The organism is Paenibacillus sp. FSL R7-277 (genome assembly GCF_000517965.1).
Classification (GTDB): domain Bacteria; phylum Bacillota; class Bacilli; order Paenibacillales; family Paenibacillaceae; genus Paenibacillus_AQ; species Paenibacillus_AQ silagei.
In genome coordinates this window covers 634,238-691,908 of the sequence record NZ_ASPX01000080.1, presented here as the reverse complement: position 1 = coordinate 691,908, position 57,671 = coordinate 634,238, and the positions used below count along the sequence as shown (strand labels likewise).

At 52.1% G+C, this 57,671-nt stretch carries 55 protein-coding genes (2 of these 55 running past the window's edge); 38 read left to right on the top strand and 17 right to left on the bottom strand.

All coding sequences use genetic code 11. From position 1 onward, the window contains the following. Both C173_RS25215 and C173_RS25210 read left to right on the top strand, forming a co-directional pair. Positions 1–721, top strand: the 3' portion of a protein-coding gene (locus tag C173_RS25215; protein WP_036729923.1) for a glycoside hydrolase family 43 protein. The gene continues 842 nt to the left of window position 1, outside the view; the window shows 721 of its 1,563 coding nt (coding positions 843–1,563); the start codon falls outside the window, past its left edge; the stop codon is at positions 719–721. A gap of 43 nt (positions 722–764) precedes the next feature. Then, positions 765–1,853: an endo-1,4-beta-xylanase gene (locus C173_RS25210; RefSeq protein WP_235192011.1), complete on the top strand. Its 1,089-nt coding sequence runs from the start codon at positions 765–767 to the stop codon at positions 1,851–1,853. A gap of 279 nt (positions 1,854–2,132) precedes the next feature. Here the strand turns inward: C173_RS25210 and C173_RS25205 are convergent, their stop codons facing one another. Continuing rightward, on the bottom strand, positions 2,133–2,969 hold the full coding sequence (locus C173_RS25205) for a helix-turn-helix domain-containing protein (protein ID WP_036729921.1): 837 nt from the start codon (positions 2,967–2,969) through the stop codon (positions 2,133–2,135). Positions 2,970–3,277: 308 nt separating this feature from the next. Here C173_RS25205 and C173_RS25200 point away from each other — a divergent pair, with 308 nt between their 5' ends. The 5 genes from C173_RS25200 to C173_RS25180 all read left to right on the top strand — a co-directional run bounded on the left by C173_RS25200 (position 3,278) and on the right by C173_RS25180 (position 9,353). Next, positions 3,278–4,261: an ABC transporter permease gene (locus C173_RS25200; RefSeq protein ID WP_036729919.1), complete on the top strand. Its 984-nt coding sequence runs from the start codon at positions 3,278–3,280 to the stop codon at positions 4,259–4,261. A gap of 17 nt (positions 4,262–4,278) precedes the next feature. Then, positions 4,279–5,160, top strand: a complete 882-nt coding sequence (locus C173_RS25195) for a carbohydrate ABC transporter permease (RefSeq protein ID WP_036729917.1) — start codon at positions 4,279–4,281, stop codon at positions 5,158–5,160. A 69-nt stretch (positions 5,161–5,229) separates the two neighbouring features. Beyond that, positions 5,230–6,807 (top strand): extracellular solute-binding protein, encoded by a 1,578-nt coding sequence (locus tag C173_RS25190; RefSeq protein ID WP_235192010.1) that lies wholly within the window; start codon positions 5,230–5,232, stop codon positions 6,805–6,807. A gap of 48 nt (positions 6,808–6,855) precedes the next feature. Continuing rightward, complete coding sequence (locus C173_RS25185) at positions 6,856–8,649, top strand: sensor histidine kinase (RefSeq protein ID WP_063830953.1); 1,794 nt, start codon at positions 6,856–6,858, stop codon at positions 8,647–8,649. Next, positions 8,646–9,353: a response regulator transcription factor gene (locus tag C173_RS25180; protein WP_036729911.1), complete on the top strand. Its 708-nt coding sequence runs from the start codon at positions 8,646–8,648 to the stop codon at positions 9,351–9,353. The genes C173_RS25185 and C173_RS25180 overlap by 4 nt, the downstream gene beginning before the upstream one ends. Before the next feature lie 49 nt (positions 9,354–9,402). On the opposite strand, the gene C173_RS25175 is transcribed toward C173_RS25180, so the two are convergent. Next, positions 9,403–10,239 carry a YheC/YheD family protein gene (locus C173_RS25175; RefSeq protein WP_036729909.1) on the bottom strand — a complete coding sequence of 279 codons (837 nt, stop codon included), beginning with the start codon at positions 10,237–10,239 and terminating at the stop codon, positions 9,403–9,405. Between the two features lie 111 nt (positions 10,240–10,350). On the opposite strand from C173_RS25175, the gene sbnA reads away from it, so the two are divergent. The 6 genes from sbnA (at position 10,351) to C173_RS25140 (ending at position 18,679) form a co-directional block, all read left to right on the top strand. Next, positions 10,351–12,633 (top strand): 2,3-diaminopropionate biosynthesis protein SbnA, encoded by a 2,283-nt coding sequence (sbnA, locus tag C173_RS35525; RefSeq protein WP_327196490.1) that lies wholly within the window; start codon positions 10,351–10,353, stop codon positions 12,631–12,633. Positions 12,634–12,882: 249 nt separating this feature from the next. Beyond that, positions 12,883–14,109, top strand: a complete 1,227-nt coding sequence (locus tag C173_RS25160) for an MFS transporter (protein WP_036729907.1) — start codon at positions 12,883–12,885, stop codon at positions 14,107–14,109. Position 14,110: 1 nt separating this feature from the next. After that, on the top strand, positions 14,111–15,424 hold the full coding sequence (locus C173_RS25155; RefSeq protein ID WP_051478365.1) for an alkaline phosphatase family protein: 1,314 nt from the start codon (positions 14,111–14,113) through the stop codon (positions 15,422–15,424). 759 nt (positions 15,425–16,183) lie between these two features. Further along, the gene (locus tag C173_RS25150; protein WP_200869588.1) at positions 16,184–16,927 is read left to right on the top strand and encodes a metal ABC transporter ATP-binding protein; all 744 of its coding nucleotides are present in this window, start codon (positions 16,184–16,186) and stop codon (positions 16,925–16,927) included. Then, on the top strand, positions 16,920–17,762 hold the full coding sequence (locus tag C173_RS25145) for a metal ABC transporter permease (protein ID WP_036729903.1): 843 nt from the start codon (positions 16,920–16,922) through the stop codon (positions 17,760–17,762). Before C173_RS25150 ends, C173_RS25145 begins: the two co-directional genes overlap by 8 nt. Next, a complete protein-coding gene (locus C173_RS25140) occupies positions 17,759–18,679 on the top strand; it encodes a metal ABC transporter substrate-binding protein (protein WP_036729901.1) in 921 nt (306 codons plus the stop codon). Before C173_RS25145 ends, C173_RS25140 begins: the two co-directional genes overlap by 4 nt. Positions 18,680–18,774: 95 nt before the next feature. Here C173_RS25140 and C173_RS25135 read toward each other — a convergent pair whose 3' ends face one another. Next, positions 18,775–19,458, bottom strand: coding sequence for an O-methyltransferase (locus tag C173_RS25135; RefSeq protein ID WP_036729898.1), 684 nt, complete (start codon positions 19,456–19,458; stop codon positions 18,775–18,777). 146 nt (positions 19,459–19,604) lie between these two features. On the opposite strand from C173_RS25135, the gene C173_RS25130 reads away from it, so the two are divergent. The 4 genes from C173_RS25130 to C173_RS25115 all read left to right on the top strand — a co-directional run bounded on the left by C173_RS25130 (position 19,605) and on the right by C173_RS25115 (position 22,106). Beyond that, positions 19,605–20,486: a LysR family transcriptional regulator gene (locus tag C173_RS25130; RefSeq protein ID WP_036729896.1), complete on the top strand. Its 882-nt coding sequence runs from the start codon at positions 19,605–19,607 to the stop codon at positions 20,484–20,486. Between the two features lie 102 nt (positions 20,487–20,588). Then, the gene (locus tag C173_RS25125; protein WP_036729895.1) at positions 20,589–21,077 is read left to right on the top strand and encodes a DUF2975 domain-containing protein; all 489 of its coding nucleotides are present in this window, start codon (positions 20,589–20,591) and stop codon (positions 21,075–21,077) included. Positions 21,078–21,087: 10 nt separating this feature from the next. Beyond that, complete coding sequence (locus C173_RS25120; RefSeq protein WP_036729893.1) at positions 21,088–21,303, top strand: helix-turn-helix domain-containing protein; 216 nt, start codon at positions 21,088–21,090, stop codon at positions 21,301–21,303. Between the two features lie 29 nt (positions 21,304–21,332). Continuing rightward, positions 21,333–22,106 carry a DUF817 domain-containing protein gene (locus C173_RS25115; RefSeq protein ID WP_155991632.1) on the top strand — a complete coding sequence of 258 codons (774 nt, stop codon included), beginning with the start codon at positions 21,333–21,335 and terminating at the stop codon, positions 22,104–22,106. Here C173_RS25115 and C173_RS25110 read toward each other — a convergent pair. After that, positions 22,069–23,205, bottom strand: coding sequence for a saccharopine dehydrogenase family protein (locus C173_RS25110; protein ID WP_063830945.1), 1,137 nt, complete (start codon positions 23,203–23,205; stop codon positions 22,069–22,071). The genes C173_RS25115 and C173_RS25110 overlap by 38 nt on opposite strands. A gap of 123 nt (positions 23,206–23,328) precedes the next feature. Between C173_RS25110 and C173_RS25105 the strand changes: the two genes are divergently transcribed. Continuing rightward, a complete protein-coding gene (locus C173_RS25105) occupies positions 23,329–24,390 on the top strand; it encodes a LuxR C-terminal-related transcriptional regulator (protein ID WP_051478362.1) in 1,062 nt (353 codons plus the stop codon). A 129-nt stretch (positions 24,391–24,519) separates the two neighbouring features. On the opposite strand, the gene C173_RS25100 is transcribed toward C173_RS25105, so the two are convergent. The 5 genes from C173_RS25100 to C173_RS25080 all read right to left on the bottom strand — a co-directional run bounded on the left by C173_RS25100 (position 24,520) and on the right by C173_RS25080 (position 30,577). After that, positions 24,520–25,062 (bottom strand): NADPH-dependent FMN reductase, encoded by a 543-nt coding sequence (locus C173_RS25100; protein WP_036729889.1) that lies wholly within the window; start codon positions 25,060–25,062, stop codon positions 24,520–24,522. A gap of 196 nt (positions 25,063–25,258) precedes the next feature. Continuing rightward, the gene (locus C173_RS25095; RefSeq protein ID WP_036729887.1) at positions 25,259–26,209 is read right to left on the bottom strand and encodes a 2-keto-3-deoxygluconate permease; all 951 of its coding nucleotides are present in this window, start codon (positions 26,207–26,209) and stop codon (positions 25,259–25,261) included. A gap of 5 nt (positions 26,210–26,214) precedes the next feature. Then, positions 26,215–27,672 carry a glycoside hydrolase family 1 protein gene (locus C173_RS25090; protein ID WP_036729885.1) on the bottom strand — a complete coding sequence of 486 codons (1,458 nt, stop codon included), beginning with the start codon at positions 27,670–27,672 and terminating at the stop codon, positions 26,215–26,217. A gap of 28 nt (positions 27,673–27,700) precedes the next feature. Further along, positions 27,701–29,608: a beta-glucoside-specific PTS transporter subunit IIABC gene (locus C173_RS25085; RefSeq protein WP_036729883.1), complete on the bottom strand. Its 1,908-nt coding sequence runs from the start codon at positions 29,606–29,608 to the stop codon at positions 27,701–27,703. A gap of 138 nt (positions 29,609–29,746) precedes the next feature. Next, positions 29,747–30,577 (bottom strand): PRD domain-containing protein, encoded by an 831-nt coding sequence (locus C173_RS25080; protein WP_036729881.1) that lies wholly within the window; start codon positions 30,575–30,577, stop codon positions 29,747–29,749. A 348-nt stretch (positions 30,578–30,925) separates the two neighbouring features. Here C173_RS25080 and C173_RS25075 point away from each other — a divergent pair, with 348 nt between their 5' ends. Continuing rightward, the gene (locus C173_RS25075; RefSeq protein ID WP_036729879.1) at positions 30,926–31,972 is read left to right on the top strand and encodes an aromatic ring-hydroxylating oxygenase subunit alpha; all 1,047 of its coding nucleotides are present in this window, start codon (positions 30,926–30,928) and stop codon (positions 31,970–31,972) included. Between the two features lie 114 nt (positions 31,973–32,086). On the opposite strand, the gene C173_RS25070 is transcribed toward C173_RS25075, so the two are convergent. Next, positions 32,087–32,692, bottom strand: coding sequence for a histidine phosphatase family protein (locus C173_RS25070; RefSeq protein ID WP_036730225.1), 606 nt, complete (start codon positions 32,690–32,692; stop codon positions 32,087–32,089). Between the two features lie 284 nt (positions 32,693–32,976). Beyond that, positions 32,977–33,936, bottom strand: a complete 960-nt coding sequence (locus C173_RS25065; RefSeq protein ID WP_036729877.1) for a quinone oxidoreductase family protein — start codon at positions 33,934–33,936, stop codon at positions 32,977–32,979. A gap of 175 nt (positions 33,937–34,111) precedes the next feature. Between C173_RS25065 and C173_RS25060 the strand changes: the two genes are divergently transcribed. The 8 genes from C173_RS25060 (at position 34,112) to C173_RS25025 (ending at position 42,721) form a co-directional block, all read left to right on the top strand. Beyond that, positions 34,112–34,567: a MarR family winged helix-turn-helix transcriptional regulator gene (locus C173_RS25060; protein WP_036729874.1), complete on the top strand. Its 456-nt coding sequence runs from the start codon at positions 34,112–34,114 to the stop codon at positions 34,565–34,567. Between the two features lie 47 nt (positions 34,568–34,614). Next, entirely contained in the window at positions 34,615–34,965 is a 351-nt protein-coding gene (locus C173_RS25055) for an ArsR/SmtB family transcription factor (protein ID WP_235192009.1), read from the top strand. A 348-nt stretch (positions 34,966–35,313) separates the two neighbouring features. Continuing rightward, positions 35,314–35,979, top strand: coding sequence for a TetR/AcrR family transcriptional regulator (locus C173_RS25050; protein ID WP_036729866.1), 666 nt, complete (start codon positions 35,314–35,316; stop codon positions 35,977–35,979). Beyond that, a complete protein-coding gene (locus tag C173_RS25045) occupies positions 35,972–37,252 on the top strand; it encodes an MFS transporter (RefSeq protein ID WP_036730223.1) in 1,281 nt (426 codons plus the stop codon). The genes C173_RS25050 and C173_RS25045 overlap by 8 nt, the downstream gene beginning before the upstream one ends. 3 nt (positions 37,253–37,255) lie before the next feature. Further along, complete coding sequence (locus tag C173_RS25040; RefSeq protein WP_036729863.1) at positions 37,256–39,574, top strand: ABC transporter permease; 2,319 nt, start codon at positions 37,256–37,258, stop codon at positions 39,572–39,574. A 9-nt stretch (positions 39,575–39,583) separates the two neighbouring features. Next, entirely contained in the window at positions 39,584–40,342 is a 759-nt protein-coding gene (locus C173_RS25035; RefSeq protein ID WP_036729860.1) for an ABC transporter ATP-binding protein, read from the top strand. A 74-nt stretch (positions 40,343–40,416) separates the two neighbouring features. After that, complete coding sequence (locus C173_RS25030) at positions 40,417–41,130, top strand: ABC transporter ATP-binding protein (protein WP_036729857.1); 714 nt, start codon at positions 40,417–40,419, stop codon at positions 41,128–41,130. Then, positions 41,123–42,721 (top strand): hypothetical protein, encoded by a 1,599-nt coding sequence (locus tag C173_RS25025; protein ID WP_036729854.1) that lies wholly within the window; start codon positions 41,123–41,125, stop codon positions 42,719–42,721. The genes C173_RS25030 and C173_RS25025 overlap by 8 nt, the downstream gene beginning before the upstream one ends. Here the strand turns inward: C173_RS25025 and C173_RS25020 are convergent. Further along, positions 42,690–44,027, bottom strand: a complete 1,338-nt coding sequence (locus C173_RS25020) for an MFS transporter (RefSeq protein WP_036729851.1) — start codon at positions 44,025–44,027, stop codon at positions 42,690–42,692. The genes C173_RS25025 and C173_RS25020 overlap by 32 nt on opposite strands. Before the next feature lie 79 nt (positions 44,028–44,106). Continuing rightward, positions 44,107–44,394: an ArsR/SmtB family transcription factor gene (locus C173_RS25015; RefSeq protein WP_036729848.1), complete on the bottom strand. Its 288-nt coding sequence runs from the start codon at positions 44,392–44,394 to the stop codon at positions 44,107–44,109. A 131-nt stretch (positions 44,395–44,525) separates the two neighbouring features. On the opposite strand from C173_RS25015, the gene C173_RS25010 reads away from it, so the two are divergent. From C173_RS25010 to C173_RS24975, 8 genes are all read left to right on the top strand, one after another. Next, positions 44,526–45,797 carry a serine hydrolase domain-containing protein gene (locus C173_RS25010; protein WP_036729846.1) on the top strand — a complete coding sequence of 424 codons (1,272 nt, stop codon included), beginning with the start codon at positions 44,526–44,528 and terminating at the stop codon, positions 45,795–45,797. Between the two features lie 68 nt (positions 45,798–45,865). Next, entirely contained in the window at positions 45,866–46,351 is a 486-nt protein-coding gene (locus C173_RS25005) for a GNAT family N-acetyltransferase (protein WP_036729843.1), read from the top strand. A 14-nt stretch (positions 46,352–46,365) separates the two neighbouring features. Further along, the gene (locus C173_RS25000) at positions 46,366–46,851 is read left to right on the top strand and encodes a GNAT family N-acetyltransferase (RefSeq protein ID WP_036729839.1); all 486 of its coding nucleotides are present in this window, start codon (positions 46,366–46,368) and stop codon (positions 46,849–46,851) included. A 410-nt stretch (positions 46,852–47,261) separates the two neighbouring features. Next, entirely contained in the window at positions 47,262–48,200 is a 939-nt protein-coding gene (locus tag C173_RS24995) for a ring-cleaving dioxygenase (protein WP_036729836.1), read from the top strand. A 31-nt stretch (positions 48,201–48,231) separates the two neighbouring features. Further along, positions 48,232–48,825 (top strand): flavin reductase family protein, encoded by a 594-nt coding sequence (locus tag C173_RS24990; RefSeq protein ID WP_036729833.1) that lies wholly within the window; start codon positions 48,232–48,234, stop codon positions 48,823–48,825. Between the two features lie 281 nt (positions 48,826–49,106). Next, complete coding sequence (gene helD / locus C173_RS24985; protein WP_036729830.1) at positions 49,107–51,536, top strand: RNA polymerase recycling motor HelD; 2,430 nt, start codon at positions 49,107–49,109, stop codon at positions 51,534–51,536. A 146-nt stretch (positions 51,537–51,682) separates the two neighbouring features. After that, complete coding sequence (locus C173_RS24980) at positions 51,683–52,219, top strand: hypothetical protein (protein WP_036729828.1); 537 nt, start codon at positions 51,683–51,685, stop codon at positions 52,217–52,219. 177 nt (positions 52,220–52,396) lie between these two features. After that, positions 52,397–53,386, top strand: coding sequence for an aldo/keto reductase family protein (locus C173_RS24975; protein ID WP_036729825.1), 990 nt, complete (start codon positions 52,397–52,399; stop codon positions 53,384–53,386). 21 nt (positions 53,387–53,407) lie between these two features. Here C173_RS24975 and C173_RS24970 read toward each other — a convergent pair whose 3' ends face one another. Both C173_RS24970 and C173_RS34325 read right to left on the bottom strand, forming a co-directional pair. Continuing rightward, positions 53,408–54,292, bottom strand: coding sequence for a LysR substrate-binding domain-containing protein (locus C173_RS24970; protein ID WP_036729822.1), 885 nt, complete (start codon positions 54,290–54,292; stop codon positions 53,408–53,410). A 214-nt stretch (positions 54,293–54,506) separates the two neighbouring features. Then, positions 54,507–54,848 (bottom strand): hypothetical protein, encoded by a 342-nt coding sequence (locus C173_RS34325; protein WP_155991631.1) that lies wholly within the window; start codon positions 54,846–54,848, stop codon positions 54,507–54,509. Positions 54,849–55,119: 271 nt separating this feature from the next. Between C173_RS34325 and C173_RS24965 the strand changes: the two genes are divergently transcribed. The 3 genes from C173_RS24965 to C173_RS24955 are packed head-to-tail and all read left to right on the top strand — an operon-like array spanning position 55,120 to position 56,581. Continuing rightward, on the top strand, positions 55,120–55,506 hold the full coding sequence (locus C173_RS24965; RefSeq protein ID WP_235192019.1) for a MerR family transcriptional regulator: 387 nt from the start codon (positions 55,120–55,122) through the stop codon (positions 55,504–55,506). Next, positions 55,503–56,042 (top strand): hypothetical protein, encoded by a 540-nt coding sequence (locus tag C173_RS24960; RefSeq protein WP_036729815.1) that lies wholly within the window; start codon positions 55,503–55,505, stop codon positions 56,040–56,042. The genes C173_RS24965 and C173_RS24960 overlap by 4 nt, the downstream gene beginning before the upstream one ends. After that, a complete protein-coding gene (locus tag C173_RS24955) occupies positions 56,039–56,581 on the top strand; it encodes an AAA family ATPase (protein ID WP_036729812.1) in 543 nt (180 codons plus the stop codon). Before C173_RS24960 ends, C173_RS24955 begins: the two co-directional genes overlap by 4 nt. A gap of 86 nt (positions 56,582–56,667) precedes the next feature. Here C173_RS24955 and C173_RS24950 read toward each other — a convergent pair whose 3' ends face one another. Beyond that, positions 56,668–57,630: a hypothetical protein gene (locus C173_RS24950; protein ID WP_036729809.1), complete on the bottom strand. Its 963-nt coding sequence runs from the start codon at positions 57,628–57,630 to the stop codon at positions 56,668–56,670. After that, on the bottom strand, positions 57,627–57,671 hold the end of the coding sequence (locus C173_RS24945; RefSeq protein ID WP_036729806.1) for an RNA polymerase sigma factor. It continues 450 nt past the right edge of the window; 45 of the gene's 495 nt are visible here — the last part of the coding sequence; its start codon lies beyond the right edge, outside the window; its stop codon occupies positions 57,627–57,629. Before C173_RS24945 ends, C173_RS24950 begins: the two co-directional genes overlap by 4 nt.

Here is a 57,671-nt window from a genome sequence, read left to right as displayed (position 1 = left end):
GGTCGGGCGGATGCCGTATCTGGTGCCGGTAACCTGGTCAGGGAACTGGCCGGTCTTCGGAAGCGGGGGCAAGGCGCCGCGGACCCTGAACCTGCCTGCCGAAGGGTATCCGGTGAAGAAGGTGTACGCGTCAGACGAGTTCACAGCCCCATCTTCAGGCTCAGGGCTGGCTAAGGTCTGGCAGTGGAACCACAATCCTGATAACTCGAAGTGGTCGCTGACTCAGCGCCAAGGCTTCATGCGGCTGACGACCGGCAAGGTAAGCACAAGTCTGCTGGATGCCCGGAACACGCTGACCCAGCGGACGTTCGGACCGAAGAGCACAGGCGTCACGGCTCTGGAGACGGGCGGAATGAAGGACGGGGACGTTGCCGGACTGGCAGCTTTTCAGGCGAAATACGGGTTCGTCGGTGTGAAAATGTCCGGCAATTCCAAATCCATTGTGATGGTCAATGCCAGCTCCGGGTCTATGACTCAAGTGGCGGGTGTGCCGCTCAGCCAGAACAGAGTCTATCTGAAGGTGCTCTGCGATTTCACTAATCAGACGGATAAGGCGTACTTCTCCTATAGTCTGGACGGCAACAACTGGACATCCATAGGGAATACGCTGCAGATGTCTTATACGCTGCCTCACTTTATGGGCTACCGGTTTGCGTTGTTCAATTATGCGACGAAGTCAGCGGGCGGCTATGCGGATTTTGATTATCTGCGTCTGGAATAGTTGTCTGAATTTCAACCCAATTAGAAGAAGGAGATGTATTCACTTGAAAAACAGAATTAAGAAGGTCGTGGGCGGGCTCGCCTTAGCGAGTGTCCTGCTCACCTCTGTGATGGCAGGCAATGCCAGTGCAGCAATTACCAACGGATCGAAGTTCCTGGGGAATATCATTGCAGGCAGTGCTCCGGGCAACTTCACTACCTATTGGAATCAGGTCACCCCTGAGAACGGCACCAAATGGGGAGCGATTGAAGGCAACCGCAACCAGATGAACTGGGGCAATGCGGACATGATCTATAACTATGCGATTAGCAAAAATATCCCGTTCAAGTTCCATACCCTGGTCTGGGGAAGCCAGGAGCCTAACTGGGTTGCCGGCTTACCGGCAGCGGAGCAGAAGGCGGAGATCAGCTCGTTTATTACTCAGGCAGGCCAGCGTTATTCGGCCAAGTCAGCTTTCGTGGATGTTGTCAATGAACCACTGCATGCCAAGCCTTCATACCGCAATGCCATCGGCGGTGATGGAAGCACCGGCTGGGATTGGGTCATCTGGTCCTTCCAGCAAGCCCGGGCGGCGTTCCCGAATTCCAAGCTGCTCATCAATGAATATGGCATTATCGGTGACCCCAGTGCGGCCGACAAGTACGTGAACATTATCAATATCCTGAAATCCAGAGGACTGATCGATGGTATTGGTATTCAGTGCCACTACTTCAATATGGATAACGTAAGTGTGAGCACCATGAATACTGTACTGGGTAAGCTTGCTGCAACAGGCCTGCCAATCTATGTCTCCGAGCTGGATATTACCGGTGATGACAACACCCAGCTTGCCAGATACCAACAGAAATTCCCTGTGCTCTGGAACCATCCTTCCGTTAAGGGCGTAACCCTGTGGGGCTACATCCAGAATCAGACCTGGGCAGCCAATACCCATCTGGTGAATTCCAACGGTACAGAGCGCCCTGCCCTGAAATGGCTGAAGCAATACCTGGGCGGATCGTCGGCCCTGATGGAAACCACCGACGCCCAGGACCTCACTATCACTGACAGTCTGATCCAGCCGGACAGTGTGGTTGAGCCAGACCTGCAACTGGATCTCCAGCCCGTGCTGGAACCCGTTCCGGCCGAGTAAGTTGAGGCAGGCACGAAGTATGTACTAAAAGCATTACTTAAGGGCTGCTCCCGTGGCGCATTACACGCCGGGAGCAGCCCTTTTTTGCTGAGATGGGCAGTGTAGAGGCGCGTGGACCAAATGTAGTCGAAAAACCGAACACATTGGGCAGACGCGAGTTGTGCAATTGGCCGATTGTATACGAAATAACGAACGCCAGCATCAGGACCAGCATGGCTCACCCGCCCAGGCAAATTATCCGCGCGCCGCCCAGGCGTCCTCATGTGACCCACCTCATCCTCACCCCCTACCCCCATCCGCCGGAGGAAGAATGAGTGTCCCCTCCCTATACACCTTCCTGTACTGTGACGGCGTGTACGAAGTAACCTTCTTAAATATCTTCGAGAAGTACAGCGGGTCGTGGTAGCCGACTGAGTAAGACAACGACTTCACCGACAACCGCGACTCCGCCAGCAGCTCGGAGGCCCGCCGGATGCGCACGGTGGTCAGGTAGCCGGAGATAGAGGTGCCCGTCTCTTTTTTGAACAGCCGGAACAGGTAACTGCGCTCAATCGACACATATTCCACCACATCCAGCACCGATAAGGAAGACTTCCAATAGTTACTCTCAATATAGGCCTTCGCTGACCCTACATAGTCCTTCTTGAGACTGGCCTGCTCACTCGGATAATATTCCATGTAATACGACAGCAGCAGATGAAGCGCCGCATCCGAGCGCTCCCGTGCATACGGCTCCTGTTGATACCCCTTGACCTGATCGAACATAGCCCTGAAATCCTGCGGGGCAGCCGTTACAACGGGCTGGTCCGGTGAGATATGAATCATGGCAAGTAAGCGCAGAGTCTCCGCCCCGCTGAACTCAATCCAGCAATACGCCCACGGGTCCTGCGGATCAGGATAATAATACACCTCCGTCTGCGGAAAAATCATAAAGCTCTCACCCGTCTCCACAGGGTGTACCGCCTGGCCGGTCTTCAAGTAACCTCTGCCGCTCACGATATAATGCAACGCATATACATCACGGACGCCGGGTCCCCATCTGTGCAGATTGGGGGGCTTGTACCCGTTCCCTTTTACCATTGGACCCTCATTGAGTCCATATTTCATAGAGTTCATAGTCGGCACCTATATCCTTCATCTTAGAACTTCTGTTATAAGAAGCACTAATGAAATTAACGAAAAGCAAAAAGAAGCGTAGGGGAAATTTGGAACTGGAGTAGCGGTAGCGGCCGGAAGTCCAAATGTTCACCGCAGTGACGACCAAGCTTCAAGTTCAAATCTTAAGTCTGTCTTCTATACTATAAGACGAATACAACAAATAAACAAAGGAAGCGTATTCAAAAATGACAACGCTTTCTTAAGAATGTTGGCTTACGCCGTCCCCGGGCTTGCAGGTAAACTAAAGGTACGAGGGAGGAGCGCATATGGAATTGGAAACACAGCCAAGAAGTCTCGGAACCGGCGGCGGCCGGCGGTCGATATTATGGAAGCGGTTTAAAAAACAGAAAGTACTGCATTTGTTCGTCGGGCTAGGCATGATCTATCTGCTGATCTTCGCGTATACTCCGATGTTCGGCATACTGATGGCGTTCAAGGATTACAGCATCTCCAGCGGCATCAAAGGAATCTTCACCAGCGACTGGGTCGGGCTGAGGTATTTCGATGAATTCGTCCATGACTATCAATTCGGCAAGCTGGTCCGCAACACGCTGGTCCTTAGTCTGCTGAAGGTCATCTTCGCCTTCCCGGCGCCGATCCTGCTGGCGATCATGCTGAACGAAGTGAAGCACATGGCCTTCAAGCGGTTTGTGCAGACAATCAGCTATCTGCCGCATTTTATCTCCTGGGTGGTCGTGGTTGGCGTATCCTATGCCTTTCTGTCCGCCGATGTCGGTGTGGTCAATAAGGCGCTGATGGCCATGGGCTTCACGGATGAGCCGCTGGCCTTCCTGACCAGTCCGAATTACTTTTGGGGGCTGGCGGTAGGGAGTGCGGTGTGGAAGGAGATGGGCTGGTGGACGATTATTTTTCTGGCGGCAATATCGGGGATCAGTCCTTCCCAGTATGAGGCTGCTGAGATTGACGGTGCCGGAAGGCTGGCGCGAATCCGTTATATCACCCTGCCGGGGATGAAGGGAACTATCGTTGTTGTGCTGGTGCTGACCATCGGGAGTATTCTCGGCGGCGGACTGGTCGGCTCCAACTTTGAGCAGGCCTACCTGTTAGGCAACAGTATCAATAATCCAACCTCTGAGATTGTCCAGACCTACGCATTTAGGGTGGGGTTAAGCGACGGGAGGTTCTCCTATGCAGCGGCGATAGATTTAATTCAATCGGTGATTTCGGTAGCGCTGATATTCTCCAGTAACTATATTGCCAAGCGGGTATCAGGATCCAGTCTGTTTTAGAGAGAGGAGGGAAGGCTATGCTGAAGAGTCAGCGGCAGAAGGATTTGGTTTTTGACAGCGTGATCTATGTGGTATTGTTCATTATTATGCTCACGATGCTGTATCCGTTCTATTATGTGTTAATTGCTTCCTTCAATAAAGGCTCGGACTCGCTGCTGGGCGGTGTGTATCTGTGGCCCCGGAACTTTACCCTGGAGAATTACCGGGTGTTCATGGATGATCCCAAGTGGGTGAAGGCGTTCCTGATCTCCGTACTGCGGACGGTGTCCGGCACCTTGCTCGGACTGCTGCTCACCAGCATCGTCGCTTACGGTCTATCCCATAGAGATCTGTTATTCAGCAAGGTCTATTTCACAGTGATCGTATTCGCCATGTACTTCTCCGGCGGACTGATCCCTTATTATGTAGTCCTGCGTTCACTAGGCTTGTTAAATTCCTTTGCAGTGTACATTATCCCGTCCATGCTCAGCACGTTCTTCCTGCTCATTGCGATCTCGTTCTTCCGTGAAATTCCCGCTGAGCTAAAAGAATCTGCGCACATAGACGGGGCCGGTGAGCTTACGATATTCTTCCGCATCATCCTGCCGGTCTCAACGCCGGTGCTGGCAACTATGGCCTTGTTCATGGGGGTCGGGCAATGGAATTCCTGGCTGGATTCGGCTTATTTCGTCCAGTCCGAGGAGCTGCGTACGCTGGCCTTCCGCATGATGGAGGTCATTAACAAGAGCAACTCTCCGATGGATTCGCTGGCGGTAGCCAACAGTGCCTCGGCGGGTGTGACCAGCTTCTCCTTACAGGTCACTTCAATGGTGGTGTCGATTGTTCCCATAATCTGTGTGTACCCGTTCCTGCAGAAGTATTTCGTACATGGCATCATGCTGGGTTCGGTAAAAGGCTAGGCCAGTGCTTCAGTGTTCAAATGTTCCATTGCACATACAGCTCATTAATTCAATCATGGAGGGATTAGCTTGAACAAAAGCAGAAGCTTCAAGATCGTTGCAGCCGCACTCTCAATGGCCGTCGTGTTATCCGCCTGCGGCGGTAACGGGGGAAATACCGGCCAGCCCGCCCCGTCCGGCAGCCCGGACGCCGCAGCAGGCGGGAATGCGCCGGCCAAGCCCGGACAGGTGAAGGAGTTAAGCCTCTTCATCGATGCGTCGTGGTACCCGGTTACGGAATGGAAGGGCCCGGTCGCCGACATGATTACCGAGAAGACAGGAGTCAAGCTGAAGGTTACGGTCGCTACCGATGATAAGCAGCTTCCGCTGATGATTGCCTCCGGTGACCTGCCGGACCTGGTGTTCACCTCTTCCAACATAGACCGGTTATCCGACTCGAAGCTGTCATATTCCTGGAATGAGCTGATTGAGAAATATGCGCCAGATTTCAAGATTGACAAGACCCGGATTGCCATTCATACCATGGATGACGGCAAGTTCTATACCGTGCGGAACTCTTTTGCGACCCAGGAGGAGATGAAGAATAGTAAATATTCGTTAGGCAGCGACGGCAACCCGGGCATCGCGGTCCGGGAGGATATTCTGAAGGAGCTGGGGAATCCGCCGATCAAGACCCTGGATGATTTCGTCAAGGTGCTGGGCATGGTCAAGGAGAAATATCCCGAGATGGTCCCGCTGATCATGGACAAGGACTGGATCGAACAGTATTTCCTGGCCCAGTTCGGTACGGAGACCCTGCTCGACGGCTGGTATGAACAGGACGGCAAGGTGGAATATGCGATCAGACAGCCCAAAATGCTGGACTTCTTCAAGTTCATGAATAGCCTGTACCGCAATGGCTATATCCTGGCTGAGAATTTCGCACTGGCCAATGACCAGATTGATGATCAATATGCTACGGGCGGCAAAGCTTTCGCCCATAGCCATACGGTATCCACGGCAGATACCGATAACATCAAGATCAAGAGCAATCAGGGGAACTTCTCCTTCAAGATGCTGCCAAGCGTATTGTCGAAGGATGCCAAGGTAGTCAGCTCAGGACTCGGCTTCTCCGGAACCTTCATCACCAAGAAGAATAAGGACCCGGAGGCCTCCATCAAATTCCTTCAGTATCTGGCGAGCGATGAAGGCAAGAAGCTGACGATGTTCGGGGTAGAGGGCGTGCACTGGACCTGGAATGAAGAAGGCCACCCCGATTTCAAATACAATCCGTCCGATGCCGATTTCGTGAACAGCAACGGGATTAAATGGTGGTATCTCTATAACGATGGGGTTACCGAAGGTATGCTATCCTATGTTCCTGAGCTGCAGAAGACCCAGGCGCTGATGGAACTGAAGGCGGTCCGTATCTACAAGCCGGAGCTCGGCTTGATCCAGACTCAGCCGGATTCACAGGAGAAGACCATTAAGACCAAGATCGATGAGATGGTCAAGAATGAGAAGGTCAAAATCTATCTGGCTGAATCGGAGGAAGCCGCAGTAGCAGCCTATGAGAATATGCTGAAGAACGCAGAGAACATTGGCCTGCAGAAGCTGACCGACTGGGCGAATGCGACCTATCAGAAGAAGAAAGAACTGTTCAAGTAAGCGAATTCCTGCCGGTAGAGACCTGTCTCTACCGGGTTTTACATGTTCATGGTAGGATTAGAGAACACAAGTCGGGCACCGGAGGGACAGACTGCCGTGAGCATCGTACGCAAGATGATAGTAGGATATATCTTTCTGATTTTTATTCCTGTAGTTACGTTTGGCTACTATTATTATAGTAAGATCTATGACAGTGTAAGCAGCCAGTTTGTGGAGAGCCGTCAAAAGATACTGGAGCAGGCCTATGCCAATATGAAGGCGGACCTGGCCCGGATTGATTCCACCCAGCGTATGCTGCAGTACAACCCGTATGTCACCGACTATCTGGACGGCAGCTATGAGACGGACTCAGAGAGCATATATGCCTATAACCGTTATATCAATCCGGTGATTCTGCAATCGCTTAATATCAGTCCTGAGATCGACACGTTCAGAATCTATATAACCAAGCAGGGCGTGCTGCCCATTACTGACCGGCTGCTCGAACTATCGGCGCTGGATGAACAGGGTGCCGAGGCTACCCGTATACTCCGGCCGGGCCAGGGCAAGTGGATCATTCCCGATCCTGAGGTGGAAGCGCCCCCGCTGGTATTCTACCAGAAAATATACAATAATGACTTTACCGAGATTGTGGGATTGCTGGAGCTGCGGGTCGGCAGTGAGCTGATCCGCAAGTTCTACCGGGCAACAGGCGGAGGGGATTGGACTGCGCTGCTTCTGCCGGCAGAGGGTGAGCCGCTGGAGCGGGAAGGCATTCCCGCAGCGGTGGACGATGCCACCTGGAGCAGACTGGCTTCGGGAGAAGCGCAGACCTATTTCATTAACCGGGAGGTCATTGTTAATCAGCTATATATGAAGGAACTGGGTGTACGTGTCGCGGTCATCGGCAAGGTATCCGAGGTGTTCCGCTCGATCCGGAGCCAGGAGCTGGTGATGATTACGACATTCGCGGTGCTGCTTGCGTTATTGTCATTCGCCTATTACACACTCGCATCAACGATTACGAAGCGCGTACTCCGGCTCGCCAGACATATGCGCAACCTGAATGATGATAATCTGAAGCAGTCCATCAGCAAGGAAGATAAGCCGGGCCGCAGAGATGAGATCAGCTTCCTGACTGAGACCTATAATTCGATGCTCCTGCGCATGGATGAGCTGATCAACAATGTTCACCGGGCCGAGCTGCGCAATAAGGAAGCCGCTTACAAGGTGCTCCAGGCCCAGATCAAGCCGCATTTTCTCTATAATACGCTGGAGACCATCCGCATGCTGGCTGAATCGAACAACGACAAGGAAGTGGCGGAGATCTCTTACTGGTTCGGTAAGCTGATGCGCTACAGCCTGTCCGCCCAGGACGATCATACCGTTCTCTCCCAAGAGCTTGAGACCGTGGTCTTCTACCTCAATATTCACAAAATGCGGCTGCAAAAAAGACTTACCTATGAGGTCGATATCGCTGTGGCTGCGAAGACCCTGATCTGTCCAAGATTCATCCTCCAGCCGCTGGTTGAGAATAGTATTATTCACGGAGCTGCTGTGACGCTGCGGCCGGTCCATATCCTGATTCAAGCGCAGGAGACGGCAGAGGAGATCCGAATCAGCGTATCCGACAGCGGCATTGGCATTCCTGAAAACCAGGTGCGGCTTATTCAAGCTCGGTTATCCCGCGGGGAAGAGGTGAAGACTCAGGAAGAGGCGGAGGGAGGCGTGGGCCTGTATAATGTCAGCGAGCGAATTAAATCATTTTATGGCGGGACCTCACGGCTGGTTCTTGAGAGTGAGGAGGGCAAGGGGACCTGCCTGACCATCATCCTATCGAAAGGGGCGGCAGAGCAAGCATGAGAATTCTGATCGTAGACGATGAGCCGATTATCCTTGGAGGGCTGGTGAAGGTGATTGGCGGAGCCGCGCCGGTCGGGGCTGAGATCCGCGAGGCCGGTGACGCCTTCGAGGCGCTTCAGATTATGAAGGAATACATGCCGGATGTGACGGTAACCGATCTGCATATGCCGGAGAAAAACGGGTTCGAGATGATGGAGGAGGCGAAGGAGAACGGTTTATGTGAGCGCTTCATTATTCTTACCGGACATGATGACTTCGAATATGCCCGCCGGGCGCTCCGCTACGGGGTAGTGGACTACCTGCTGAAGCCGGTGGATAAGGAGGAGGTAGCCCGGCTGCTGAGTCAGGTGAACCGGAATCTTCCCTCCCTGGACAGTACGGACTGTCCGCCTCATGCCAAGCGGATTCTTGCCTATACCCGGCTGAATTATATGAATGACCTGTCCCTGGATCATCTGGCCGAGCTGATGAACCTTCATCCGAATTACATCAGCAGCCTGTTCAAGAAGGTCACGGGTGATACCTTTGTCAATTACCTGAATACCACCCGGATCAAGGAAGCGCAGAAGCTGCTGAGCCTCCACCGGGATCTGCCGATAGTCGAGATCGGACGCCGGGTCGGCTATGAGAACAAGCATTACTTCAACAAGGTGTTCAAAAAATATACCGGCAGCACCCCGGGCGCTTACCGGGAAGACCACTGAAGCTTGCGCTCGGCCGGGAGGCCGGGCGCAAGGATGGGGCATGCTGTACCTACACGCCTCTCTTGGCCTTCCGGCACTTCAGATTGTACGTACGCCCGTAGGCTGTGCCGTATCTTACGATCCGGTTCAGCATCCGGGGATCCTTCAGCTTGGTGAACGGGCAGGGATCAGGGGCGGTGTTCACTTCCAGAATCCAGGGAGTCAGCCGCCGGTCCAAGGCCACATCCACGCCGATTTCCTTAAGTCCGGGATAGGCAGAGCTTAACTGGATGGCGCACTTCACGCCAAGTCCGTTCATTTGGGCAAGCAGAGTCTTGCGCTTCTCGGAACGGGTGTAGGCCTTCAGCAGCGTCTCCACCGGATAGATGGTTCCGCCCTGGCTGCCATTCGTAACCACCTTCTGCGGATGCGCCACGCGTCCCGCCGCTCCTGTAGCCTCCCACTTCCCCTGAAGATTACGCTGCACCATCACACGGATATCAAAAGGCCGTCCGCCGTAAGTCAGCAGCCGGATGCCCTTTTGTACCAGATAGGACCGGCCCCGGGTCTCCGCCAGGAGGGACTGATAGGCCTCGTTATAATTACCGAATGTGCTTATCCTTGTCCCTGCCTGATAGCGGTAGGACCGCGCGTTCCCCGAATCAGCCCCGCTTCCGCCAGCGCCGCTATTGCTCCGCAGTATCCGCTGTTCAACCCTTATGACCCCTTCGCCTAACGAACCGCAGCAGGGCTTAATATAGACCATCTGATGATTTTGCAGCATGGCCTGGAGTACTCTCCGGCTTAGTTTTCGGGTCTCCGGGATATGCCGCTTTAATTCAGACTTCTTCGCCAGTATCGTTGTCTTCGTTAATTTATTGGATATTCGGCTGATTTGCTCCTTCATGCTAATCCCCCGTTCTATGGACTCTAATAGGCTATAGTACGGTACAGAGCCGGATTTGGCTTGGGCGGATGCCCCGGGGCTGAACACACAGGCAGATGATTACATAGATTATTGAAGGTATTCATCCGGGAGGCTGCGTTCAGGCAACCGGTGCGGGAGGCGTCGAAAGGAATGGCGGAGCAGTGGCGGGATAAAGTAAACGAAGTAATCAGGTACTTCCCCTGGTACAAGGATCTTATCGGCAATGAGCACGTGAATTACAGTCTGGAGCATCTTCCCCTTATGACTTCGGATTTGCTGGATACTCATTATTATAATAACGAACCCGATGCTTCTCTTGCAGTCTACCGGACCTCGGGCACCAGTACAGGACGGCGCAAATCAATCGTCTATTCGGAAGAGGATGAACAGCATTATATCGATATCAAAACCAGGCTGTTCGAAAAATTGCTTCAGGGAAGCGGATGTGCAAGGGCGCTGGCGGATATGGGGACCGGACATGCTGCGAATACGGCGCTGGCTATTTTTGCACGGCTGGGACTGGTTAACAGCTCCATTCCCTTCGAGTTGCCGGTAGAACAGCATATTGAGCGTATTCAGGCTTTCCAGCCCGACCTGCTGTACACCATGCCCTCTATCCTGGATCATATCGTATATGCTGCGGAGGACCCCCGGGCGTTCGGAATCCGCAAAATCATTCTGGTCGGCGAGATCGCTACCCGGGAGTGGCAGCAGAACATGGCCCGCCTGTTCGGCCTGAGGCCGCAGGATATTACCGATACGTACGGTTCGATTGAAATCGGCACGATTGCTTATTATTCGTATGAGCTGGGCCGGTATCTGCTGGCTGAAGGCATTGTTGCCGAAGCTGTGGGAATGGAGATCGTAGGGGAAGGGCTCGACCCGCTGAGTAACGGCGAAGGCATTCTGGTGTTAACTTCAACCGTGCGTAAGCTGCTGCCAGCCCTCCGGTTTGTCACCTATGATGTGGTGAGGGATTTCAGGACCGTGCAGGTAGACGGGGTGGAACGGCAGAGCTTCCAGTCCATCGTCAAACGGGTGGGCCGTGAGCTGAAGCATGGGGAGAAAATCAGCATCTACGATATTGAACAGGTGGTCTACCGTCATCTTCAGCAGGCCAGGGTCCGGGTTCATGTCAGCCATAATGCATTATCCGTGTATATCCAGAGCAGGTCAGCAGCTCTATCCTGCGTTCCGGTCATCAGGGAAGAGATCAGGGCATGCATCCCGGAGATTGGTCTGATGATCGCAAATCACCTGCTTGACGATATTGAGGTCATTCTGACGGCAGAGGACGGGGAGCTTATCGGCGGGCAGGTGAAGAACAAGAAGCTGTATTACCGGAAAGATCAAACGGAGCAGCAGACAGTGGAGCAGCGGGCAGAGCCTCAGCTTACCAGCGGGATTTTATCGGCTATCGGACATACACCGCTCCTCAAGCTGGAGCATCTGTTTGCTGCCAGCGGGTTCAGCGTATACGCCAAGCTGGAGCTGATGAACCCGGGAGGAAGCGCAAAGGACCGCCCAGCCTTGCGGATGATCCGGGAAGCGTGGAAGGAAGGTCTTATCGGGCCGGGGACCGTTATTATTGAATCCAGTTCCGGGAATATGGCCATCAGCCTGGCCATGATATGCAAGCAGCTCGGGATGAGCTTCATCAGTGTGGTGGATGCCAGAACCACCGGGATGAATCTTCAGATGCTGAAGGCCCTGGGTGCGGACATTGATTTCATTGACCGCCCTGATCCTGAAACCGGGGAATTCCTGCCGGCCCGCCTGAAGCGTGTGCAGCAGCTGCTCGCGGAGAACCCGGGCAGCTATTGGCCGAATCAGTATGCCAATCCCAATAACTATCTGTCCCATTATGATACGACTATGCCTGAGATCGTGAACGAGCTGGGGCAGGTCGATTACCTATTCTGTAGTGTCAGTACCTGCGGAACGATAAACGGGCTGGCAGAATACGTGAAGGACAAGGGATTGCGGACCCGGATTGTGGCGGTGGATGCAGAGGGTAGCGTTATTTTTGGCGGTTATCCGAAGAAGCGGCACTTCCCTGGACTGGGTGCCGGTATTGTGCCCCCGTTATGCAGACTGGACCTGATCGACCGGATTGTGCATGTGACCGACGCCGATATGGTGAAGGGCTGCCGGGCGCTGGCCCGCAGGGAATCCATTCTGGCCGGAGCCTCCTCCGGGGCAGTGCTTGCCGCTATTCGGCAACTTAAGGAGGAGATCCCTCCCGGCGCGGTCTGCACCGCCATCCTGCATGATAAGGGAGAACGGTATCTCGATACGGTATACTCGGACACCTGGGTTCAGAACCAATTCGGAGCGGAGCTGCTGTCAGCCATGGATGAATATCTGGTGTGACCACCTTACCTGAGCTTGGCCTTATCGGCTGTGGACCGATAAGGCCAAGCTTATTGTCAGATGACTATTAACGTTCCTTGGCGACCCGATCGAACGGATTCAGATATAGTCATCACCTGGGAAGAAGGCCTATGGTATGATGGACGTAATCGTAATAGCAGATCCGCCCGTGATTTTACACCCCATTAACATCCTTAATATGTTGGCGTGATATAACTGAAACAATCGGTTATAAGAGGAGAAGATGAGATGAAGCTAAGCAAAGAGGAGAGATCGTGGATTCTGTACGACTGCGGGAATTCCGCTTATTCGATGGCCGTGACTACGGCGCTGCTGCCGATTATCTTCGGGATGTTTGATAATGTGGGCAGCAGCATGGACCTGGGGTACTTCAACTCCATCGCCAGTATTCTGGTCGCGGTCCTCAGCCCGATTCTCGGTACGATTGCCGATTATAAGGACCGGAAGAAGCGGTTTTTTATTTTTTTCGCTGCGCTCGGTATCCTTGCCACCGCCTCCCTGGCCTTCGTGTCCCCGGACAGCGGTCAATGGCAGCTGCTCATCGCCTTTTACATTCTGTCAGCGGTCGGCTTCGCCGGGTCCAATATCTTCTATGATTCCTTCCTGGTGGATGTTACGGAGGATGAACGGATGGACAAGGTGTCTACCCGAGGGTTCGCCTACGGCTACATCTTCAGTTGTATTCCGTTCGGTATCAGCCTGCTGCTGATCTTCCTGCTGGGGATGGACAAGGCCATCGGCTACCAGATCGGGTTCATCATTACGGCGCTCTGGTGGGGGCTGCTTACGGTGCCAATGATCCGCGATGTGAAGCAGAGATATTATATCGAGCCTGAGCCGAAGCCTGTTGCCCGGAGCTTCCAGCGTATCGCTGCCACCTTCAGGAATATCCGCCAGCACCGAATCGTCTTTGTGTTCCTGCTCGCCTACTTCTTCTACATTGACGGAGTGGATACGATTATCAAAATGGTTGTGCCCTACGCCACCTCCGTTCTCGGCACAGATGCCCTGGATACCTTCACGCTGCTGGGAATTCTGCTCATCATCCAGATTATTGCCTTTCCCTGCGCGATTCTCTATGGCAATCTGGCCAAAACCTACTCCGCCCGGAATCTGATTATTGCCGGGATCTTCACCTACGTTATTTCTTGTATCGCAGCGTTCTTCATTAGCTCGGTATGGCATATTTTCCTGCTGGGTGCGCTGATCGGCTCGGCACAGGGCGGTATTCAGGCGCTTAGCCGGTCCTATTTCGCCAAAATCATCCCGAAGGAGAATTCCAACGAATTCTTCGGGTTCTATAATATCTTCGGCAAGTTCGCGGCGATTCTCGGCCCTGCCTTAATGTCTCTGACCACTACCTTGACCGGGGATGCCCGCTACAGTATTTTGTCGATTATTCCGCTCTTTCTGATCGGCTTCTTCATCTTCATCACATTGCCAAAGGGGACATAGTATGGAATCTACTGGACTGCAACCGCCACCACCCTCAGCAGCCAAGCATCTGATCGTCATTTCCTATGATGCCTTCTCTGAAGATCACTGGGAGATAGCCAGCCGCCTGCCCAATCTGTCCAAGCTGATCACCAGCGGTGCCTACAGCAACCGTCTCAGAAGTGTCTATCCTACGCTCACTTACGTGGTACATACGACCATCGCTACCGGCGTCTACCCGGATAAACACGGCATCTATCACAACAATCCGCTGCAGCCGTTCGTGCCGGAGGAGGAGCAGCGCTGGTTCTGGTTCCGGGAGGCGGTCCAGGTGCTAACGATCTATGATGCCGCGCGTAAGGCGGGGCTGAGTACGGCGGGACTGCTCTGGCCGGTAAGCGGCAAGTCCTCGATTCAGTATAATATTCCAGAGATCCGTGCGCTAAAAGGAGAGAATCAGGCGCTCAAGATACTGCGAAGCGGCAGTCCCCTGTACTGCGCCCGGCTGGAGCTGAAATACGGACGGATCAGGCAGGGCATCGCCCAGCCGCAGCTCGATAACTTCACCACGAAATGCGCCGCCGATACGATTAAGCGGCATAAGCCGAACCTGCTCATGATGCATCTAATCGACCTGGATGACACCAAGCATATGTACGGCACGGATAGCGGGGAAGTAGACGATGTCATCCTGCGGATGGACAACCGGCTGGGGGAGATTATGCAGGCGGTTGATGATACCGGAATCCGGGAGGAGACGGTAATTATGGTACTGGGTGATCATGGTCAGTTCAACGTGCGCTACAAGGTGCATTTGAACAATCTTTTGCAGGCTAAGGGGCTGATCTATGAGAAGGATGGCGTGATGCAGTGGCGGGCCTACTTCCAGAGCGGCGGCGGTTCAGCTTATCTGCATGTGCAGCCCGGAGATGAGGAAGCGCAGCGGCTGGCCTTGGCGGCGGTGAATGAATATAGGCGTGACGGAGCACCCGGCATTGAGAGTGTATATACGGAAGAGACGCTGAAGCAGCTTCATGCCAGTCCGGTGGCAAAAGTCATGCTTGAAGCACAACGGGGCTACAGCTTCGATGAGGCGCTCGCGGACACGCTGATCACCGATCTGCAGGCGGAGGGTATACGCTATGCTACGCATGGCTACTCGCCAGATGCAAGCGGGTACCGCTGCAATCTCGTCATCGCAGGGGCTGGGATCAAGCAGGGCTATCCCATCGGCGATCTGGAGATGGTCGACATCGCCCCGACGATGGGACGAATTCTGGGGATGGAGTTCGGGCCGGGGGACGGGCGGGTGCTGGAGGAGATTTTTGAGGCATAGCTAGGGGAATAGTAATGGTAGTATGAATGATGAATAGAGCAACTTCCATCGGTCTGATCAGGATGTCCGCGCACGCGGCCGCCGGGTTGGGCTTTTTTTGTTGTTGATAGGGTGGGTGAACAGGAGGATAGCTTGCTTATGCGGGGGTGTGGAGCGGGTGCACGCAAGCTGAATGTAGGCGAAAAAGCGAACACAATGTGCGCGCCGAGGTAGAGTGGCGTTTACCGCAGGAAATAGGTGGATTTCCTCCACTTGCTGATGAACGAATGAGCGCTTCCCGGACAACAGTTGTATAAACAACACTTAATTTCAGCCTATTTAGCCGCAGAAGCCCAAACAAACTATTTTAGTTGCACTATTTCCACTTGTTGCCATGCATTTGCCTGAAGTGGGCTAATTAAGATACGTTTTTCCACCTGTTTGCCGCTAAGAGGGAGGCGCTGCCCCTGAACATTAACCAACGCCACGACTGTAATTTAAATTTAAATTACCGTTGACAATTTGCCTATGATCAAATATATTATCCATAAGAATAAAAGTTTCCTCGGGGAAACATATATGTATACGAGAAACAATAGACTCATTAATAGGCCATATAGTTTGAACTGAATAATTCAAGTTGCGGGAAAAGTGGCGGAGGGGAATTTTGGAACTGGAGGAGAGGTAGCGGCCGGAAGTCCAAAACTTCTCTGGAGTCACGGCCAATCCCAAAACCTAAAAAGACTAGATAGGCTAAATAAGAGACGGGGTGCTGACATGATTCAGATTAAAGGTTTAAATGTTGATTATTTCGGCCATTCGGCGCTGGAAGGAGTGACGCTCGATATCCCCTTCGGGCATTCGGTAGGCATTATCGGGCCCAATGGCGCCGGTAAATCCACATTCATTAAGGCGCTGCTGGATGTGATCAAGAAGAGAAGCGGAACGGTGAAGGCAGAGGGGAAGGACATTGCCCTGTACAGACGGAATATCGCCTATGTGCCGCAGAAGAATGATATCGACCTGACTTTTCCCATTACAGTGAAGGATACGGTGTTGACCGGAACTTTTCCGAACCTGAAGCTGTTCCGGCGTCCGGGGAAGAAGGAGAGAGCGATTGCAGAGCGCAGCATGGCGATGGTGGAGATCGGTGACCTTGCGGATAAGCAGATCAGCAATTTGTCCGGCGGGCAGCTGCAGCGGGTGTTTATCGCCCGGGCGCTGGCCCAGGAGGCCAGTGTGTTTTTCCTGGATGAGCCGTTTGTCGGCATTGATATGGTCAGCGAGCGCATCATTGTGAACCTGTTCAAGCAGCTCCGCGAGGAAGGCAAGACCATCCTGGTGGTGCATCATGATCTGCATGAGGTCGAAGAATATTTTGACAAAATCATTCTGCTCAACAAGCAGCTAATCGCCTTCGGAGATGTGCAGGATACCTTCACCACGGAGAATATCCGCAGAGCCTATGGTACCTCCTTGGGCAATGTAATGATCCAGGGGGCGGGAGGTGCCGCTCATGCTTGAGTCCTTATCCAGTCTGCTGAATATTCCAGTATACGCCATTAACGCCGGGTTATCTGCGATTATCCTCGGGATTGTCTCGGGGGCGCTGGGCAGCTTCATCGTTCTGCGCAAAATGTCGCTGATGGGCGATGCCTTATCTCACGCGGTGCTTCCGGGCGTCGCCCTGTCTTATATTCTGGGCATCAACATCCTGCTGGGCGCTTCGTTGTTCGGCCTGTTAGCCGCTATTCTCATTCAATTCATCACCAGCCGCAGCAATATTAAGAGTGATACCTCCATCGGCATCATTCTCAGCTCGTTCTTTGCACTCGGCATTGTCTTGATTACGTTCGCCCGCAGCGGGCTGGATCTCACCCATATTCTGTTCGGCAACATTCTGGCCGTTCCGCAATCCGAGCTGCTGCAATCCTTCATCATCATGCTGGCGGTGCTTGCCATCATTACACTGCTGTACAAGGAGCTGCTGATCAGCTCGTTCGATCCGGTGGTAGCGAAGGCTTACGGGCTGAAGACCGGTTTTTATCATTATCTGCTGATGATGCTGCTCTCCGTAGTGACCGTCTCCTCCTTGTCCCAGGTCGGGATTGTGCTGGTCATCGCCATGCTGGTCATTCCGGCAGCCACCTCGTATCTGTGGTCGAATTCCTTGCTGCATATGATCGTTTTGGCCTCTGCAGTAGGGGCAGCCTCGGGGATCATCGGTGTATACGTGAGCTTCCGCTACAATCTGCCGACAAGTGCAACCATCGTGCTGGTAGGCGTCACACTGTTCAGCATTTCATTCATCATATCGCCCAAGAATAATTTTCTGCGGAAAGGATTGAAGCAAGCATGAGACTGTTCAAAATACTATCGGCATCCGTACTCATTCTACTACTAGCAGCATGCTCCAACACCAGTAAGGGGGGAGCGGATGACGGTAAGCTGGAGATCGTGGCCACGTATTCGATTATTGCAGACATGACCCGGAATATCACCGGAGATAAAGCGGAGGTCTACAGCATGGTGCCTATCGGCACTGACCCGCATATGTATGACCCGCTGCCCGCAGATACAGGCAGGGTCTCCAGTGCGGACCTTATTTTCTATAACGGCTTGAATCTGGAGACCGGCAAGGGCTGGTTCCAGGATCTGCTCAAGGTGACGAAGAAGGAAGCGGCCGCGTTTGCCGTCTCCGAAGAGGTCACGCCGATGTACCTAACCGAGAAGGGGAAGGAGTCCCAGGTTGACCCTCATGCCTGGCTGGATATACAAAATGCGGTCAAGTATGTGGACGTCATTACCGCGCGTGTGATCGAACGGGACCCGGACAACAAGCAGTATTATCTGGATAACCAGACCGCATATGTGAAGGAGCTGACGGAGCTGGATCAGTATGCCAAGGAAGCTGTGAGCAAGGTCCCGCAGGAGAAGCGCGTGCTGGTGACCAGTGAAGGGGCCTTCAAATACTTTTCCCAGGCCTATGGCTTCGAGTCCGCCTTCATCTGGGAGATCAACACTGACAGCCAGGGAACACCGGAGCAGATGAACCGGATCATCGGCATCATTAAGGAGAAGCAGATTCCGGCGTTATTCCTGGAGACGAGCGTCAACCCCAAGACGATGGAGACGATTTCCCGCGAGACCGGGGTGCCGGTTCACTCCAAGATTTTCACGGATTCTCTGGCTAAGGAAGGCGAAGACGGAGACACCTATCTGAAGATGATTAAGTGGAATATCGATCAGGTGATTGAGGGCTTATCGAAGGAATAGGCAGATGCCTGTGTACGAAAAAGAGCCCGCAACAACAAATAACCCGCAAGGCCGGATAAGCACTGCTATCCTTGCCTGCGGGTTATTCGTTATCCTTAGGGGTTATTTTGTGTGGTGACAATCCCGAGCACGAAGCCGTCATAGCCCTTGCTGCCGACCGTCTGTATTGCAGTAGCATCTATACGCGGCTCTGCGGCGAGCAGCTCCATGAACTGCCGGATGCCTTGAACCCGGTCATCTGCACTGCCCGGGTCAATAACCTCGCCGTCACGCACCACGTTATCGGCTACGATGACTGCGCCCGGCCGGGCCAGCTTCAGCGCCCACTTCAGGTAATGCGGATTATTAGGCTTGTCGGCATCAATGAAGATGAAGTCAAACGGCTCATAGCCCCGGGCTTCCAGCAGCGCCAGCGAATCCAGCGCCGGGCCTTCAATTACCTCTGTCTTGTCTGCCAGCCCCGCCATTCTCAGGTTATCCTCAGCTACTACAACATGCTTGTGCTCGAATTCCAGCGAGACCAGCCTGCCCGTCTCCGGCAACGCCCGCGCCAGCCAGATGGTGCTATAACCGCCCAGGGTGCCAATCTCCAGAATGTTGGACGCTCCCTTCATTTTAGCGAGCAGATGCAGCAGCTTCCCCTGATTCGGAGCGACATCAATCGCCGGTAAGCCGGCCCCTGTATTCGCATCCAGCACAGCATCCAGGACCGGATCTGCCGCCAATAATCGGTCATTGAAATAAGCGTCTACGTTGCTCCATTTGTTCTGTTCTTCCATGTGAATCCCTCCGTTAGTTGTGTTTTTGTATTGGTGTATTAGAACTGCTTTAAATATAAAGGATTGTCAATCATAATACTAATATATGTTAATGGTATAATCATAAGTATAGATTATGAATACAACCGGTGAATAGGAGGGTAATTATGAACATTCATGCACTGAGGCTTTTTTATTATGTAGCCGAGACGGGAAGCGTTACGAAGGCGGCTGCCCGGCTGAGGATCAGCCAGCCGGCGGTGACCAGCCAGATCAAGAAGCTGGAGAAGGATTTGGGGCTGCCGCTGTGTAGTCCCAGCGGCCGGGGAATCTCGCTGACTCCCTTCGGCACAGAGCTGGCGAAGCAGGCAGGCAATCTCTTCACCTATGAAGAACGGATAGAGGAGTTCGTAGAGGATTACCGCCAGGGCCGGAAAGGGAAGCTGCGCATTGCCGCCACCTATCTTCCGGCGAATTTCCTGGTCCCGGGCTGGGCGGCCCGGTTCAAGGCGGGGCAGCCCGAGATGGAGATTGAGATTACCACGACCAATTCCACGCAGGCCTTTGAACAATTGCAGCGTCATGAAGCAGATGTGGCCTTTTACGGGGGCGGAGCCAAGGAGAAGCCGGAGGATGTAGACTGGCTGGAGCTGTTTGAGGATGAGCTGTGGTTCGTAGTGGCCCCTTCCCATCCTTTTGCCAATGGTACGGTATCGCTGCCGGAGATGATGCAGGAGCCGTTCGTGATGCGTGAGGAAGGCAGCTCCACCCGGGAGCGTCTGGTCTCGCTCTGTACAACCTACGGCCTGAAGCCGCCGCGTGTGACCCTGCAATTCAGCGGGTTGGGCGAAGTCATTCGTTCGGTCATGGCAGGGTATGGCGCCAACTTCATCTCCTCGCTGGCTGTGCGGGACTATGTGGAGTGGAAGCAGTTATGCCGGGTACAGGTGGAGGGCATTCAGCTTAGCAATCATATTGCTGTCTGTACACGCAAGAACGAGACCCTGTCAGCCGGGCTACAGCGGTTTATTGACATCTGCCGGGAATGATAAAACAATAATTAAATATTATTATTCGATCTAAATATATTGATAAACGATAAATACTGTGTTAAATTGAACTCACAATTAATGAGTGAGGTGCTTGTCTTGATGAAACGTAAACCCGCTTCAACCACTTTTTTGAAGGCTGTGATTCTTCTGCTGGGCATGGGTGCACTGGCCCTGTGTATCTTTGCGGTTCCGTCCATCGCCGGCTTTGCAGCCGAGCTGTATCCGGAGCATGCGTACCTCAAGGCTCTGGTCATGATTGATTTATACGGGGCGGCGGTACCTTTCTACATTGCGCTCTATCAGACCTTCAGGCTGCTGGGGTATATTGACCAGAACATGGCCTTCTCGGAGGCTTCGGTACAGGTGCTGAAGAATATCAAGCACTGCGCAGTGGCCATCAGCGGGATATTCGTTATAGGGTTACCGCTGTTCTATCTGATGGCGGAGAAGGATGATGCCCCGGGGATCATCGTCATCGGGATGATCCTTATTTTTGCCTCGCTGGTCATTGCCGTGTTCGCGGCAGTTCTCCAGAAGCTTTTGAAAGACGCTATTGAACTGAAATCTGAAAATGATCTGACAGTCTGAGGTGACGACCATGGCGATTATAATCAACATTGATGTCATGCTGGCCAAACGGAAAATGAGCGTAACCGAGCTTACGGAGCGGGTGGGAATTACGATGGCGAACCTGTCCATTCTGAAGAACGGCAAGGCCAAAGCGATCCGTTTCTCAACGCTTGAGGCGATATGTAAGGCGCTGGACTGCCAGCCGGGAGATATTCTGGAATACACAGCGGATGCTATAGAATAATGGACATCGGGAGCGGGGAGGGAACGGTATTGAGAACCATGACACGGCTGCTGCACTTCGGGTATCATCAGGCGATGAGCTGTATCTTTCCTGTAGCGATCTTTGGAACGTTAATCCTGACCCGCACAATCGAGCTGCCGTTCATCCACCGCTATGATCTGATTCTGCTAATTCTGCTTACTGTGCAGTACCTGATGTACCGGAGCGGGCTGGAGACGCTGGATGAGCTTAAGGTCATCTGTGTGTTTCATGTAATTGGACTGGTGCTGGAGATGTATAAAATAAAAATGGGCTCCTGGGCCTACCCGGAACCCGGTTATGCGAAGCTGCTCGGTGTGCCGCTGTACAGCGGATTCATGTATGCCAGTGTGGCCAGCTATATGTGCCAGATCTGGCGCAGACTGAAGATGGAGTTGACCGGCTGGCCGGGTCTTGCCGCTGCTGGACTGCTGGGCGGAGCGATCTACCTGAACTTCTTCACCCACCACTATATTCCGGATTTCCGCTGGTGGCTGACAGTCCTTGTAGTAGTGGTATTCTGGAGAACCTGGATCATCTACCGGGTGCAGGGCAAGACCTACCGGATGCCGCTTGTGCTGGCTTTTGCCATTGTAGGGTTCTTCATCTGGCTGGCCGAGAATATTGCGACCCTCCTGGGAGCGTGGCAATACCCGGACCAGCACGAGAGCTGGCATCTGGTCGGCTTCGGCAAGATCAGCTCATGGTTCCTGCTGGTGATTATCAGCGTGATTATTGTCGCTCAGCTTAAGCATGTGAAGGCCGGCCGGAACGGGTCCAGATAGCCAGTCCGTCCAGCGGATAACGGAAGGACGGTCCCGTTCCGCCGGAGACGGAAGGGATTAGCGAACATTGTTCCCCGTTGGAATCAAGGGAGAATAGCTGTTCAATGTGATAGACACCGGGAGACGGTGCTGACTCATAGAGTCTCAAGGCGACTCCAGCAGCCGTTGCTGCTGTGATGGATGCTTCATGTACGCCTGTGATTCCGTATTCTCTGGAGGCGGGTATACCGTCCTTCATGCCACAGGCATCGACTTTGACCGCGTAGCGCTCGGACCCGAAGCGGAAGCGGGTGAACGCCTGGACCGCGAGGTTGCGGAGCGTCCGGTTACGCAGCAGACGGGAGAGTCCGGTGCGGCGCAGCAGAGCTGCGGCTGAGGTCATGCTCCGTGAATCGAAGCAGAGCCGGGTCGAGACAGAAGGTACGGCAAGGGTCTGAGGCAGAGTCATCTGATCCGAAAAAGGAAACCGGTAGGCTCTATGCGTCCGCAGAGCAAACCCGAAATCCGCAGTCTTAGCCTCCGTGAAGCTTGAGGCGGTGCGCGGTCTGCCGTGTTCGGTAATCTCGAAGTCGGCTCCAAGGTTGTCCACCGTCCACTCCATAGCCGCCTGTCCATGGCTGTCACCCAGTCCCAGCATGATCGAGATGTCGATCTGCTCTGTATGGTCCAGCTCCTGGACAGCCCGTGCCGCAAGCAGGTTCGTTAACCCTGGTGCGAGGCCGACACTCAGCACTGCTGCCGCCTTGAGCTTATGCTTCACAGGGTCGAGCCTTTGCAGCATAGTCAGGAAGTCTCCGCTTGCCGAGACATCTACATAATGGGTGCCGCTCTGGAGGCAGGCTTCTGCTAGCCTGGTGTCCTGCTGATCTAGACACATGACGACCAGCTTGACCTTCCCCAGCAGCTCTGGGGGAAGCGGCTTCTCTGCCGACAGGCGCAGCGGCTTCACATATCCGCCGGTACTGCGGGAGAATTCCTCGGCCCTGTTCAGGTTTCTTCCTGCCGCGTAGACCTTGCCGGGGTGCTGTGCCCCGAGTAGCCGGCATATCTGTGACCCGACATGCCCGTAGCCGCCGATTACTACAATATCTGTTTTCATAAGTATTCCCGTCCTTCGTGGTGGATTGCAGAATCTGCGGTATAATTAACGTTACGTATCATTATCCTGCTAAGGCGGGCGGCAGACTATCCCACATTTGTGGGATTTCGGGGAGGACAGAAGATGAACAAGGGAGTACATAGCCTATTACAGCTTGACCCTGTCCGGGGTGGTCCGGTTCTGGATTCACAGCAGTACCGCGAAGCGGTAATTGCCAGGCTCCGCCTGCTGGTTCCGTTCGCTGCGGCCTGTTGTACGACAGTAGACCCGCACACGCTTTTAACCACAGGGGCAGTCACGGAGCAGGGACTTGAAGAGGTTCATCCGCTATTGTTCGAATATGAATATCTGCATGAGGATTATATGAAGTATGAGCAGTTAGCGGTGTCGGATATTCCGGCAGTCTGCTTAAGCGGAGTGACCGGGGGAAGCCTGGAGAAAAGCGCGCGGTACCGCAAGGTGCTGCAGCCCGCCGGATTCGGGGATGAGCTGCGCGTAGCGCTGCGCACAGGCGGGGTCTGCTGGGGGTTCCTGACCTTATTCCGTCAGTTGGGCCAGCCGGCGTTTCAGGAGCAGGAATGTGCCTTGTTGGCTTCGGTAGCTTCGCTGATCGCTGAACGTCTGCGTGCGTATTCCTCTATCCTGCCGGTATCCGGAGCGGACCGGGCAGTGCCGGAGGATAACGGTATTCTGGTGCTGAGTGAGCGGCTGGTACCGGTCAGTGCGAATGCAGCAGCCCGTTATTGGCTGAAGCAGATCTGGAGCCTGGAGCAGCTGGAAGAAGGGCAGCTTCCAGGCCCGGTGCGTGCCGTCTGCCTGCGGGTGCTCGGCGCGAAGAAGCCCGCCGGAGCCGGGACTTCTCAGGCAAGAATAAGTCTTCCAATCGGAGACGGGGCGTATCTGACAGTTACCGCAAGCCTGCTTGGCGGCCCGCAGACACAGCTCGCCGTATCCTTGGTAAGTGCCCGCTCCGGCGATGTTTTCCGGCTGCTGGCCGAAGCCTTCGCCCTGACCGCGCGGGAGAAGGAGCTGGCAGAGCTGCTGGCGCTGGGGTTATCGACCAAGGAGCTGGCCGAATCGCTGCATATCTCCGCCTACACGGTACAGGATCATTTGAAATCCATCTTCGCCAAGACAGGCGTATCCAGCCGCAGAGAGCTGATCAGCCGGCTGCTTCCGCGATAAGGGTCGAGAATTACTTATGAGAATTACAAATGTAGAACAAATAAGGGGAATCTCCACAGCCTTTGGCTGGAGATTCCCCTTGCTTCATGTTCGGACTTGTATAGATCTGGAACTGCTTCGAATGAATTCTTACTGGCGCAGTGTCTTCAGCGCGCCGCTCCAGGCCAAGACCTGATCCAGCATAGCATTGACATTGGCAGCATGCAGGTCAGCCGGCTTGAACACCGAGCCGTTCTCGAAGTCGGTGAACAGCGAGAGAAGCGGGTGGACACGAACATCGGCGACGGACAATTCGCCGAGAATCCCGCGCAGATGCTCAGCGGCGCGGGCGCCACCGGCGGAGCCGTAGCTGACGATTCCGGCAGCCTTGTTGTTCCATTCTTCGCGGGCAGAATCCAGTGCGTTCTTCAGCGCACCGGAGAGACTGTGGTTATATTCCTGAACGATGAATACGAATCCGTCCAGGGTAGCCAGCTTAGCTGCCCAAGCCTGAGCTTCAGCGTAGCTGTCGCTCTCCCCGAGCAGCGGCAGCTTGAAGTCAGCAATATCTACGATTTCGTAATTAGCATCTCCACGGGCATCAGCGATCCCCTTCACCCATTCGCCTACCTGCGGGCTAACGCGGCCCTGGCGTGTGCTTCCAAGAATAATTCCGATATTAAGTGTTGTCATTGTAATTCCTCCTCGAATTTTGTTTTCCGTAATTTGTTTTGCTTGATATGTTTTTTATTATAGCTGATAACTTTAATAAAGCAAGTGAAATTTTGAAACCTAGTTAAATTTTTAGCTAAAAATTAAAGCGGCCCAATCGCAGACCCGAATCTGGGAAGGCAATGGACCGCAATTGGTATTATGTCTCTGGTTGCAGCTAATGGCCGGCTTCGGCCGAGTTCACTTTTCCAGCCAGCCGTTTAACCACATAAGGTATGGTGATGGAAGTCAGGATGACAGTAAAAGCAATCTGTGCTATAGCTGTATCCGCAAATGGTGCATAAGCCGGGTTAAAACCGGCAGCTATCCCGGGCACAACCATCGATAGACCGGCGACTGAACAGGTAGCCGCCGCTGCATACCCCGGGCGTTTTAACAAGTGACGGTCAATCATAACCAGCGGCAGCAGACAAAGCAGGAAGAAGAGTAAGGTTAGCAGCAGGCCGGATAAGCTCGACCGGAAGGCCAGGCTCAGGTTGATGCTAGACCCGAAGCTGATGCCGAGGAATGGCAATAGGATCACTGTTCCCGGAGCAAACATCTTCTGAAGGTTAGCATCAAGATTGCCAAGCAGTATACCTACGGCAAAAGGGAGCAGCGTGGCCGCCACGCTAAGATAATCAATTCCTGCCCCGCTGGCTGAGTTCAGAATCATGACCGGAATGACCGGAACGGCGATCAGGTTCAAAATACCAAAGGCTCCCTGATCCATTTCATCTCCGTAGGAATTCATCAGCGCCAGGTAAAGGCCCGGATTGCAGCTAGTCAGCACTGCGATGAAGGCAATGGCAGAAATACCGGCAAAGCCCTCGATGCCGAATCCATAAACGAATGCCCATCCAAACATCCAGGCGATCAGGATTCTTGCCAGAACATGCACCCCGGCGCGCTTCAGTGTAGCAGGGAGCAGGCGGAGGTCCAACTGCGTCCCGGATACAAACAGGATCAAGCCGATAAGCACCATCGTTCCTCTGGAGGTAAACAGAGCGGTTGTAGGATCACCAATGCCGAACAGCTGCGGAAACACCGTGTTGACGGCGGCTGCCAGCAGCATGGGGACGATGAGCAGACCGCCAGGTATTTTTTGGACAGACCGTAGTATATTCATACTGCCTACAGCTCGGCCCCGTTCGTCCGGATAACATTCTGATACCAATAGAAGGAATCCTTGCGGGTTCTCTTCATCGTCCCGTTGCCGTAGTCATCCTGATCCACATAGATGAACCCGTAACGTTTGCTCATTTCCGAGGTAGAAGAGCTGATCATGTCAATCGGCCCCCACATGGTATAGCCTATCATTTCGACACCATCCTGAATGGCCAGCCCCATCTGTTCGATATGTTTTCTCAAGAAATCTATGCGGTAAGGATCGTTCACAGTACCGTCTTCATTCAACTTGTCGTAGAAGCCTGAGCTGTTCTCCAGAATAAACACAGGCTTATTGTAGCGGTCATACACCAGATTCAACGTATACCGCAGCCCAACAGGGTCGATCTGCCAGCCCCACTCATTTTCCGGCAAATGCGGGTTTTTATAGACACTGTGTACGTTGCCTGCCGTCAGTTCGAGCTGCTCTGTGTCACTGCTGGAGATCATGGAGTTGTAGTAGGACATACCGACGTAATCCGCCGTATGTGCATGGATGCTATCCAGATCGCCATCCTCGATGTGCAGCGTGATATTTTTGTCTTTGAAATACGTCTTGGCGTAATAAGGATACTCGCCCAGGTTCAAGACATCGAGGAAGAACTGGTTTTTCATCTGGTCATCCTTCTGCATCTGAAGGGCATCCTCCGGTTTGCAGGTGTACGGATAGGTCGTGAAGTAAGCGACCATGCTGCCGATTTGGTTACCCGGATCAATCTCATGCGCCAGTCTGGTCGCTCTAGAGGCTGCCACGAACTGATGGTGTAACCCCTGGAACAGCATTTCCTCATAATTCGGTGCATCGTATTCGATAATTCCGAGCGTTTTTGCTCCGGCTTTGACACTCATATTGATCTCGTTGAACGTCACCCAATACTTTACTTTGCCCTTGTAACGCTTGAATAACACCTCGCAGTAGTTGACATATAAGTCCACCAGCCTGCGGTTATACCAGCCGCCGAATTTGTCAATCAGCACGATCGGCGTATCGAAATGGCTAATGGTGATCAGCGGCTCCATGCCGTGCTTCAGGCACTCCTCAATCACCTGATCGTAGAATTGCAATGCTTTCTCGTTCGGGGCGGCATCGTCTCCGCCCGGGAATACACGGGCCCATGCGATGGAGTAACGGAAGACCTTGAAGCCCATTTCGGCGAACAGAGCGATATCCTCACGGAACGTGTGGTAAAAGTCGATGCCGCGGCGTTTTGGATATTTAACCGTATCCGGGTCGTTTTTGGCTTCCTCGATCATTTCGCGGTTAATTCTCAACTGCTTGGTTACTTTACGATCATTATTCTTATTGAATTGCATCACATCAGGAATGGTCAGACTCTTCCCGTCTACATTATATGCACCTTCCGCCTGACAGGCGGAGAGAGCGCCTCCCCACAGGAAGCCTTCCGGAAATATAGATTGTGTCATGATATTGTTCCTCCTTGATTGGTATGAGTTATGGAATCAGTTTGAGCAGTGCTCCGCTTTCTTGGATGGGACCGCTATCAGAGGCCGTCAGTACATCGGCGAACTGCTGCATATTGGTCACGACAATAGAGGTAATTGTAGGGTAGCCATCGGCAATAATTCCTTCGGAATCGAATTCCACCAGCAGGTCGCCTGCCTGAATGGATTGACCTTGCTCTACATAGGATTTGAAATGCTTGCCTTTCAGGCTCACCGTATTTACGCCGATATGAATCAGTATTTCCACGCCGTTCGCTGCTTTAAGCCCGATGGCGTGTTTGGTTCTGTACAATGCCTCAACCACTCCGTCAAAAGGTGCGTACACTCTGCCTTCACTCGGCACAATGGCAATGCCTTTACCCATCAGCTCCTGAGAAAAGGCTTGGTCCTCAACCTCGGCTAACGGCTTAATTTCACCTGTCATCGGGCTGACGATCAGCATACCAGCGGTATCCGCAGCGCGGGATGCCAAAGGGGTGGCATCCTGAGCGGCTGCCGGCGAAGCGGCGTTCTTCTTAGCCTTCGTAGTGGCTTGCCCGCCCGCATCTTCCTTGATGCCTGCGAGCAAGGTGAATACAAATCCCAGAACGACTGCTGCGATGGACCCGATCACAATATAGACGTAACGGTCTGCTGTATACGTTCCGAGGGCCAAGACTCCCGGAAGGGCGATGGCATTTGCACTCGCATGAACAATACTGTAGAAACCGCCTACGATTCCGGCTGCCGCACACCCGGCAAAGAACGGCCGTTTGTAACGAAGATTGACACCGTAAATCGCCGGCTCGGTAATGCCGAACAGGGCGGTGAAACCGCTTGACCCGGCTGCGGATTTCATCGTATTGCTCTTGGTAAGGACGAAGACACCGAAGGCGGCTCCCGCCTGGGCCAGGTTAGCTGCAAGAGAGGCCGGCAGCAGCATGGTCGAGCCTATGCTGGCAATCTGTTGAATCTGGATCGGCATAATGGCGTAATGCATGCCAAACATAACCATGATGGGCTTGAAGAACCCGAGAATCGTACCTGCCAATACGCCAACGGTTGCATACAGGTAGTTGATGCCGTCGGTCAGCCAAGTACCGATATAAGAGCCGACCGGTCCAAGTACGATCAGTTCCAGCGGGATCATGATGAACAATACAATCATTGGAGTTAAGAGCACCCGCAGAAACTTGGGAATGAATTTGTCCACTACAGGGTAGAGATAGCTCATGACCCACACGCCCAGAATGATTGGAATCACCGACGAGGAATATTTCATCAGCAGGATCGGCATGCCGAGGAAATCGATTGTTTTCACGCCGGTTTCGGCAATTTTGGCTGCGCCATCCAGAATCACGGGATGCATTAATCCGGCAGCAAGCGCAACGGCCAGATACGGATTGGTTTTAAATTTCTGGGCAGCACTTACAGCGATGAAGAAGGGCAGGAAGTAGAAAATCAGATCGCCAATCATATTGACGATGGACAGGAACCCGGAGCCTTCCATCCATCCTAGCGCTGCCAATACTGTAGCCACGCACTTGATCATACCGCAGCCGATCAAGGCCGGGAGCACTGGAGTGAAGATGCCTGCAATCGTCTCAAGGACCACATTTACCGGATTTTGTTTCTTTTTGGGAGCTGCATCCCCGTCTTCGCTCTGGAGGTTCTCCGAGGTGAGATTGCGCAGCTCAGCATACACAGCATCTACCTTGTTCCCGACCACCACTTGAACCTGCCCGCCTGCATTCTGCGCCTTCAGTACGCCTTCGAGTCGGTCCAGTGCCTTCAGATCGGCCTTTCTGTCTTCTTTAAGCACGAATCTCAACCGTGTTGCACAGTGGGTGAGCGATGAGATATTACGTTCGCCGCCTACAAGCTCCAGTACGTTTTGGGCCAATTCCTTGTTGTTCATGACCATTCTCCTTACATAAAGTAGTCTGGGAATAAAAAAATGACCAAGCCAGGGAATCGTCATTCCCGTGTGCTTGGTCATGCCTGATCGAATCAGTAACAGTCCAATTCATAGTATGCAATTATCGGGCAGGGCCGGCTAGTCGTTGGAGATTAACCTTTGAATGTGAAGAATCAGATACAGCTTCTCATCATTGGTGCAGCTCCAGCCGTAATTGTTCTGCAGGAATGCCGCGATCTTCTCCACACACTCCAGTTCACGCGGGAATTTCTCTGTTACCATCTCAAACAACGCTTCATTCTCTTTCTTCAGCGACTTGCCGCTCATCTGCCGCATGATGAAATAGCGGACATGGGTGGCGAAGCGCATGAAGTGAATGGACTCTTCCTCAAAATCAATTTTCAGCGCGTATTTGATGATGGACAGCATCTCACCGGTAACGGTGGTAATTTTGGTTGTATCGCTCATTTCTCCAGACCCCACCTGGGCATTCACAAAATGTAAGGCAATCAGGGTCGTTTCGGCTGCCGGGAGACGGACTCCCGCTGTAGCTTCAATTAACCGGACTGCAGCTTCACCTACACGGGTCTCATCCGGGTATAGGGTGCGCACTTCCCATTCCAGCGGATTCTTGATGGAGACACCTTCACGGGTACGGGCCAGAGCAAAACTTATATGGTCAGAGAGAGTGAGCAGCAGATTGGTATTGAACGTCTTATGCAGAATGTCGCTGCCCATGGTAATGACTTCTTCCGCCAGATAGATATGCTCAATCGGAATGCTGTTCAACAAGTCGTACATGCGGATGTTTTTGGGAGCGACAAAGATTTTCTCCACCACCATATCGGTTTCAGTTAACTGATAGGGGGTCTTTGGGAAACCAACGCCCTTGCCAACCACAAACACTTCCTCATTGTTGTCATTAATAGCAATAGCTACATTGTTGTTCACTTTTTTGATGACCTTCATACATACTCACCTCCCCGCCAAATAAAAATGACCGAAAAGGATTACAAAAAAATGTAATCGTTTTCGGTCATGCCTGGTTGCCCAGTAACAGTCCGTGTAAGGAATATAACCTTATTATAATCAGCAGCTTCGAAATGTCAATCATGCATTTTATGGGTATTAGAAATCAATTTATATGTCATTTTGCATAACATTGAATAGCTGATTTTAGGCTCGAATACAAAATATTAAGCTAAATAATTGATTGTCATGATGGAATTAGCTTAAAATACACTCAACAAGTCAGTTATTCTGACATATAATTAAGGAATCTTATGTATCTATAATATATGGAGAGGTGGGGCAGCCATGATAGAGGAAAAGAAACGGCAGGCAGAGCTTGAACTCCCGCGTGATTGCACCTTCTCGCCAGAAGACTGGCGTATTCTGGCCCAGTACTGGTATCCGGTGGCTACAGCAGCAGAGGTACAGGATCAGCCGGTGGCTGTGAAGCTGCTGGATATGAAGCTGGTATGCTACCGCAGCGGAGGCAAGGTGGTTATTGCCCGGGATCTGTGTTTTCACCGGGGAGCCCCGCTGAGTAAGGGATGGGTGGAGAACGGGGAGATTGTCTGCCCGTATCACGGGTTCCGCTATAATTGTGAGGGGAAATGTACTGCGGTACCGGCACATCCAAGCGCCAAAATCTCGCCCAAATTGAAATTGATTGTCTATCCGGCCATCGAACGCTACGGTCTGATCTGGACCTGCCTGGCAGATGCGCCGGAGCAGATTCCCGCCTTCCCGGCCTGGGATGATCCCGACTATATTAATATTCTGATCCCAAGCTTCGATATTGCCGGCTCGTCCGGGCGGCAGATGGAAGGCTTCCTTGATGTATCCCATTTCGCTTACGTGCATACGGCAACCTTCGGTGACCGCAATAATACAGAGGTCCCCCAGTACAAGGTGTGGCGTGAAGGGGAGACGGAGCTGGTGGCCGAATACTGGAGCACGGTCAGCAACTATGGCAAAGGGCAGGAGAATCCTGCGCCGGAAGGCTTCCAGTGGCTGCGGGAGTTCCGTGTATTCGCACCGTTCGCCGCTTCGCTAACTGTCTATTTCCCGGATGAGGGCAGGCTGAAGATTCTGAACTGTGCTTCTCCGGTGTCGGCCCGTTATACCCGGCTGTTCTGCCCGATCTCGCGGAATTTTGATAAGAATGCGCCCTTAGAGGACACGGTGAAATTCAATCTGCAGGTGTTCCAGGAGGATGCGGAGATGGTGGAGTCGCAGACGCCGGAGGATCTACCGCTGGATCTGCAGGCTGAAGCCCATATTCCGGCAGACCGCACCTCCATTGCTTATAGACAGCTGCTAAGCAGTCTGGGGCTGGGGCAGAATTATACGTCCTGAGCATTATTAACAGCACACGCCCGGCAGCAGAGAGCAGAAGCTCGGCAGCCGGGCGTGTGCTGTTGTGTTGATTGGGTCTAGGCTGCCTGCGTAACGTCGAGTCAGCGGCAGCAGCTAGACCGTATAATTTTCCAGAGAAAGGCTCCATCTTCCGTCCACAAGCTCAATTCTGTGCAGGCTGGCATAGGAAGCCGGGAATTTACTGCCACGGTTATTCCAATCGATCCCTTTGATGATGTGATAGATGATATTTATGACACCGCCGTGTGTAACAATAATTATGTTATCATCGGGGCCGCTGTCCGCATACTCTTCGCAGAGCCGGGTGAAGGTCTCTTGAATCCGTGTGAAAAATTCGAGCGGACTCTCTCCGCCGGGATAACGCTCGTCCATCCGCAGTCCTGAGAAGTATAAGCCGGGGTACCGTTCGTTCACGATTTCGTTCGGCATACCGGCGATCACGCCATTGTTCATCTCCCGCCAATCCATGCTGCGCACCAAGGGTAACTTCAGCTCTCTTGCCAGCTCGCCGGCTGTATCCAGCGCCCGCTGCAGATCACTGCTGACTATACGTTGTATAGGGAATGAAGCCGAATTCTCTCTCAAAAAACAGCCCAGCTTCTCGGCTTGTCTGTAGCCTTGGGTATTTAGCCCCCGCTGGCTCCATCCGCCGCGATATCCTTCGTCATCCTTGCCGTGTCTTACCAGATATATCGCCAACTGCTCCTCGGCCCCCTGTTCTATGATGCGTAAGTATGATTCCTTAAAAGGTTCCTTCAAAAAGGATATCCTGCTAAGTCTATCACTTACTTTCCAGAATGTTCAAGAACAGAAGTTACAACCTTGGTAGCACAGATTGACAATACCCGGACATAGCTTGCCTGGAGGGTTCGGGAATTACTTATTTTAAAATATAAGAATGTATAGGTTTCACGCAATGCATTATCCTTCTATTTCTCGCTGAAACGTTACCGTCCTTTAAAAGGACGGTAATCCGTTTCTGCTTACGGCACGAAGACAATACGCTGCTGACTGTCTGGCTTATTCTTCCATACTTGTTCAATCTGAGATAACGGATAAATGATAGGGTTCGCTGTAAGCTGACCCTCTGTAATCGCTTGGATCAACGCCGGGAATTCGGCCAGATATCCGGCAGGCGTGATGGACCCCTGGCCGCTGCCGATGATCTGGAAGTTGGCAGAACGGAGTGCAGCGGAAGGAATCGCGGCGTCCGCGCCTGCCATGGAACCGATCTGAATCCAGGTTAACAGCCGGCTGCGGTCGGACCGGCGGGTTAATATCGGGAGCATGGAGAGTGTAGCAGGATCACCCCACAGATAGTCGAGAACGATATCCACTTCAGCTGAGGCTTCGCCGAGGTTCCGGGCCACTGCCCCGGGATCTCCGGTAAGCGGTATGACTACATCTGCACCATACTGTGTAAGCGAACGCAGACGTTCCAGGTTCCGTCCGGCAGCGATGATCTGACTGGCTCCCATAAGCTTGGCGATCTGCACGGCCATCTGCCCGGAGTTGCCGGTAGCACCCAGAATAAGTACCTTGAACCCGGGCTTAGCCTGAACGCGGCGGCGGAGAGTTACCCAGGAGGACATGGCCGGATTCATCGCGGCGGCGATGAGCACGGGATCAGCATCTGCGGGGAGCGGGACAGCACGGCGGAGATCGATGAGGGTCTGGTCTGCGAATGATCCCAGGGCCGTATCGGTGGCTACAAAATAGACAAGCTTGCCGTCCGGGAGCCGTCCGACACCGTCAATTCCAGGGATTAGCGGCAGTTCATCCGTACTGGTGTAGTGAGAACCATCGGCTTGTGCCCGGACCCGGAGATGTAATCCGGCGGCCAGCACATCCACCAGAGCTTCGTGTTCTCCTGAAGGTACCGGAGCTTCAACCTTTTCGTATTTCGGACCTGAATCGAATGATCTTACAATAGCAGCGTACATAAATAGGCCTCCATTTACCCGGATAGTTATCCGGGTGAGTGTTTTGGTTTGTGAAACAAACTAAAAGGTTTGTAATACAAACAATAATAGTTTGTATTACGTACAAAGTCAACGGCTGCTGTGGTACAATAGGAGCGAACAGGTCTGAAATATACAAAAGTGCGGAGTGAAATCAATGAGCGGTTACGATAATTCTTTTGATAAGCTGGATGATCTGTCGATGGTAGACAGTCTTGTGCAGCTATCCTTCCTGGTGCAGAATATCCTTGCCCGGATAGGAACGGAGCATGATCTGTCGATCATTCAGATCCGTCTGCTGGGGATACTGCGCGACCGGGAGCCGGGAATGCTGCAGCTGGCCAAGCATCTGGGCCTCGACAAATCCAGTATTACAGGGCTCGTTGACCGGGCGCAGCGCCGCGGGCTGGTAGAGCGTACCGTATCAGAGAGTGACCGGCGGGCATTCAATGTGAGGGCTACTCCGGCAGGCTGGAAGATTATTCACGAGGTCGGGGAGCAGATCGAGCGGCAGATAACGGCGGTAACCGATGGTCTTACCGGGGTTGAGCGGGCACAGATGATAGCCCTGGCCAGCAAGATTCTGGTCACTGCTCCAGGGATGAGCCGCTGAACGAAACGATACGATTCGTGACGATGAAGCACATAGGAGGGATTTTCATGGATCAGGAGCTTATGAGTGAGCTGGCATCTCAATTCAAGAATTCGCTGAAGGTGCTGAACGCGGTCGGTGCCGAGACCCGGCAAGCCATTCTGATGGCCTTGCTGCAAGGGCCGCAAGATCCGGGCATGCGTGTAGGCGAGATAAGAGGGATCACCCACTTTTCCCGTCCGGTCGTGTCCCATCATCTTAGAATATTGTTAGAGGCCGGAATTGTTAGCGTCCGAAAAGACGGCACCCGCAACTATTACCGGCTGGACTCCGGAAGCAAGCTGATGGTGCTCAAAAGCTTGGTGAGCGGGCTGGAGAAGGTTCTGGCACAATGCGAGCGTGAGGCAGGGATTCTCTGATTATGGAGAATCCCTGCTGTGCGTTATGCGAAAAACCGATTACAATTGCTGCTGTGAGGGTGAGTGGTCCGAATGTATGCGGAAAACCGAATACAATCGCTGCTGTGAGGTGGGTGGGTGCACAGGACAAATGTATATGCAAAATTTAAGCTACCATGTTCCATCCAAGCATGCTATGCTATAATCACTTACCGACAGACAGTCGGTCGGTGATTGTTTATTTACAAATAAAGCTACAGTTACACCCAAAGATGCACGTACACTTACAGTCAAGGTTATATCCAAAGCCACAATCACAGTTACTCCCAAAGTTAGTATCATCCCACCTTTACATAAGGAGACATGACCATGAGAGTTGTAAAAGAAGCAGAAGCCCGCAGAAATGAGATTCTGGATGCAGCAGAGGAGCTGTTCGGACAGAAGGGCTTCGACGGTACCAGCACGGGCGATATTCTGGGCAAGGTCGGTATTGCGCGCGGGACACTGTATTATCACTTCAAGTCGAAGGAGGATATTATGGACGCGCTGATTGAGCGGACGAATGCCACTATCCTTCATGCCGCGCAGCAGATTGCTGAAGATAAGAGCATCCCCGTCATTGAGCGGATTCTCCGTGCGGTCATGGCGCTGAACATCAGCAGCGGAGACGGCAGCAGCACGGAGATTATGGAGCATATCCACAAGCCGCAGAATGCGCTGATGCATCAAAAGATTCAGAAGGCGGTCATTCATGGCGTTCCGCCGATTCTGGCCTCCATCATCAGCGAGGGGATCGAGCAGGGGATATTCAATACGGCTTATCCGTATGAATGTATGGAGATGGTTGTGGTTTACGCCACCACCATTTTTGACCAAGATATGGTCGAAATGACGGAGGACGAGCGAATGTCACGCATTCTGGCCTTCATCGCCAATGTGGAAAGGCTGCTCGGTGCCGGGGGCGGAAGTCTGATGAGCGTGATGCAGATGTTCGGCGGCTCCGGTGGAGTGGAAGCGGGCAATGGTGATGAATAGATCCGGCACAGGCTTCGGCAGATTCCTGTTTTTGTGGTCAGGACAACTGATCTCAGCTATCGGCGGCGGGCTCACCGCGTTCGGGCTGGGGATCTATACCTTACAGCAGACCGGGCAGGCTTCGGCTATGGCGCTGGTGACATTACTAGCATTCATGCCTTCCCTCCTACTCAGTCCAGTCGCTGGCGTGCTAGCGGACCGCTATGACCGCAGGCTGCTGATGGTGCTGGGGGATACGCTCTCTGCCTTAGGTCTGATCTATATTCTGGTCTGCCTGCTGAATGGAGATGCACAGCTGTGGCAGATCTGCTTAGGGGTGACTGTAAGCTCGGTATTCTCCTCGTTGCTAGATCCCGCCTATAAGGCTACGATAACGGATCTGCTTACCGAGGAGCAGTATACGAAGGCCAGCGGGTTTGTGCAGATTGCCGGCTCCGCCAAATATCTGATTTCGCCGCTCATTGCCGGGCTGCTGCTTACAGTCTCTGATGTGAAGCTGCTGCTGATTATCGACATCTGTACTTTTTTTCTAACCGTGCCTACTACGCTTGCGGTCCGCAGCGGTCTTACCTCCAAGAAGACGGAGCAGGCACCGGCCTTTATCCGTGAATTTCAAGAAGGCTGGAGAGCAGTCTCCGGGAATCGGGGAGTACTGGTGCTGGTGATTATGACCTCGGTCATGACCTTCTTCATCGGGTTCATCGAGACCTTGTCCATGCCGATGATTCTGGCGTTCTCCAGCAGTGCGGTCCTGGGGACGCTTGAGACGGTCATGGCATCGGGAATGCTGGTGTCGAGTGTCATTATAGGGATGCTGCATATACAAAAAAATTTCGTACGCATGCTGACAGTGTCGCTTTTTTGCTCAGGAATCAGTATCGCCGTCTTCGGACTGCGTGAGAATATTGTGCTGATTGGCGCTGCCGGATTTATGTTTTTTGCTATGTTGCCCTTTACGAACACGGCCCTGGATTATCTGGTCCGCACCAATATTGACAATTCCGTTCAGGGGAGAGCCTGGTCATTGATCGGACTGCTCTCACAGCTGGGATTCGTGGCGGCTTATATGCTGGCAGGTGTGCTGGCAGACTACGTATTTACTCCCTTGCTGGTGAGCGGCGGAGTTCTGGCGGATAGTGTGGGGCGGATCATCGGCACTGGCAGCGGGCGGGGGATGGGACTTCTCATCATCATTGCCGGGCTGCTGTTAAGCGCTGCTTCGGTCATGATCTATCGGCTCAAATCCATTACAAGTCTTGAGAGCAGGGGGTAACTTATGTTTTACCGAATCATCCGCAGAGATATCCGTACAAGTAAGGGAATTACGCTCACGACTATGCTGTTCGTAGCAGCTGCAGCCATGCTCGTCTCTCTGTCAGCCATTCTGGTCGTCAATCTGACAGGGGCCATCGATCATTTGATGACACAAGCGAAGACGCCTCATTTCCTGCAGATGCATTCCGGCCAGCTGGATCAAGCCCGGCTCAAGGCCTTTGCAGAGCAGAACAACAAGGTGGAAGATTACCAGGTGCTTGATTTCCTCAATGTAGAAGGCGTGAGGATTGTCATGGACGGGCATACGCTTGCGGACAGTGTTCAGGATAACGGCTTCAGCACACAGAGCGGGAAGTTTGATTATCTGCTTGATCTGGACGGGAATGTGATTGATGTACGGGGCGGCGAGGTGTATGTCCCGATCAGTTATATGAAGGATGGCTCCGTCAAGGCCGGAGGGAAGGTTACTGTGGGGGATACAAGTCTCACCGTAGCGGGGTTCCTGCGGGATTCACAGATGAACTCGCTGCTCGCTTCATCGAAGCGGTTCCTCGTCAGCGCGGAGGATTATGCGGAGCTGGCGCAGTACGGAACCACGGAATATCTGATTGAGTTCAGATTGAAGGACCTGTCGATGCTGGGAGCCTTCGAGACCGACTATACTGCAGCAGGACTTGAGGGGAACGGTCCGGTGATTACATATCCCCTGTTCAGAGTGCTTAATGCGATCTCGGACGGGCTGATGATTGCGGTGATCCTGCTGGCGAGTGTGCTGGTCGTTATTATTGCTTTTCTATGTATACGGTTCACCCTCATGGCAACCATCGAGAGCGATTACCGGGAGATCGGTGTCATGAAGGCCATCGGCCTGCGCGTCTCGGATCTCAAAAAAATCTATCTGGCCAAATATGCAGCGATAGCAGCTCTGGGCAGTATCCTCGGCTTGGCATTATCGTTCAGCTTCAGAGGTCTGCTGCTTGAGAATATCAGGCTGTATATGGGCGAAAGTGCGCATCCGGCACTTGCTCTGGCCTGCGGCATCCTTGGCGTACTGCTCGTATTCCTCGTTATTGTTGCCTATGTGAACAGGGTGCTGAAGCGTTTCCGGAAGATTTCGGCGGTCGAAGCCATCCGTTTCGGTACATCCCAGCAGACCCGGACGGGCTCAGGGCGGTTTACCTTGAGTGGCAACCGGCTGCTGAACACGAATGTCTACCTGGGCGTTAAGGATGTTTTGTCCAGAAAAAGTCTATACGCAACCATGCTTGCGGTGCTCGTCATCTCTTCCTTCCTTATGATTGTGCCCCAGAATCTCTATCATACGATCTCCTCTCCAAGCTTCATTACATACATGGGCATCGGTGACAGTGATCTGCGCATGGATATCCAGCAGACGGACCATATTGCAGAGAAGGCCGCAGATATTGCGCGGGTGATGGAGCAGGATGTGATGATCTTCCGTTTTGCCGTGCTGACCACTCAGGCGCTGAACGTGAAGCTGGACAATGGTGTCGTTGAGCGGATAAAGGTTGAGCTGGGTGACCATTCCATTTTTCCGGTTGCCTATGGTGAAGGACATGGCCCGGTTGCAGCGAATGAGATTGCCCTCTCCGCCGCGAATGCCAAGGAACTGGGCAAGCAAGCCGGTGATTCCCTGACCCTGCTCGTAGACGGAGAAGCGAAGGAGCTTACGGTGTCCGGGATTTATTCGGATGTGACCAACGGCGGAAAAACAGCCAAGGCCACCTTCACCACGACTTCTGATCAGGCCATGTGGGCCGTGATTTATGCGGAGCTTGCAGATTCCATGCTAATCAGCAGCAAGGTGAGCGAATATGCAGAGCGGTTCAGTTATGCGAAGGTGTCCGATATCGGGGAATATGTGACGCAGACCTTCGGCTCTACCATTAGCTCAGTCGGTAAGGCTGCATGGGCTGCTCTAGCCGTGATGCTGGTTCTGAATGTACTGATTACACTCTTGTTCATGCGGATGCTGGTAGCCAAGGACCGTTACTCTATAGCCGTCATGAAATCCATGGGCTTCCGGAATTCCGATCTGACTGTACAGTATTATGCACGTTCTATATTTGTGCTTGTGACCGGAATGGCTCTGGGCATCCTGCTGGCGAACACTCTGGGGCAGATTCTCGCCGGGGCTGTGATCTCCTCCTTCGGAGCTTCGTCGTTCAAGTTCGTGATCAATCCACTCTCGGCGTATCTGCTGTGTCCGCTGATCATGACCGGTTCTGTACTCATCGGGGCGGTTATCGGCACATCGGGCATCGGCCACATTCAAATATCCGGCAATATTAAGGAGTAGATCAAGAAGATGAAGAAGATTATTTCGGGTGAAAATATAACCAAACAATACGGCACCGGCGAGGAGCAGCGCAAGGTGCTGGACGAAGTATCCGTCGATATTCACGAAGGTGAATTCGTCTCGGTGATGGGACCTTCAGGCTCAGGGAAATCCACGCTGCTGTTTGCACTGAGCGGAATGGATCGGATCGACTGGGGACTGGTTACTTTTGAGGGCAGAGATCTGGGGATACTTGAAGAGGATGAGCTTGCGGATCTCCGCAGAACGGAAATGGGCTTCGTGTTCCAGCAGCCGACGCTGATGAAGAATCTGAACATCCTGGATAATATCATTCTGCCGTCGATGCGCGGCAACCGGCGAAAGGTTGCGGCGATTACGGATAAGGCGCAGCAGCTTATGCAGAAGGTAGGCATCGCGGAGCTGGCGAAGCGTGATATCACGGAGGCTTCGGGGGGACAGCTGCAGCGGGCCGGCATCTGCCGCGCGCTGATGGGCAGTCCGCGCATTATTTTCGGAGATGAGCCGACCGGTGCGCTGAATCTGAAGGCTGCCGAGGAGATCATGGCCCTGCTGTCCGGAATCAATGAGGAAGGGACGGCCATCATGCTGGTCACCCATGATGCCACTGTGGCGGCCAGGACGCAGCGGATTATGTTCATGTGCGACGGCAGGATTGTCGATGAGATACGCCTGCCGAAATACAGCGGAGGGACGCTTGAGCCCCGCATGAACTTAATCACGGCAAAAATGCGGGAGAATGGGATTTAATATTGAAATGAACCATTAGCCCGGGCTGTTCGTATTATAGTTATTTGCTAACACCAAGGAAGAGGTGAGAGGAAATGCTGACGATTAGACATTTTACGAAGAGCTATAAGGGCGGCAAAAAAGCAGTAGATGATCTGAGTCTGGTAGTTGAACGGGGCGACATCTATGGCTTCATCGGCCATAACGGCGCTGGCAAGACCACGACTATCCGCGCTGTGGTGGGCGTGCTTGATTTTGAACAAGGGGAGATTGAAATTGACGGCATCTCAATTAAAAAAGATCCGTTAGCCTGCAAGGCGAAGCTTGCCTACATCCCGGATAACCCGGACTTGTACGATCACCTGACGGGGATTCAGTACCTGAATTTCATCGGCGATCTCTTCAGTGTATCGGGGGCCAACCGGGAGCGGCTGATTGGGCAGTACGGCGATGCCTTCCAGCTTACAGCGAGTCTGGGTGATCTGATCTCCTCGTATTCCCACGGCATGAAGCAGAAGCTGGCCATTATCTCTGCCCTGATCCATGAGCCGAAGCTGTTAGTGCTGGATGAGCCTTTTGTGGGGCTTGATCCGAAGGCTGCGCATACGCTGAAGACGATCATGGCAGATGTGTGCAGCAGAGGCAGTGCGATTTTCTTCTCCACGCATGTGCTGGATACCGCTGAGAAGCTCTGCAATAAGATTGCGATAATCAAAGGCGGACGGCTGATTGCCCATGGTAAGACCGAAGAGGTCAGGGGCGAGAACAGCCTGGAGGATGTATTCATGGAGCTGATCGATCATGATTAATGTCTGGAGATTAACGAAGCTGCAGCTGTTGTCCTCCTTCGGCCTCAATAAAGCGCTGCATACGAAAGATCCTGCGGAGAGACGGAAGGCGCTGTTGCTCAGCATTGCGATGATAGCCGGGATACTCATGATCGGAGCCGTGTCATTCGGCTACAGCTTCATGATGGCGCAGTCGTTCGAGCAGCTTGGACGGATGGACTTATTGCTGGCAGTGATGATGGCGGTCACTTCGCTGGTCGGCTTCTTCACTACGGTCTATAAGGCAAGCGGGGTATTATTCAGTTATAAAGACTACGATATGATCATGTCGCTTCCGGTGAAGACCAGCCATGTGGTGGCGAGCCGGGTGCTTCAGCTCTATGTGATGAACCTGTTCTTCACACTGCTGGTCATGCTTCCGGCGGGGGCGGTGTATGCGATACATGTGAAGCCGGGCGTGCTGTTCTATCTGTTTTTCCTATTGACGCTCTTCTTCATTACTCTGTTGCCGATTATAGCGGCTACGCTTGTGGGCACCCTCATTAGCTGGGTCTCTTCCCGGTTCCGGGCGAGCAAAATCCTGAATATGATCCTCACGTTCGCCTTCATCATTATACTGATGTTGGGCTCGTTCACGCTCAATCAAGGCCAGCAGGCGATTGCAGATGTTGGAGCCGCCTTGGGTGATATGATCTTCATGGTGTATCCTCCGGCTTCCCTGTACGTTGATGCGGTCTGCTCGTACCGGGTAAGTGCCTTGCTCTTCTTCATCGCGGTGTCTGTGCTGGTCTTTATGCTGTTCTCAATCCTGCTGGCGACCCGGTATAAGGCGATTCATACAGGGCTTATGACCAGCCGCGCAAGCCGCGGATATACGATGAAGCCGCTACAGGCTAATTCAGCCTTCAAGGCCTTGTATCTGAAGGAGCTTCGGCGTTATTTCAGCTCAGTCAATTATGTGTTGAACACAGGGATCGGCATGGTGCTGCTCCTGATGATGTCCATTTCCTTATTATTCGTTAGCTCAGAGCAGCTGGGAACCATTCTTGACATCCCGCAGCTGTCGGACTCCCTAAGTACGCTGAGTCCGCTGGTGATCTCTCTGTTTGTTGTTCTGAGCTGCACCACGGCCTGCTCCATTTCGCTGGAAGGAAATCATCTGTGGATCTTGACCAGCTCGCCCGTGCCCAAACCGGCGATTGTATTCAGCAAGGTGGCGGTGAATCTCACCATTACGTTACCCATTACAGCTGTAAGCTGGGGGCTGCTGGCCTATACTCTTCATGCCGGATGGATGGAAAGTATATTAATGCTGGCCGTTCCGGTAATCTATGCCTGCTATTCTGCCCTGCTGGGTGTTATGGTGAACCTGAAGCTGCCCAAGCTGGACTGGACTAGTGAAGTTGCGGCCATCAAGCAGAGTGCGTCGGTGCTGGTAACGATGGTTATCGGCGTTCTCACGCTGGCTGTTCCCGCCGTACTGTTCATGCTTCTTCCTGGGGTGGGCGGAAATCTCATCCTGCTGGGATACTGCATTCTAATGGCAGCGGTCTGCGCCGGCATGTACAGATATATCCAGATCAACGGGGAACGGTTATTTCAGAAGCTGTAGCAGCCGGTTTATCTGTGCGGATAATCATGGGTATTAGTGTCACCAGAGCGGCAAAGAACAGAAATATCGCCCAGTAAGGGCTGTTCAGCGACAGCACCCGGCTCGACAGTGCAGGTCCTGCCGCCATGCCCGCGAAGTTAATCAGATTGAACAGCCCGAAGCCTGCGGCACTCGCTGGTGCAGGAACGGTCAGGGGAACGCTATGGTTCAGTCCGATCTGTACAGCGCAATTCCCGATGTAGATACACACCAGAGCGACTACTAAGAGGGCCAGAGAGGTGTTAGCTCCTTGAGCCATGAGAACAAAGCCGGCAATGGCTATAAGGCTAAAGACGCTGATCAACCGCTTAGGGGTCCATATCTGCAGCAGACGTCCAGCCAGCAGGTTCGTGCCCACATTGAACAGTGCGGTGGCGAATAGAATCAAGCCGATTGTAACAGGAGATATCCTGTAGGTATGTGTAAGCAGCAATGGAAACAGATAGAGGACTGCCACGATAGAGGCGCTGTTCAGAGAGGTTGCCGCAAGCAGCTTTTGAAAAGGCTTCAGCTTCAGCATATGTATATCTGCAAAAGGGTTCATCCGGTCTTTACTGGCATAAGCCTTCATGAGTACAATCATTATTAGGGTGATGATGAACAGCCAGAGATTCAGGGAAATAGCGAGCAAGAATGAGACGATGATCAGCGTCACCATCACTGCACCTGCCTTATCGAATTGCTGCCGGTCATGGTCTTCTCTGAGGTAAGCTCTAGGCATGAAGGCATAGATCCCGAAGAATCCCAGGGCAATAAGGAACATGAACAGGAAGAGGAAATGCCACCCGAAGAAGGTGGTAATAGCGCCGCCGAGCAAAAAGCCGGCTCCCGAGCCGAGGGTCATCATCGAACTGATTAGGGTTAGACCAAGCTTCCTGTGAGCCGGCTGCAGATAGTGGCTGACGGTTATCATGGACAAGGGAACGAAGCAAGATCCGCCACTGGCTTGAATCACGCGTGCTGCAATGAGCAGGAGGTAGTGCCCGCTGAGGTATCCAAGAATGGAGCCTCCGACAAATAGGCTAATTCCTGTCAGGAGCAGCGTTCTGATCTGATAGTGCTCGGATAATTTGCTGTACGTTAAAGCTCCGATGGAGATGATGCAGGTATAGCAGGTAATGATCAGGCTGGCCTTCGTGGTCGTGAGATGCAGATCGGCTATGATGCTTGGCAGGGCCACGTTAAATAAAATAGCATTAGAGACGCCCATCAGCACGAGAAAACATAAGGTTGCCAGTAAGGCAGCCTCTTTGTTAATCATTTGCATCCGTGATTCTCCTTCGTATTTGTTATTGTTTAATAGTCATAAAACTATATGACTATTAAGGCAAAAAAAAGCTACTGCCCTAGAGAGTAGCTAAGAACCCGGGTAAATAGGCCTCAAAGGTGTCCAGGTTCAAACTGATATGCTTATGTACACCTTCCTTCCTTATATTCACCAGCCCGGATTCAGACAACAGCTTAAGATGATACGAGCTGTTGGATTTGCTGATTCCGAGGCTCTGCCCGACCTCCCCGCAGATAGGGGGCCGCTCTATATTCTTCAGAAAGCGGATAATCTCGATCCGCTTCTCATCCGACAACGTCTGAAATATGCGGACACGCTGCGTGTCCGTTAATGGTTGTAAAGTCATGTGACTATGATACTCTGGGGTATTCCGGTTGTCAACGGCGATGGTGTATCCGCTTTATCATTGCATAGATGTATAATTATGTATTACAGTGTTTTTACAACACCATTCCAAATAAGTTAGGAGATGAACCCGTGCAGTCCCTACTTGAGCAGCTTGAAGATTATACGAATAAATACCTGAAGCTATGGGATTTTTATGGCGTGATTCAAGTGATCCGGAAGGGCGAGATGCTCTTCGAGCGGGCCTGCGGGTATGCAAGCATGGAGTTTGGAATTAAAAATACGCTGGCGTCACGCTTCTCCCTCGCCTCCATGTCGAAGCAGTTTACGGCCTTCGCTGTTATGATGCTGCATGACAAGGGGCTGCTGGATGTTGACCAGCCTGCATACCTGTATCTCCCGGCAGAGCTTGCCATTGATGAGTCTATCACTGTTCATCATCTGCTGTCTCATACCTCGGGTCTATATAACTTTTATAATTTTGAGAACGATTTCTTCGGCGGAGATTACCGGCTGGACTATTCCCGGACAAGGTTCTTCCGGCAATACATTAACAAGAAGCCAACCAAGCCGGCAGGAGCAGAGTACGATTATAATAACTCCAACTACAATCTGCTGGCCTGGATCATCGAGCATGTCTCGGGGGAGAGGTACGGGGAGTTTCTGCATCATCATATTTTCCTGCCTCTAGATATGAGCAGCAGCACGGTGGATGACGGCTGCGCCGTGATTGAGAACAGATCCAGCAACTATATCAAAGACTTCGCGGAAACCGTCAAATGCCCTTATTATAACGAGAAGTTCAGTATCGGTGCTACTGCGGTTGTTTCGGACTGCGGGGATTTGTACAAATGGTATGTCTGTCTGCGTGACCGGAAGCTCCTGTCGCCTGCTGCCTATGAACGATTCTTCCAAGAGAACGAGAACAACTACTGCTACGGCCTGGAGCATCACCTTCTATACGGGCAAGACAGGTATTCCCATGGGGGTGATCAGCTGGGGATTTGTACGTATATGCAGCATTTTTACGCTGAAGATCTGTGCATCATCATTCTCTCGAACAATGAGGGCATCAATCAGTACAGACTGGGCCATGCGCTCGCGGATATACTGCATCAGGTGGAGGTAGAGGTGGAGGCTCCGGCCCGGCATCCTGAGCTTCAGCTCAGTGAGGAATGTTTAAGGGCGTATTGCGGAACCTATCTCGCAGACAAAATTCAGCTTGAGCTGATCGGCGGGAAGCTATATTTCACCAGATTCACCGGCAGTGTCCATATTGAGCTCTACCCGGTAGGCGAGGGAGAATTTGTTCAGCGCCATTATGACCAGCTCCACCCTTATAAGATCATTGAGAATACGCAGGGGGAGAAGGTTTTTTTCGGATATGCACGCTTTGCTCCTTGAAGTTGCCGCTGCGTCAAGTGATAGGATATAGTTGAAAGTTACAACACACAAGAAAAGAAGGGAAGTAAATGAACATTGAGTTCAGTAAAATCAGCCAGTTTGAACGGGGAACATTGCTTGAACTATTGAAGGATGCTTATTCCTTCGACCGCAGGTATGAGCAGAACTGTCTGGAGGATTGGCAGGAGTTCGACAACTTTTTCTTTGACAATCTGCAACTTGCGGATCAATATGGGTTCATGACTGCGCTGGACGGGAAGGCGATTGGCTTCGTATCCTGGGACCCGAGGCAGATGCCCCGATACGCTGAAATCGGCCATAACTGTATTGCGACTGCCCACAAAGGCAAAGGCTACAGTACCATGCAGCTTCAAGAAGCGGTCGACCGAATCCTGCGGAATAAAGTCGGGCAGATTCGGGTGACCACTAATGATGATCTGATCCCCGCGCAGCGGATGTATGAGCGCGTTGGTTTTGTTTTGCAGCAGAAACGGCACATGGGTCCTGACTCCGTACTTAAGGGTGAACATTGGGATTACGTGTATAGGCCATGAAATTGGGGGGGACTATGAAAAAGTCAGAGGTTACATTAAGTAAAGCTACGTTGGAGGATGCGGCGGATATTCATGCTATGCAGCTTCAGGCCTTTATGCCGCTCTTGGAGAAATATCAGGATTATGAGACAAATCCGGCTAATGAAACGTTGGAGAGGCTCGTAGAACGGATGAATCAGAAATTTGTGGATTACTATATCATCCGAAACGCCGGGAATGCTGTAGGCAGTATCAGAGTCAAGAAAATAGAAGAGCATCATTACTGGCTCGGTCAATTATGTGTAGTTCCGCAATCCCAAGGCCAAGGCATCGCCCAGCAGGCATTCGCCCGGATTGAAGAGATCTATTCGGATGCGAAAACGTGGGGGCTGGCGACCGTCGTGCAGGAGGAGCGAAACTGCTACTTGTATGAAAAGCTGGGCTACAGAAGGACGGGTGAGACCCAACAGATCAACGACAGGCTGACCTTGTGCTTTTATGAGAAAAAGCTTGTTAAGTAAAGTTAATGCTGATAGCTAAGAAATACTGCATAAATTGCAACTCTGGTTGATTAATACCTAAGTATTCGGGAGAAATGTTGTATAAAAAGCAGGAATAGTTCCGTCCAGCTGTCTGGTGGATGCGGAAAGCTGCCTTTTGTGCAACATTTTTTGATTACGGGCCGTAGAGTGAGCAGAATGTTGCAATATGTGCAGGATTGTCACAGTTTCTCTAGTAAAATGTGTTCAAAAACTATTAGTTCAGCGGCCTCTTCTTAGGAAGGGGCTATTTATTGTACTCAAGTACTTGACAACTGTAACTATAGAAAGTAAAGTGAGAATATAAATTATCTTAACTTAAAGATAATGTTTAACCAAATATCTTAAAGTAAAGATATTATTCAATTTTATTAACTTAGGAGGCCATTCAAATGAACAAACAAACCATGGGTATTCATCATATCACCGCTATTGTCGGGCATCCGCAGGAGAATATGGACTTTTATGCAGGGGTACTGGGGCTGCGGCTGGTGAAGCAAACGGTCAATTTCGACGATCCGGGAACGTATCACTTCTACTTCGGCAATGATGGCGGGAAGCCGGGAACCATTATTACTTTCTTCCCTTGGGCGGATGCGTATCAGGGTAAGATCGGCGGGGGCCAGGTTGGCGTTACTTCGTATGTGATTCCGGTCGGGGCGATGGCGTTCTGGAGAGAGCGGCTCACGGCATTCAAGGTGGCTTACACAGAGATGGAGCGGTTCGGAGAGCAGTACCTGGAATTCGATGATCCGCACGGCCTGCATCTGGAGCTGGTGGAACGGGAGGCGGGTGAGCGTAATGAATGGACCTTCGGCGGAGTAACCCCCGAGGTGGCGATCAAGGGCTTCGGCGGCGCAACACTGCTGTCCACGCATCCTGAACAAACGGCTGAGCTGCTGAACAAGGTGATGGGACTTACATTCGTGGGGCAGGAAGGCGATGTCGCCCGCTACCGCTCGGCTGCGGATCTGGGCAATGTGATTGAGCTGAAGGTGACGGCTGTACCGCGTGGTGAAATGGGGGTTGGCACTGTCCACCATATTGCCTGGAGAGCGAAGGATGACCAGGATCAGCTTGAATGGCAGGATTATGTACATGATAATGGATATGGGGTAACGCCGGTGCAGGACCGGAATTATTTCAACGCCATTTACTTCAGAGAGCATGGGGAGATTCTGTTCGAGATCGCTACCGATCCTCCGGGCTTCGCTCATGATGAAACGCCGGAGACGATGGGGACCAGCCTGATGCTGCCGGAACAATACGAGCCGCACAGAGCACAGATTGAACAAGTTCTGCTGCCGGTTACTGTAAGAGAGCTTGACTAATCTGCTTTGACATTAAAAAGGAGGCACGAGCATGATCACTATTGATCCGCAGCAGGGCACCGAACGGGATAATTATAAGCTTCTGGTCGGGACGATTATTCCGCGTCCGATTGCTTTTGTAACCACCTTGTCGGAGGATGGGGTCTTGAACGGTGCGCCGTTCAGCTACTTCAATATTGTATCCTCCAACCCGCCGATGATCTCTATCTCTATTCAGCATGCCGGGGGTCAGTCCAAGGATACTGCACGCAACATCAAGCACATGAAGGAGTTTGTGGTTCATATTGTGGATGAGCAGAATGTCAGACAAGTGAATATGACTGCTGCACCGTTGCCGCCTGACCAGAGTGAGGTCGCCTTAGCAGGTATGACGCCTGTGGATAGCCAGCGAATTAAGGTCCCCGGCGTCCAGGAAGCGAAGGTGCGGATGGAATGTGTGTTGGAGCATTGCCTGGAGCTGCCGAATAATGACCTAGTGATTGGCAGGATCGTGCAGTTTCATCTGGACGAAGCGATTTACGAACAGGGAAGAATTAATCCGGTGGCCTTAGGGGCGGTAAGCCGGTTGGCCGGGAATAATTATGCGGGGATTGGGGAGATTTTTGAGATCGAGAGACCGGTGTAACGGCTGTGCTGGTGAGCAGACGGTTAGCCGTTTCAGCGGGGAATACAAGGACAGGTTATCACCTAAACAACAAAACCCTGGCGCTTACGCCAGGGTTAATTATGATTCAGGAAGTATTGCATACAAAGAAATAATATGCTAATGTTAGAAGACTGTTGACTATTTTCAAAAATCAGATCGGAGGTAACGCATCTTATTTATATCTTAATTATAGCAAAGGAACATCCGGTTTGTCAACCCGCCTGTTTGGGACTATGTCAAGAAAGAGGAGTGATCAGGTGATGGAGAAGGTAAGCAGCTGGGAGCAGGAGCAGGAGTGGCTGGAGCAGGTCAAAGAGAAGCTGAAATCGGGGATCGCAAGCCTGGAGCCGGAGGTTGGCCAGCTGAAGGAGCAGGCCACAGACATCCGCCGGAGATTCTGGGAAGAGGTTACGGTCAATACGAGTACGGAGGAGGATTTCGAAGAGAGCTTCTTCACCATTACCCAGCAGGACGCAGTCCTGTCAGAACGGGAACGCAGTCATGCGCGGAAGCTGCGGCAATGGAAGAATATGCAGCGGCTGCTGCCGTCGCCTTATTTTGGGAGGATTGATTTTCACGAGGAGGGTCAGAAGGCTGTGGAACAGGTCTATATCGGAGTGTCCTCCTTCATCGAAGAGGATGGTCTGAGCTTCGTGGTCTATGACTGGCGGACCCCCATTGCGAGCCTGTACTACGACTATCCGCCAGGAAAAGCAGCCTTCGACACACCCGGAGGACGGATTAGCGGAACGATGGAACTGAAGCGGCAGTACCAGATCCGTGACGGTCAGCTCCAGCATTTGTTCGATTCGAGCGTTACGATCGGAGATGAGCTGCTCCAGCAGGTGCTTGGCAAAGGCGCAGATTCACAAATGAAGAGCATTGTAGCCACGATTCAGGCGGAGCAGAACGCGATTATCCGTAACGATACCAGCCGGATGCTTATTGTGCAGGGAGCGGCGGGCAGCGGCAAAACCTCGGCAGCGCTCCAGCGCGTAGCCTACCTGCTGTACAAACATCGCGAGCGGCTGACGGCGGATCAGATTGTGTTATTTTCCCCTAACCCGATGTTCAACAGCTATGTATCTACCGTTCTTCCGGAGCTGGGTGAAGAGAATATGCAGCAGACGACCTTTCAGGAATATCTGGAAACGTGGCTGGGTCAGGATTACCGGATTGAAGATTCGTTCGATCAGATGGAATACGTGCTTACCGCTCAGCAGGAAGAGGGGTATGAAGCCCGTCTCAAGGGAGTCGGATATAAGGCGTCGGAAGCCTTCCTCCGGGCACTTCAGGGTTATGCACAGTGGCTGAAGCTGGAGGGGATGCTGTTCAAGGACATTTGCTTCCGGGACCGCGTGTTAATCTCGGGGGAGCTAATCAAGAGCAAGCTATACAGCTTTGATCCTTCGATTCGTCTGCCTAATCGGATTACGCTGGTGCAGAAATGGCTGCTCGAAGAGCTGACCAGACTGCAAAAGCTGGAGCAGGGAGCCTCCTGGGTAGAGGAAGAGATGAATTACCTCGACAATGACCAATACGCTGAAGTATACCGGATGCTGCACAGGGAACGGGGCGTGTTTGATTTTGCCGAGAAATACCTCCGCCTTCAGGAATTGCTGGTCCACAAGCGCGAGCAGGATGAGAGTGACTTTGATTTCGCCGAACGGGAGGAAGAGCTGCTGGCCCAGATGATCGTGAAGGAGCAGTTCAAACCGCTGAGACGGGGGATCAGGAAGTTCACCTTTATCGACATGGCCGGGCTCTACCGTCAATTGTTCAGTGATGAAACGGCCTACAGGGAAATGACAGGGGAAGCAGAGGTGCCGGAGCTGTGGCTGGAGATCTGTGCGCAGACCCGGAAGATGCTGGATAGCGGGACACTCTGGTATGAAGATGCGACCCCGTATTTGTATTTAAAAGAGCTAATCGAAGGTGTGCGGACGAACACGCAGGTGCGGCATATTTTTGTGGATGAAGGCCAGGATTATTCCATGTTCCAGTATGAGTTCCTCAAAAAGCTGTTTCCGCGCGCCCGCATGACGGTGCTGGGAGACTTCGGCCAGGCGATCTTCACGCAGGCGACGAATCTGTATGGAAGCAGCTCACCGCTGCTAAAGCTCTATGGAGAAGAAGAGACTAGCCAGTTCCTGCTGGTCCGCAGCTACCGCTCGACCTTTGAGATTGTGGAGTTTACGAAGCGGCTGCTGCCCGGCGGCGAGGCGATTGTGGCTTTTGAACGGAGGGGCCGGAAGCCGGTATTAGCTAAGCTGGACAATCGTGAGTTGAAGGCAGAGCGCATCGTGAAAGATCTCGCGGAGCTTCAGGCTGAAGGCTATAGCTCCATCGCTGTGATTACGAAGACGGCCGCAGAGAGCAGAGAAGCTTATGAGTGCCTGACTGTCCAAGGTGGCGCCCCGGAGCTGAGGCTGATTACGAAGAATACGCCAACTTTTGAAAAAGGAATACAGGTGATCCCCGCTTATCTTGCCAAAGGCGTGGAGTTCGATGCCGTACTGATCTACGACGCCTCCCCGCAGACGTATCACAGGGAGAGCGAGCGGAAGCTTTTTTATACGGCATGTACCCGGGCTATGCACCGGCTGCAGTTGTATACTGCAGGGGAGTGGACGCCGTTTGTGGGTGGGGTAGAACAGGGGTTGTATGAGCAGACAGTAGCTACGCTATAGTTCTAAGAAGGCCTCTCCAATTTAATGGAGGGGTCTTTGCTTGGAAGTTGGATTAGCAGATCAAATTGTACAACTCCCGGAAAAGATGCATAGTCATAGCGGCAGTTCCTATGGTAAACTTTAGGAAAATATTTAGGGGGATATAAATGCGTCGAGGTGTTATTCTATTATTAATGGTTGTGTTGCTCACTGCCTGCGGGTCATCAAGCAAAGGATTATCCACAGATGATCTTGCAATTGTGAGAGTAAATGATGAAAAACAAATTGTAAGCTACGGTATGAGTCGTGCGTTAGCAGAAAAGGTGCTTGGAGAAGGTAAAGAAGATGATGTTACACATTTTTTTAGATATGAGAATGGTGTAACGATATTTTACCGGGATAATGCTGTAGTGTTTATCTATATGGGCGAAGATTCTAAAGGTGTCTATAAGACTGTACAAGGCGCTGAGATTAATATGAATCAAGATGATTTGAAAAAAATATACGGTGAAAATAATTTTATAGAACATAAAGGAAAAGTTTCGGCCTATCTATATGATTCAATAAATAAAAAATATCTTGCAGATTTGGAAGTTAACTCGGAAGAAAGAGATAAGTTCTATGAAATAGTTTTTTCTTATGAAAGTGGAGAAGTTAAGGCTATAGGTTTGGCAGATCACAAAGCTGCCGTTGGTGGGAAGTAGTACCAACGTATATCCCATAAAAAACTTCATAATTTGCCCGCTGGCTTCGGCTAGTGGGCTTTTAAGCATAGACTTGCTCTATGATACTTTTTTCATATCAAAACACTCATTAAGTGATATTTCACCTATTAATAGTAATTTGTTACGCTTAAATGGCTATTAAAAGGAGGTAAGAAGATGGAATATCGGAAATTGGGTGCTAGCGGCTTATCGGTCAGTGAGATTGCTTTTGGAAACTGGATTACGCATGGTGCTCAAGTGGATAATGACACCGCCAAAGCTTGTGTCCATGCTGCATTGGACGCGGGAATTACTACATTTGACACCGCAGATGTATATTCGGATACGAAGGCGGAGACGGTGCTGGGGCAAGTCTTAACAGGAGTGCGGCGGGAAAGCATCGAGTTATGTACCAAGGTCTATCAGCCTACAGGAACAGGCCCCAATGACCGGGGATTATCCCGGAAGCATATCATGGAAGCTTGTAACTCCTCGTTGAAAAGGCTGCAGACGGATTATATAGATATCTATTATGCCCATAGATTTGACAAGAAGGTATCACTGGAGGAGACCTTCCTGGCCTTCTCTGATCTGGTGCGTCAAGGGAAGGTTCTGTATGTGGGGATCAGCGAATGGACGGCGGAACAGATCACACAAGCTGCGGTTTTGGCCCGGGAGCTGAAGGTACCTCTGGTCGCTAGCCAGCCGCAATATTCGATGTTATGGCGGGTGATCGAAGCGGAGGTGGTCCAGGCTTCCGAGCGGGAAGGTATCGGGCAGGTCGTCTGGTCACCGCTGGCTCAAGGCATTCTTTCCGGGAAATATCTGCCGAATCAACCGGTTCCGCAGGGGTCCCGCGCTTCGACTTCGGCGGGTTCTCCTTTTTTTGAACGATTGGCTGGGCAGTGGCTGCATACAGAGGTTCTTACGGCGGTATCCCGGCTGTCCTCACTTGCACACGAAGCGGGGCTGACACTGCCGCAATTGGCCATCGCATGGGTGCTGCAGAATCCGCAGGTGTCGGCTGCAATCATTGGGGCATCCAGACCAGAGCAGGTACAAGAGAATGTTAAGGCTTCAGGGGTGCGTCTTGGATCTGATTTGCTGAGTGAGATTGACAGAATATTAGAGGGGCTAGTTGAGCGTGATCCTGCAAAAACCGGGTGAATAACGCTGTCCGCTCACCTTTCATCTGGAATTATGTTCTTGTAAAATCTCTATAAATGCAGTGAGGATGGCCTGATTCGTATCCGTTCTCCAGGCTGCATAGAAGGGGACAGCCGGGACATTGTCTTCAAAGGGTCTGAATACGACTCCGCTGCGCTGGAAGACGGAAACTGAAGAAGGGACAATGGAAACCCCCAGGTTCGCTGCCACAAGGTTCACAATGGTATACATTTGCACGGCTTCCTGTACAACCTGAGGGTAGACATCATGCTCAGCGCAAAAGCCCATAATCAGATCATGAAAAGGAAGACCGTGCTTACGGGGAAAGAAGATAAAAGGCTCGGAACGCAAAGCGGAGACTGGCAATGCAGGCAGCTTGGCGAGCGGATGTTGATCAGGCAATACGGCAACCAGAGTTTCGTTGATCAAGCTGCAATGATTAATATTCTGTGCCGGCTCAATGAAGCGCATGAATCCAATATGGATGGTACCGTCGTGCAAGGCCTGCCATTGCTGGGCAGAAGTCATTTCCAGCAGGTTCAGCTGTATTTGAGGGAACCTTTGCCGGAATATTTTGAGCACATCGACCATGATTCCGCCTTCTGCTGAACCGATGAATGCAATGTTCAAATGTCCAATGATGCCTTGGCTAGCCAGCCGTACAGTTTGAATAGACCGCTCCAGTTGAGATAAAACCCGGCTGGCTTCCTCATAAAAAACAGCTCCCGCCGGTGTGAGGCGGACCTGACGCTTGTTCCGTTCAAATAGCTTCACGCCAAGCTCATGTTCCAGAGCTTGAATCTGCTGTGTCAACGGAGGCTGTGTCATATGTAATTTCTCTGCGGCACGATGGAAATGAAGCTCTTCCGCAACCGCAATGAAGTATTGTAATTTTCGTATATCCATTGTTGTGGTCCTCTTTTCCTACAGATAAAGCTAGTATAGCATCATAAGGGAAGTAGGGGGTTGGCTGCGCTGTATGGGCCTAATTTATTGTTGTAAATTCTTTCGATCAGGAAACTATTAGCTAAAAACACCCTTACCAACATTAGGGGACAGTCCCTGGTCAGAGAGGGTGTTTTATGATTTTAATAATTGCATAAATTATGAATATCAGGAGTTATTGTACAGTTACTTTAAAGATCAATCTGTCACCTTGTGGAGTGATCTCAGCAGCTACAACCGAATATCCTGGAGATAGACCGATGAATCTTCCATCTTCTGTTACTAGCAAACTGCCATCCCACCGAAGGAAATGCCATAGATAAGGGTAAAATTCAACAGTTTCACCTACAGCAATTGTTAAATCGCGAACATAATCATTAGGCGCGGATTGAGCAACATTAGTTGGAAGGAATGCGTTGGGAGCCAGAGTAGTTTCAACGCTAGAAGCAAAGGATGTTGATCCTAAAGAAAAACAGGCAGATACAGTCAATAACCCGGCGAGCAATTTCTTGTTCATAAATTATCACTCCATTTCTAATATTAGGATATTATTAAATATTACAGAAGAAATATCCATATGTAAAGGATTATACATAAAAATATGAATTAATTTATTAATAAAGGGAATTAGGATGAGATATTATTCCACTTCACTCTGTCAAAACATGAATATTGACAACACAATATAGTTACACTAAACTGTAACGTATACAGTGTAGTGTAACTTTTTTGTTTGGATAAGAAAGGGGAGTACGATGCATACGTACACTGCTAAGCAGTTGGCTGAGGTGTTACAGAATGAAGATCCGCAGATGAATCTGCGGACAGTCAGGTACTATACGCAGATCGGGATGCTGCCGCCGCTGGAACTGGTGGGCAATAAGAGGGCGTATACAGATAGTCATTTGCATTATTTACGGGCGATCCTTGTATTAACCAGGAGCGGCGAGACGCTGGCTTCGGCCCAAGAGAAGTTAGCCAGACTGACGATGGACGAAATCATGAAGCTGGGCGATAACCTGCGGCTCTACCAATCGGATCAGATGCTCCAGAGTGAGATGCATGTTGTTAGTGAGGATGTCATTCTCTCTCTTAGCCCGCGGATCACCCCGGCGCTCAAAGAGAAGATGGTTGAAGCGCTCACCCGTTTAGTTCAAGAGGAGGGGCAGGTATGATCCAAATGCGTTTTGCAAAATCTGCTATAGAGCAGGAAGAAGGAATGAATCATCTCTGGCTTCACATCGCGCTGCCCGGCGGGGTGCAGAATACCCGCTTACAATTAATCCTTCCGGCAGGGCTTCACCGGTCCCCTAATCTGAATGGTGCTGTTGAAGACAGCAGTGGGAGAATATGGATTGACGATACGCAGTCAGTAACGGACCTGTACGTTGAAATCTTCACCCGGGAGCCGGTCCCTTGCGGGGAGAATAGTCTGGCGGTTGAATTGTCTTACACGGATAGGGATGGAACCGGTACCAGTGTTAAGCAGGTGATTCCGCTGAAGGTCGTGTCTGAGGAGGAGTCGGTGGAGATTCATACCGATGAGGAAGTGGTGCGCAGAATTAAAGAACTGCGACTTCCACAAGACAAAAGTGAGTTGAATGAGTATAACGAATACACCCCGGCCAAGCTAATCAGGCTTGATTCCAACGCTATGTCGGAATGGGAGAAGAAATACCGCGTGGAAGGGGCTAAGATCGAGAGCATATGAGAACCCAATTACCATTATTCATTATCACCGGAGCCAGCGGAGTAGGTAAAACCACGGTCATGCATGAGTTGAGGGAGCAGATGCCGGAATTTGTTCTGTTCAGTACGGATGACGATAATTTCGGGACGACGGGGAAGAAGCTAGAGTATCAGGACCGGTATAATGTGCTGTTTCATTGTGCGCGTGCGGTTGCGTTATCCGGGAGAGGGACGATTATTTGCGGGACGATGATGCCCTGGGACGCCAAGAAATGTGATGTTTACGATGCGTTTAGCGAAGTTCACTTTATTAACCTGCATTGTGACGATGCCACCCGAAATGCCCGCCTGCGGGGCCGGGAAGATGCAGCGACCTGGACCGAAGATATGCTCAGGCAGCACGAGGAATTCGCGCAGTGGCTGCTGGAGCATGCCGATACGGAATATGATCCGCCGATGCCGACTTTTGACACCACTTCTACACCTACGGCTGCGCTGGCGGAACAGATCAAGGAGTATATTAAGGAAAAATGGAAGGGTAGCACGGGAATTGTCTCTTAGGTGATTATATCTGCGGTGTATAGGATGGTTTACTTTCTATTCGTGTGTAAAAGCTTAAGGCCATCCCGGCAGGGATGGCCTTTGAACTATTTTAGGTTATCCCACAGCGCCTGGAAGGCACCGGGCTCAACCTCGAAGAATACTGGCGCATTGCCGTAGCGCACAAGTCCCTTGCCGAACAAGGTTAGCTCTACCCGGGCTTTGTCAGCAAGTTCGAGGTAAACCAGCTTGCGGTCCTCATTGTCATAGATGCCTTGCGCCATGAGCGAGTCTGCGGACAGCGGCTTGGCGGCATTAAGCGCGCTCAGGAAGCCGTTAAGCGCTGCGCCTTCCGGCAGCGGAAGGTATTGCTGCTTGCCGTTGTTCCAGCTATCGAAGCTCTCCCACTGGGCAGAGGCGATGCGCCCGTCCAGGTTCAGCTTGCCGATCAGATCGGCTCCGCTGTTCACGGTAATTCCGTTCGTATGTTCGTACAGCTCCGCGAACACCTGACCGTCTGCCTCTGTATAAGACATGACCAGGAAGCCGGAATCATATCCTTTGACAGCATAGATATCCGTCTCCCCGATGTTCGAGGCCAGCTCCTTATACGCATCCTTGCCGCTCCATTCATCAATCCCGCTGGTCGTGCGGCCCAGCTTCTCCCCGCGCAGTGCAGCCGCATCGGCTGCTTCAATGCGGATCGCCGCCTGGGTATATATATTGCCTTGGTAGACGACCAGGCCGATCATATCGGCCACAGCACCGGAGCTTTTATCCGGCAGCTCGATCTTGGGAATGACGACTCCGGCAGAATTCCCGGCCGCAGATGTGCCCGGATCTACCTGGGCTACTTGATTCGGGGAAGACGTTCCGCCCAGCTGCTTCATCACGCTTGGTCCGGCCAAGCCGATTGCGGCGGCGACCAACACGCTTGCTGCAATATAGACCATTTTACGCGGACGGCGCTTTTGTTCCATTTTACCTTCAAAACCTTGCTTCATTTCTCTGCTTGAACTCATAGTATCCACCGCTTTCTTATATTGGGTTCGAAACTGATCTTCCTTCATTCCGCTTCTGCTCCTTCCAGCTCCAGTCTTAACAGCTGCCG

What these genes read in the sequence shown, in the direction of transcription:
- C173_RS25205 (WP_036729921.1), bottom strand. Translation starts at nt 2,969, where the DNA reads ATGAACTCTATGAAATATGGACTCAATGAGGGTCCAATGGTAAAAGGG.
- C173_RS25200 (WP_036729919.1), top strand. Translation starts at nt 3,278, where the DNA reads ATGGAATTGGAAACACAGCCAAGAAGTCTCGGAACCGGCGGCGGCCGG.
- C173_RS25195 (WP_036729917.1), top strand. Translation starts at nt 4,279, where the DNA reads ATGCTGAAGAGTCAGCGGCAGAAGGATTTGGTTTTTGACAGCGTGATC.
- C173_RS25185 (WP_063830953.1), top strand. Translation starts at nt 6,856, where the DNA reads ATGGTAGGATTAGAGAACACAAGTCGGGCACCGGAGGGACAGACTGCC.
- C173_RS25180 (WP_036729911.1), top strand. Translation starts at nt 8,646, where the DNA reads ATGAGAATTCTGATCGTAGACGATGAGCCGATTATCCTTGGAGGGCTG.
- C173_RS25175 (WP_036729909.1), bottom strand. Translation starts at nt 10,239, where the DNA reads ATGAAGGAGCAAATCAGCCGAATATCCAATAAATTAACGAAGACAACG.
- C173_RS25160 (WP_036729907.1), top strand. Translation starts at nt 12,883, where the DNA reads ATGAAGCTAAGCAAAGAGGAGAGATCGTGGATTCTGTACGACTGCGGG.
- C173_RS25155 (WP_051478365.1), top strand. Translation starts at nt 14,111, where the DNA reads ATGGAATCTACTGGACTGCAACCGCCACCACCCTCAGCAGCCAAGCAT.
- C173_RS25145 (WP_036729903.1), top strand. Translation starts at nt 16,920, where the DNA reads ATGCTTGAGTCCTTATCCAGTCTGCTGAATATTCCAGTATACGCCATT.
- C173_RS25140 (WP_036729901.1), top strand. Translation starts at nt 17,759, where the DNA reads ATGAGACTGTTCAAAATACTATCGGCATCCGTACTCATTCTACTACTA.
- C173_RS25135 (WP_036729898.1), bottom strand. Translation starts at nt 19,458, where the DNA reads ATGGAAGAACAGAACAAATGGAGCAACGTAGACGCTTATTTCAATGAC.
- C173_RS25130 (WP_036729896.1), top strand. Translation starts at nt 19,605, where the DNA reads ATGAACATTCATGCACTGAGGCTTTTTTATTATGTAGCCGAGACGGGA.
- C173_RS25125 (WP_036729895.1), top strand. Translation starts at nt 20,589, where the DNA reads ATGAAACGTAAACCCGCTTCAACCACTTTTTTGAAGGCTGTGATTCTT.
- C173_RS25120 (WP_036729893.1), top strand. Translation starts at nt 21,088, where the DNA reads ATGGCGATTATAATCAACATTGATGTCATGCTGGCCAAACGGAAAATG.
- C173_RS25110 (WP_063830945.1), bottom strand. Translation starts at nt 23,205, where the DNA reads ATGAAAACAGATATTGTAGTAATCGGCGGCTACGGGCATGTCGGGTCA.
- C173_RS25105 (WP_051478362.1), top strand. Translation starts at nt 23,329, where the DNA reads ATGAACAAGGGAGTACATAGCCTATTACAGCTTGACCCTGTCCGGGGT.
- C173_RS25100 (WP_036729889.1), bottom strand. Translation starts at nt 25,062, where the DNA reads ATGACAACACTTAATATCGGAATTATTCTTGGAAGCACACGCCAGGGC.
- C173_RS25095 (WP_036729887.1), bottom strand. Translation starts at nt 26,209, where the DNA reads ATGAATATACTACGGTCTGTCCAAAAAATACCTGGCGGTCTGCTCATC.
- C173_RS25090 (WP_036729885.1), bottom strand. Translation starts at nt 27,672, where the DNA reads ATGACACAATCTATATTTCCGGAAGGCTTCCTGTGGGGAGGCGCTCTC.
- C173_RS25085 (WP_036729883.1), bottom strand. Translation starts at nt 29,608, where the DNA reads ATGAACAACAAGGAATTGGCCCAAAACGTACTGGAGCTTGTAGGCGGC.
- C173_RS25080 (WP_036729881.1), bottom strand. Translation starts at nt 30,577, where the DNA reads ATGAAGGTCATCAAAAAAGTGAACAACAATGTAGCTATTGCTATTAAT.
- C173_RS25075 (WP_036729879.1), top strand. Translation starts at nt 30,926, where the DNA reads ATGATAGAGGAAAAGAAACGGCAGGCAGAGCTTGAACTCCCGCGTGAT.
- C173_RS25065 (WP_036729877.1), bottom strand. Translation starts at nt 33,936, where the DNA reads ATGTACGCTGCTATTGTAAGATCATTCGATTCAGGTCCGAAATACGAA.
- C173_RS25060 (WP_036729874.1), top strand. Translation starts at nt 34,112, where the DNA reads ATGAGCGGTTACGATAATTCTTTTGATAAGCTGGATGATCTGTCGATG.
- C173_RS25055 (WP_235192009.1), top strand. Translation starts at nt 34,615, where the DNA reads ATGGATCAGGAGCTTATGAGTGAGCTGGCATCTCAATTCAAGAATTCG.
- C173_RS25050 (WP_036729866.1), top strand. Translation starts at nt 35,314, where the DNA reads ATGAGAGTTGTAAAAGAAGCAGAAGCCCGCAGAAATGAGATTCTGGAT.
- C173_RS25045 (WP_036730223.1), top strand. Translation starts at nt 35,972, where the DNA reads ATGAATAGATCCGGCACAGGCTTCGGCAGATTCCTGTTTTTGTGGTCA.
- C173_RS25040 (WP_036729863.1), top strand. Translation starts at nt 37,256, where the DNA reads ATGTTTTACCGAATCATCCGCAGAGATATCCGTACAAGTAAGGGAATT.
- C173_RS25035 (WP_036729860.1), top strand. Translation starts at nt 39,584, where the DNA reads ATGAAGAAGATTATTTCGGGTGAAAATATAACCAAACAATACGGCACC.
- C173_RS25030 (WP_036729857.1), top strand. Translation starts at nt 40,417, where the DNA reads ATGCTGACGATTAGACATTTTACGAAGAGCTATAAGGGCGGCAAAAAA.
- C173_RS25025 (WP_036729854.1), top strand. Translation starts at nt 41,123, where the DNA reads ATGATTAATGTCTGGAGATTAACGAAGCTGCAGCTGTTGTCCTCCTTC.
- C173_RS25020 (WP_036729851.1), bottom strand. Translation starts at nt 44,027, where the DNA reads ATGCAAATGATTAACAAAGAGGCTGCCTTACTGGCAACCTTATGTTTT.
- C173_RS25015 (WP_036729848.1), bottom strand. Translation starts at nt 44,394, where the DNA reads ATGACTTTACAACCATTAACGGACACGCAGCGTGTCCGCATATTTCAG.
- C173_RS25005 (WP_036729843.1), top strand. Translation starts at nt 45,866, where the DNA reads ATGAACATTGAGTTCAGTAAAATCAGCCAGTTTGAACGGGGAACATTG.
- C173_RS25000 (WP_036729839.1), top strand. Translation starts at nt 46,366, where the DNA reads ATGAAAAAGTCAGAGGTTACATTAAGTAAAGCTACGTTGGAGGATGCG.
- C173_RS24995 (WP_036729836.1), top strand. Translation starts at nt 47,262, where the DNA reads ATGAACAAACAAACCATGGGTATTCATCATATCACCGCTATTGTCGGG.
- C173_RS24990 (WP_036729833.1), top strand. Translation starts at nt 48,232, where the DNA reads ATGATCACTATTGATCCGCAGCAGGGCACCGAACGGGATAATTATAAG.
- helD (WP_036729830.1), top strand. Translation starts at nt 49,107, where the DNA reads ATGGAGAAGGTAAGCAGCTGGGAGCAGGAGCAGGAGTGGCTGGAGCAG.
- C173_RS24980 (WP_036729828.1), top strand. Translation starts at nt 51,683, where the DNA reads ATGCGTCGAGGTGTTATTCTATTATTAATGGTTGTGTTGCTCACTGCC.
- C173_RS24975 (WP_036729825.1), top strand. Translation starts at nt 52,397, where the DNA reads ATGGAATATCGGAAATTGGGTGCTAGCGGCTTATCGGTCAGTGAGATT.
- C173_RS24970 (WP_036729822.1), bottom strand. Translation starts at nt 54,292, where the DNA reads ATGGATATACGAAAATTACAATACTTCATTGCGGTTGCGGAAGAGCTT.
- C173_RS34325 (WP_155991631.1), bottom strand. Translation starts at nt 54,848, where the DNA reads ATGAACAAGAAATTGCTCGCCGGGTTATTGACTGTATCTGCCTGTTTT.
- C173_RS24960 (WP_036729815.1), top strand. Translation starts at nt 55,503, where the DNA reads ATGATCCAAATGCGTTTTGCAAAATCTGCTATAGAGCAGGAAGAAGGA.
- C173_RS24955 (WP_036729812.1), top strand. Translation starts at nt 56,039, where the DNA reads ATGAGAACCCAATTACCATTATTCATTATCACCGGAGCCAGCGGAGTA.
- C173_RS24950 (WP_036729809.1), bottom strand. Translation starts at nt 57,630, where the DNA reads ATGAAGGAAGATCAGTTTCGAACCCAATATAAGAAAGCGGTGGATACT.